Origin of the sequence: Nonomuraea sp. NPDC050540, from assembly GCF_044457485.1 — a bacterium.
Lineage (GTDB): Bacteria > Actinomycetota > Actinomycetes > Streptosporangiales > Streptosporangiaceae > Nonomuraea.
This window is the reverse complement of the sequence record NZ_JBITHA010000001.1, coordinates 1-55,936: the sequence shown is the minus strand read 5'-3', so window position 1 is coordinate 55,936 and position 55,936 is coordinate 1. Positions and strand designations below refer to the sequence as shown.

Sequence of the window (55,936 nt, the reverse complement as noted above, 5' to 3'; positions counted from 1 at the left end):
TCGCAGACCAAGGCCGGCACGATCGCGCTGCCCTCCGGGTACGTGCTGCTGCGCCCGGTCGCCCTCGACGGCACCAGGAGCGCGGTCATCGAGGTGTTCGTGCCCGCCGCCGACCTCAACCGGGGCGTCTTCTCCTCCTGGGCGGTGCTGACCGGGGTGGCCGTGGTGCTGGTGCTGGGCTCGGTGCTGGTCGGCGACCGGCTGGGCGCCCGCGTCGTACGCGCGGCGCGGCGGCTGGGCGGCGCGGCCACCGCGCTCGGCGAGGGCGACCTGGCCGAGCGCATCCACCCCGACGGGCCGCCGGAGCTGGTGGCCGCGGCCACGGCGTTCAACTCGATGGCCAACCGGGTCGCCCAGTTGCTCGCGGCCGAGCGGGAGATGGCCGCCGACCTGTCCCACCGCCTGCGTACCCCGCTGGCCGGCCTGCGCCTCAGCCTCGACCATCTCGGACCGCAGGCCGAGGCGAGCAAGCAGGCGCTGACCCGGCTGGAGGGCGAGGTGGACGCGATCATCGCGGCGGCGCGGCGGCCGCGGCGCACCGCCACGTTCTGCGACGCGGCCGAGATCCTGCGGGAGCGGCTGACGTTCTGGTCGGCGCTGGCGGAGGACCAGCAGCGGCCGTGGCAGCTCATCGGCGCCACGCTGCCGGTCCGCGTCCCGGTGCCCGCGGCCGAGCTCGGCGCGGTCGTGGACGCCCTGCTGGGCAACGTCTTCCGGCACACCGGTGAGGGCACCGCGTTCAGCGTGACCCTGCATGAGGGCAAGGACACGGTCGGCATCCTCATCGCCGACGCGGGACCAGGCATCAGGGACCCGGAGACCGCGATCGAGCGCGGCGCGAGCGGCGCCGGTTCGACCGGGCTGGGCCTGGACATCGCCCGCCGCCTGGCCGAATCGACCGGCGGCACGCTGCGCCTGGACCGCTCGTCGCTGGGCGGCGCGCAGATTCAGGTATGGCTCAGAACTCGCGCCTTGAAAAAGCCCCTAAGCCGACCTTAACGACGACATAAGTGAGAAATTTCGGCCTCTTGCGTGGTCCATGGTGGGCTGCATGCAGATCAACCGCACGGCGATCGCCGCCACCTCCCTGGCCGCCCCCACCCTGCTCGTGCTCTCCCTCTTCCCCGGTACGGCCGGCGCGCACGGCACCATGAACAACCCGCCCAGCAGGGCCATGGTCTGCTACGCGGAGGGCCCAGAGAGCCCCAAGACCGACGCCTGCAAGAAAGCCGTCCAGATCGGCGGCACGCAGCCGCTCTACGACTGGAACGAGGTCAACCTCGCCGCCGCCGCGGGCCGCCACCGCGAGCTCATCCCCGACGGCAAGCTGTGCAGCGCGGGCCGCGACAAGTACCGCGGCTTCGACCAGGCCCGCGCCGACTGGCCGGCGACCTCGATGACCGGCGGCGCCAGGCACTCGTTCAAGTTCCGCGCCACGGCGCCCCACCGGGGCAGCTTCGAGCTGTACCTGACCAAGGACGGCTACAACCCCGCCCAGCCGCTGAAGTGGAGCGACCTGGAGGCGAAGCCGTTCCACACGCAGAAGGACCCGGCGCTGTCCGGCGGCGCGTACGTCATGGACGCCCAGCTCCCGGCGAAGAAGGGCCGTCACCTGATCTACGCCGTCTGGCAGCGCAGCGACAGCCCCGAGGCGTTCTACTCCTGCTCCGACGTCGTCTTCGGCGGCGGCAACGACAACCCCGCGCCCACCCCGAGCGGCGCCCCCACCGCCACGCCGAAGCCCACCCCGACCCCGACGCCCACCCCCGGCGGCGGTATCTCCCTGTCGGCCGTCGACGCCGGTGTCGGCGTCTCCCCCGCCACGGTCAAGGTGGGCGCCCAGGTGACGGTGACGGCGGTCTGCGGCGGATCCGGCGTCAGGGCCGTCGCGTCCAACGCGTTCACGCCTGTCCGCGCCAACGCCACCGCGCCCACGACCGCCTGGGCTCCGGTCCTCAAGGCGGCAAGGACGGGCGCCTTTCCGGTGATCGCCTATTGCAAGAACGGCGACACCGCCCGCACGAAACTCACCGTCACCCCGTAAACACGAACCGCCCCGCCGGCCGCCCTGTTTCGACCAATTCAACGGGCGGCCGGAATCTTTTTCGGGAAATTTGGCTTTTCCGCAACTTCTTGAGGGACTCGGGAGTCGTATTAAGTGGGGCGCGTTAGTGAACGAGGGGAATTGGACTGGCACACAGGCTGCCGCACTGTGGGTGCAATGTCCTGACTGACGCGTTAATTGGGGGCCCCTTCATCACGACGGGGAAAGGATGGGCCATGCCTGTCGACCTGAACAACGCACAACCTCTGGCCTGGGATTCGGCCTCGCTCAACGCCGACACCAAGGCGATGCTCGACAACCTGCAGCCGAACATCCTGCGGGCGCACGTGCGCGAGTACCTGACCGTGTTGTTCGTGCGCTTCAACGACGTGGCAGAAGGCAAGCGATTCCTGCGCCACGTCGCCACCGCCCACATGAAGTCCGCGCGCAAGCACCTTGAGGAAATCCGGGCCTTCAGCCGTGAGCGGCGGCCGGGCAGCGCGTACGTGGGGGTCGGGATCAGCAAGGCGGGCTACCGCGACCTCGGGCACTCCGTCGAGGACGTACGCCGGTTCGGCGACAAGGTCTTCCGCGACGGCATGAAGCGGCGGATCGCCCTGGTCGACGACCCGCCCGTGGAGCAGTGGGAGAAGACCTACCAGCGGGAGATCCACGCCGTCATCCTGATCGGGGACGCCAGGCCGGAGCCGGTCGAGCGGCTGCGCGAGGAGATCCTCGGCGAACTGCCGCAGAGCGCCCGACTGCTCGGCGAGGAGACCGGCCAGGGCATGCGCAACCCGGCCGGTGACGGGATCGAGCACTTCGGGTACGTGGACGGCCGCAGCCAGCCGCTGTTCCTGAAGGACGAGATCGACCAGGAGCCGAAGGAGCACTGGAACCCGGCGTTCCCGCTCAGCAACATCCTGGTGGCCGACCCGTTCGCGCCGAACCCGGCCCGGCACTTCGGCAGCTACTTCGTCTTCAGGAAGCTGGAGCAGAACGTCCGCGCGTTCAAGGAGATCGAGCGGGACCTGGCCGACGGCCTGGCCCTCACCGGCGCCGACCGGCCGCGGGCCGGCGCGATGCTGGTGGGCCGCTTCAAGGACGGGACGCCGGTGACCAGCAAGCCCAAGGCCACCGGCGGCCCGGTGGCGAACGACTTCACCTTCGACGCCGACGACGGCTCCAAGTGCCCGTTCAGCGGGCACATCCGCAAGACGAACCCGCGCTCGTTCGGCCGCAACGTGCTGATGGCGCGCCGCGGCCAGACGTACGGCGAGCGCACCGACCAGCCCTGGGACGAGGAGCCGCCGGAGACCAGGCCCAGCGGTGACGTGGGCCTGCTGTTCATGGCGTTCAACTCCAGCCTGCTGGAGCAGTTCGAGTTCACGCAGCAGTCGTGGGCCAACAACCCGGACTTCCAGAACCCGGGCACCGGTCACGACCCGGTGATCGGACAGGGCGACCGGGACATCAAGGTCACCTTCCCGAAGGTGTGGGGACGGCCGGAGCAGTCCTTGCCGCAGCCGCAGGTCGCCCAGACGGTGACGATGCGCGGCGGCGAGTACTTCTTCATGCCGTCGCTGGCGTTCCTGCGCGGTCTGTAGTCCAGCCTCCGCAGCCTTCCCGGGCCTCCCGGGAAGGCTGTGAACTGGGGGTTTAAGATCATCTCGGGGGGATCCGGGATGATGCGCGCGTTTCTGAAGACCGAGGCGGGAAGCACCGTCGTACTGCTGGCGGCCACGCTGGCGGCACTGCTGTGGGCCAACTCCCCCTGGGGCGACAGCTACGAGACGTTCTGGCACACCCAGGCCGGGTTCGCCTTCGGGGCCACCGAGTTCTCGCTCGACCTGCGGCACTGGGTCAACGACGGGCTCATGACGATCTTCTTCTTCGTCATCGGCCTGGAGATCTCCTACGAGGTACGGCTCGGCCAGCTGCGCGACCGGCGCCTGGTCGCCGTCCCCGCGGTCGCCGCCCTGGGCGGGATGATCGTCCCCGCCGCCGTCTACCTGGCCTTCAACGCCGGCGGCCCGGCCGCGGGCGCGTGGGGCGTGCCGATCGCCACCGACACCGCGTTCGTGCTGGGCCTGCTCGCCGTGGTCGGCGCCCGGTGCCCGGACCCGCTGCGGGCGTTCCTGCTGACGCTGGCCATCGTGGACGACGTCCTGGCCATGATGATCATCGCGATCTTCTACACGGCCTCCCTGTCGGTGCCGGCGCTGATCGCCGCCGCGCTCCTGCTGGCCGCGATCGTGACGCTCCGGTGGCTGAAGATCTGGCGGGCGCCGGCGTACATTTTGCTGGGGTTCGCGCTGTGGGTGGCGACGCTGGAGAGCGGCGTGCACCCGACGCTGGTCGGGATCGCGCTCGGGGTTCTGGTGTTCGTGTACGCGCCGAGCGACCACAAGCTGCTGCGCGCGGGCGAGGCGGTGCAGCAGTTCACCAGCGAGCCGTCGGCCGGCGCGGCCCGCGAGGCGGCCAGGTCGGTGCAGCGGGCGGTGTCGGTGAACGAACGGCTCCAGCTGCGGCTGCACCCGTGGAGCAGCTATGTGATCGTGCCGGTGTTCGCGCTGGCCAACGCCGGTGTCCGGCTGGACGGGGAGACGCTGCGGCAGGCGCTCACCTCGCCGGTGACCCTCGGCATCGCGCTGGGCCTGGTGCTCGGCAAGTTCGTCGGCATCTCGATCGGCACGTGGATCCCGCTGCGCTTCAACTGGGGCGTGCTGCCGGGCAACCTCGTGTGGGGCCAGGTGCTGGGCGGCGCGGCGGTGTCGGGGATCGGGTTCACGGTGGCGCTGTTCATCGTGGACCTGGCTTTCGAGGACGCGGCGCTCGCCGCCCAGGCCAAGATCGGCATCCTGGCGGGCTCGCTGCTGTCGGCGCTGGCAGGCTGGATCGCGTTCAAGCTCGCCTGGGACCGGGGCGGCGTGTGCGCACCGCCCGACGCGGAGCCGGAGGAGGAGCTTCCGGTGCTGCTGGCCGTACCGGTGGGGCCGGGTGACCACGTGCGGGGGCCCGCGGACGCGACGGTCACGATCGTGGAGTACGGCGACTTCGAATGCCCCTTCTGCGGGCGGATGCACGGGGTGCTGCAGGAGCTGATGGAGCGGGACCCGGACGTGCGGCTGGTGTTCCGGCACTTCCCGCTGCGGAACATGCACCCCCGCGCGGTCGCGGCGGCCCTGGTCGCGGAGTCGGCGGCCGACGAGGGCCGGTTCTGGGAGATGCACGACATCCTGTACGCCAACCAGCGGTTCCTGACCGACGAGGACCTCGGGCACTATGCCGCCGAGCTGGGTGTGGAGCCGTGGAAGGACGTGCCGCGGCACTCGCGGCGGCTCGCCGGAGACGAGCGGTCGGGGCGGGACGGCGGGGTGCGGGGCACGCCCACGCTGTTCTTCAACGGGGTCCGCCACCAAGGTGCGCTGGACGCGGAGTCGATCTTTCGCGCGGTGGAGGAAGCCCGAAAATCCCCATAAGGTCGAGAAGATCTCCTTACCGATAGATATGGGGCATGGAATTGAGCATGATCAACCTCTTGATCCATATCGTGATGTTCATCGCCTTCGGCGCGGGGGCGGTCATCACGGGACTGGCCAGGCGACGGCATGGCAAGGGCGCGTTGCTGGGCATGTTCGGCTGCATCGTGCTGATGATCGACGTGCTGCCGACGGTCGCCACGTCCGTCTTCGCCCCGTCGATCGCCCGGGACCTCGGCTTCTCCACGGCGTCCACGATCTTCGGGCTTCTCGGGCTGGTGAACATGGCGCTGACGCTGGTGGGCTTCGGCCTGCTGGTGGCGGGCGTGGTCGCCCACCGCGGGCCCCGTCCGGAACCGCAGGCGCCCGCGTGGAACCAGCCCTCCCCCTACCCCCAGCCCGGGTACGGCCAGCAGGGCTACGGCCAGGGCTACGGCCGGCCCGGCACCCAGCAACCCGGCTTCCCCCAGCCCGGCCCGGCCCCTCAGCCCGGCTTCCCCCAGCCCGGCCCCACCCCGCAACCGGGCACCCCCGAGGCTCCGCACCCCGGTGCGGTCCCGCAGCCCGGCGCCCAGCAGCCTGGCGGTCCTCAGTACGGTGATCCGGCCTACGGTGGCCCCTCCTACGGTGGCCCGTCGTATGGTGGCGCTCCGCAGCCCGGTGGCGCGCCTGCCCCGCAGCCGGAGGCCGCGCCCGGCGAGCAGCCTCCCCCTCCGCCCTCCGGCGCTCAGCCGTGGTCCGACCCCGGCCGGCAGGGCTAGCCGCACAGCTACTCCGCCCAGCCCGGGTGATCGTCCCCCCTGGGCCGGGCGGGCCACCCCGCACAGATGTGACAATGTCTGGAAATCATCGGTGCGATTTCCGGGGGAATCATGACTCCACCGCAGCAGGGACCGCAGTATCCCGATCCCGAGGAGACGGTACGCCATCGCTGGCCCCACGCCGGCCAGCAGCCCCCGGACCAGTCAGACCCGCACAACCAGGGACCACCAGGACCACCGCCGCCCCCGCAACAGGTCTGGCCCCCGCAACAGCCCGGCCCGAACCCGGCGTGGCCCCCGCAGTACTCCGGCCCCCAGCAACCGCCCCCGAACGGCCCGCACCACCAACCCGGCCCAAACCACCCGCAGACCGGCCCGCAACAGCCCCCGCGCCAACCGCCTGGCCGGCATCAGACCTGGCCACCCCAGCAACAGCCCGGCATACCGCCACACGCCCCGGGACAGCCACCCCACCAGCCAGGCCCGCACCACCCCCAGACCGGCCCGCAGCAGCCGCCCGGCCACCACCAGACCTGGCCGCCGCAAGGGGTTCCGCCCCAGCAGTCCGCCCCGCAGACCTGGCCGCCACAGGGAATGCCACAGCAGGGGATGCCCCAGCAGGCTCGGCACCAGGGTCAGGACGGGCTCGGCGAGGGCACGGTGCGCCTGCCGTACACGCCGGACATGCTCCCCGACGTCGAGCAGTACGAGGCCGCGACCCCGAAGTCGGGCTGGTGGTGGGTGATCGTGGTGGGCGGTCTGCTGCTGCTGGTGGCCGTGGTGGCGGTCGGCGTCATCTTCTGGGTCAGGAGCACCGGCCTCTAGTCCGCCCGGGTCAGCTCCATGATCCAGTTGGTCTCCCAGGTCTTCTCCCCGTCCACCGAGAACGCCTGCTCCCACCGCGCCTCGTCCCCGCTGATCCGGGTCCAGATGAAGCGGGCGCGCACCGGCGTGCCCTGGTGCTGGTCGTCGCCGTAGAACTCGCCCCGGTCCCCCTGCCAGGTGCCGCTCATGGGCGGGTCGAAGCGGCCGGTACGGGTGCTGGCCCAGTGGATGGTCCAGCGCTGCTCGTCCACGTCGAACAGCCGGACGGTCAGCCCGCTGAACCCCTTCGTGGGAAACTCCACCTCGTCGAAGTGCGCGCCACCGGCGAAGTGGCTGCTCGCGACCGACCGGCCGGGGAACTCCTCCCACTCGTCGCTGCCCGCCAGCCATTTGGCGAGCCGCTTGTTGTGGATGTTCCAGGCGCCGGTGAAGAACTCGAATCCGTTCATGGCCTGGACGCTAAGACCGGCTCACTGACATCTATTGTCAGTGGCATGCGCGCTTCCCGCCTGGTGTCGATCCTCCTGCTGCTGCAGACGCGCGGCCGCATGACCGCGCGGGAGCTGGCCGAGCGCCTGGAGGTCTCGGTGCGCACGATCTATCGCGACGTGGAGTCCCTCCACACCGCCGGAGTCCCCCTGTACGGCGACGCCGGAACCAACGGCGGCTACCAACTGCTCGACGGCTACCGCACCCGGCTGACCGGCCTGACCAGCGACGAGGCCGAGTCGCTTTTCCTCGCCGGGCTGCCGGGTCCGGCCGCCGAGCTGGGGCTGGGGGCGGTGGTCACGGCGGCCCAGCTCAAGCTCATGGCGGCGCTGCCGGTCGAGCTGCGCGACCGGGCCGGGCGGGTCCGCGAGCGCTTCCACCTCGACGCGCCCGCCTGGTACCGGGAGCGCGACCCGCTGCCGTTCCTGCCCGCCGTGGCCGACGCGGTGTGGCGCGATCGGGTGCTCGACGTGCGGTACAAGAGCTGGAAGGGCGAGGTGACCAGGCGGCTGGAGCCGTACGGGCTGGTCGTGAAGGCGGGCCGCTGGTATCTGGTCGCCCGCAGCGGCGAGCAGGTGCGCACCTACCGGGTGTGGCAGATCCTCGACCTGGTCGTCCGTGAGGAGGCGTTCAGCCGCCCGGACGGTTTCGACCTGGCCGCGCACTGGCAGGAGTATCTGACCGAGTTCCAGGCCCGCCTGCGCCAGGGCGAGGCCGTGGCCCGGCTGACGCCGCGCGGCATGGACCGGTTGCGGGAGATGATGACGCCGGGCGTGGTGGGCGCGGCGGAGGCGACCGCACGGCTGCTGCCCGACGGCAGGACCGAGGTGACGCTGCCGATCGAGTCGGTGGAGCACGCGCTGGGCGAGTTCCTGCGCCTGGGCGCCGACGTCGAGGTCCGCACCCCGGCGGAGCTCCGCGAACGCGTCATCGCGACCCTGGATGACCTGACCGCCCGCTATCGCGAGACTTAACTGGGGGTATGGGGTGTTATAGCCCTTGAGGAGCCGTCCATGGACCTCCGCGACCACCTGCTCGTCCAGCTCTCCACCCGGGACGTGTACGACGCCCTGATCCTCGGCGACCGGCCGCACTCGGGGCTGGTCTTCACCGGGCAGGCGGCGCACGAGGCGGTGCGGATGGTGCGCAGGCGCGGCTACACGGCTCCGGTCCTCGCCGACCGCCGCCGCTACGCGGGCTCAGGACGGGTCAGGGGTACGGCGGGCCTGTCGGCGCACTGGATCGCCGACCAGGTCGAGGCCCGGGTGACGGTTCCGCTGACCGACTCCGGCTACGTCGGCCGAGGCGACACCGAGGCGCTGCACACCATCCTGGACCAGGCGAGCCAGTGGGGCGAGGTCGTGGCGGTCCTGCCGGTCCACGCCGACTGGCTGGGCCCCGGCCTGCCCGCCCTCACCACCGCCATCGCCACCTACGGCCTGCCCGTCGCCCTGGTCGTGGAGGACGCCGCCCCTCCACCCGCGCGGACCCCGGGGTTGCCGTTGCTGTCGGCGGGCGTCGCGGCATTGGGGGCGCTGGCCCATGGCGCGCCCTGGGCGGCGGTGGGGGTTCGCGAGGTGCTGCGGCATCTGTACCCCGAGCCGCATCAGGCCCGCGGCGGCTGGCGGAAGGGCGGGGCCAGGAGCGCGCTGGTGCCGGAGCTGCTGGAGTTCGTGCCGGTGGAGCGGCTGCCCGAGGGCGTGTGCGGCTGCTCGGTCTGTCACGGCCGTCCGTTGCGGCACCTGGCCGAGGCCGGGGAGCTGGAGGTCAACACCCACAACGTCACCGTGCTGCACCGGCTGCACGCCCGCATGCTCCGCTCTACCCACCGGGAACGCTGGTGGGCCGAGCTTCAGCCTGCCAGCAGTGCGTCCACCGTTCCGCGCCCAGCACCGTACGGCCGGGCACCTCGCTCGCACACACCGGCAGCGCCACCGGGCAGCGCGGATGGAAGCGGCACCCGTCCGGCGGTGCGATGAGGCTCGGCGGCTCCCCGCGCGCGGCGAGCTTCGGGACGGGCGCCGAATGGCGGGCGGGATCGGGGGCGGAGTCGAGGAGGAGCTGGGTGTAGGGGTGCCGGGGCGACTGGGTCAGGACTTCGCTGGGGCCGCTCTCGATCAGCCGGCCCGCGTACATGACGGTGATGTCCTCGGCGAAGTACCGGGCGCCGGCGATGTCGTGCGTGATGTACAGCAGGGCCAGCCCGCTGTCGGCCGCCAGCGTCTCCAGCAGCCGCAGCACCCCGAGCCTGATCGACACGTCCAGCATCGACACCGGCTCGTCGGCGATCAGCGCCATCGGCCGCACGGCCAGCGCGCGGGCGATGGCGACACGCTGGCGCTGGCCGCCGGACAGCTCGTGCGGCAGCTTGTCCATGAACTGCTCGACCGGCGTCAGGCTGACCCGTTCCAGCAGCTCGGCGACGAGCTCCTTCTCGTGCGCCGCCGAGCGCGCGTGGCCGTGCAGGCGCAGCGGCCTGGCCAGGTGGTAGCGGACCCGGTGGAAGGGATTGAGGGAGGCGAAGGGGTCCTGGAAGATGAGCTGCACCTGCCGCCGGTACGCGCGGAAGCCGGTCACCTTCCGCCCGTGCAGCAGCACCTCGCCCGACGTGGGCGGGTACACCTGGGCCAGCAGGCGGGCCACGGTGCTCTTGCCGCAGCCGCTCTCGCCGACGAGCGCGGTCGCCGTACCGGATCGCAGGGTGAGGGAGACGTCGTCCACGGCGTGCACGGTGCCGCGGCCGCGGGCGGCCTTGAAGTGCTTGGTGAGGTTGCGCCCTTCGAGCACGATCTCGCTCATCGGACCCCCTTTCCCTCGTTGAGCAGGCAGGAGACCCCGTCGCGCAGGGACGGGGTGATCTCCCGGCAGTCCGGCAGGGCGTGGCGGCAGCGCGGGTGGAAGGCGCAGCCGGGCGGCAGCGCGCGCAGGTCGGGCGGGGTGCCGGGGATGCCGAGCAGTTCCTCGCGCGGACCGTGCAGGCGGGGGAAGGAGCGCAGCAGGCCCAGCGTGTACGGGTGGCGGGGCGCGTCGTGCAGGGCGCGGGCGGAGCCGGTCTCGACGACCCGGCCGGCGTACATGATGGCGATCCGGTCGGAGATCTCCATGAGCAGCGACAGGTCGTGGGTGATGAAGACGACGGCGAAGCCGTACTCCTCGCGCAGGGCGCTGATCTCGTGGAGGATGTCGCGCTGCACCACCACGTCGAGGGCGGTGGTCGGCTCGTCCATGATGATGATCTCGGGGTTGAGCGCGAGCGCGATGGCGATCGCGGCGCGCTGGCGCATGCCGCCGGACAGCTCGTGCGGGTAGCCGCGACGCCGGTCGGCGCTGATCCCGACGCGCCGGAGCAGCTCAACCGACCGTTCTCCGCGCATCTTCCTGGTCATGGTGGGCCGGTGGATGCGGAGCACGTCCTCGATCTGCGCGCCCACGGTGCTGACCGGGTTGAGCGCGTTCATGGCCGACTGGAAGACGACGGCCAGCTCCGCCCAGCGGAAGGCGCGCAGTTCCTCGCCGCGCAGGCCCAGGACGTCCACGGCACCGCCGTCGGCGCGGTGGTAGGTCACCGTGCCGCCGGTGATCGTCGCGGGCGGGCGCAGCAGGCGGCCGATCGCGTGGGCGAGCGTGGACTTGCCGCTGCCGCTCTCCCCCGCCAGCCCGAGGATCTCGCCCCGCCGCAGGTCGAGCGAGACGCCGTCGACGGCGTGCACGGCGCCGCTGTTCGACTGGTAGTCGACGCCCAGGTCGCGGATCTCCAGGACGTTCATGCGCGCGCCTTCCGAACCTTGATCGTACGCAGCCGGGGGTTGGCTATCTCGTCCAGGCCGAAGTTGACCAGCGCGAGCCCGGTCCCGATGAGCGCGATGCAGAGCCCTGGCGGCACGAACCACCACCACGCCCCGATGAGCAGCGCCTGCCCGTTCTGCGCGAAGTAGAGCATGCTGCCCCAGCTCACCGTGGACAGGTCCGCCAGGCCGAGGAACGACAGCCCGGCCTCGGCCAGGATCGCGCCCACGACCGTCGCCAGGAAGCTCGTGGCGATCACCGGCAGCAGCACCGGCAGGATCTCGAAGAAGATGACCCGGATCGGGCCCTCGCCGCCTGCCCGCGCCGCCTCGACGAAGTCGCGCCGCCGTACCGACAGGGTCTGGGCGCGCAGGACCCGCGCGCCCCAGGCCCATCCGGTCACGGCGATGACCACCGCGACCGAGGTGACCCCGCGCTGGGGCAGGTACCCGGCGAGCACGATGATCAGGGGCAGCGCCGGGAGCACGAGGAAGATGTTGGTCAGCACTGACAGCACCTCGTCGACGGCTCCGCCGAAGTAGCCGCCGACCAGGCCCACGGCGATCGCGACGGCGGTGGCGATGACCGCCGAGAGCAGGCCGACGCCGAGCGAGACGCGGGAGCCGTACACGATCTGCGTGAGGATGTCCTGACCGGTCTGGGTCGTCCCGAGCCAGTGCGCGGACGAAGGTCCCTGCAGGCCCGCGTCGCTGGTCGCGGCCGGGTCGGCCGAGATCAGCAGCGGCCCCGCGAGCGCCATCAGCGCGAAGAAGACGAGGATGCCGGCGCCTATGCGGATCTTCATTGGCGCGTCCTTGGATCGAGGAGGACATAGGCCAGGTCGGCCAGGAGGTTCGCGACCAGGACGGCCAGCGAGATCACGAGGAAGATGCCCTGCATGAGCGGGAAGTCCTCGTTCTCGACGCCCTTCAGGAGCATGGAGCCGATGCCCGGATAGGAGAAGACGATCTCCGTCAGGACCGATCCGCCCACCACGAAGCCGAGCGAGAGGGCGAAGCTGGTGATGTTGGGCAGGATCGCGTTGCGGGCGGCGTAGGCCCACATGACGCGGCGGCTGGTCAGGCCCTTGGCCTCGGCCATCACGACGTAGTCCTCGCCGAGCGTGGTGACCATGACGTTGCGCATGCCGAGGATGCGGTCGGCCATCGAGGCGACGACGATCGTGACCGCCGGCAGCGTCGCGTGGTAGGCCACGCTGGCCAGGAAGTCGCCGGTGAAGCCGGGCGTCACCTCCAGCCCGTAGGCGCGCGAGCCCGGGAACCACTGCAGCGTCGAGCCGAAGACGAAGACCAGCACGAGCGCGACCCAGAAGTACGGCACCGCGTGCAGGAAGGTCGCGGCGGGCAGCACCCCGTCCAGCCAGGTGCCGCGCTTCCACGCCATGAGCACGCCGAGCGAGGTGCCGACGACGTAGCTGATCAGCGTGGCCACGCCGACCAGGCCGATGGTCCAGGGCAGGCTGTCGGCGATGACGGTGGAGACCTCGGTGGGGAAGAACGTGATCGAGCGCCCGAGCTCCCCGCGGAAGAGGTTGCCCAGGTAGTCCACGTACTGCGTCCAGAGTCCCGCGTCGCTGATCCCGAACGCCTTCTTCATCGCCTCGACGGCGGCCGGGTCCACGTTGCCCTTGAGCCTGGCCACCAGCAGGTCGACCGGGTCCCCCGGCATCAGCCGGGGGATCAGGAAGTTGAGCGTGACGGCGGCCCAGGCCGTGAGCAGGTAGAACCCGAGCCGCCTGGCCAGGAACCTCACGTGCCCGCTGGCCTCAGGTTGAGCAGCACCACGGCGGCGTCGGGCGAGGTGTACGGCGAGGGCATCGCGTACGGGTCCTGCTCGGAGGGCCAGCCGACGTACTTGCTGGTGCGGAACTGCGCCCAGGCCGGGCTGTAGAACAGCGGCAGCACCGGCTGCTTCTCCACCATGATCGTGCCGAGCCCCTGCGCCGCCTTCTGCTGGGCGGCCAGGTCGTCGGTGGCGGCGTAGTCGTGGATGAGCTTGTCGCTCGCCGCGTCCTTCCAGCGCTGGTAGTTGCCGGTGGCGGCGGTGCCGACGGGCTTGGCCAGCTCGCTGAACAACAGCGAGCGCATCTGGAAGTACGGCGAGGCCCCGGCCGGCGTGGCCCGGATCGACAGGTCGTAGCTGCCCTTGCCCACCTTGGAGACCCAGTCCTGGAAGGCGACGCCGCGGGTCTCGACGGTGATGCCGACCTTGGCCAGGTCCTCGCGGATGAGCTGGGCGGCGTTGACCCAGTCGGTGAACGGCGAGGGCACCAGCAGCTGGAACTTCAGCTGGGCCGGGTCGACGCCCTTGAGCAGTTCCTTGGCCTTCGCGATGTCGACCTTGTAGGCGGCGTCCTTGTAGGCGGGCGGCAGGAACGCCTCGCCGCCGGGGATGGGGATGCCGGTGGGGTGGGCGACCTTGGTGTAGCCGCGCTCGGCCACCTTGACGATCTTGTCGCGGTCGATGGCCAGGCTGATGGCCTGCCGTACCTCGGGCTTGGACAGGACGGGGTGGGTCAGGTTCGGCAGGAGGGCGACCACGCCCTCGGGCGGGAAGTAGTACTTGTTGGTCTCGGGCTTGCCCTGGACGTAGATCTTGTCGATGTCGGGGACGAACGCGCCGGCCCAGTCGATCTCGCCCTGCTGCAGCCCGGTCTGGACGGCGTTGGCGGTGTAGGCGGGGAACCTGACCGTGGGGACGACGGGCTTGCCGGGCTGCCAGTAGCCCGGATTCTTCGTCATCTCGTAGAGCTGGGCGGAGAACTTGGCCAGCTTGTACGGCCCGGTGCCCACCGGCTTGGGGTTGGTGAAGGTGACCGCGTTCTCCTTCTCGAACAGGTGCTTCGGCACGATCGCCGTGCTGCCCGAGATGTTGAAGAGCTTGGCGTAGGAGGTCGACGTGAAGTCGAGCTGAACCTTGTCCGGGGCGAGCGCCTTGGCTCCGGCCAGCTCCACGGCGCTCTTGTTGAGCTCCGGGTGCTTGATCATCGTCTCGAAGGTGAAGACCACGTCGTCGGCGGTGAACGGCTTGCCGTCGGTCCACTTCACGCCCTGGCGGAGGGTGAAGGTGAGCGTCTTGCCGTCGTTGCTCCACGCGTGGCTCAGCGCCAGCCACGGCTTGGTCTCGCCCGGTTTGAGCTTGTTGAAGTACTCGAGCGTCTCGTAGATCATCCCGGTGGTGCCGAAGTTGACGCCCTCCAGGTGGAACGGGTTGAAGTTCTCCTGGAAGGTGCCCGAGTCGATCGCGTGCACGACCAGCGGCGGCGCCGCCGCGCCCGGCCCCTTCTGCCCTCCCCCGCCCGAGCAACCGGCGAGCACCAGAGCGACGGCGATGATCGTTAAACGTTTCATCAGAAGGTTCCTCTCACCCGCAGATCACGGGATCCCACCGGGGCGGCGAACGCCTGCGCGCGGCGGAATCCGGCAGGCGCGCCCCGCACGATCGTGAGCGCCCGGTAGTAGTCGACGTAGGGGAAGCCGTAGGTCTCCCCGCGGGCGTAGGCGTAGCCGGTGATCGCCCGCGACCAGATCTCGTAGGCCTCCTCGGCGATCTCGACGAACACGTCGGGGCGGAAGCCCTCGGCGTCCTCCCAGTTGTCGGCGTAGTAGAGCTGGGCGGCCCAGTGCGCGGGCAGGTCGCGCTCCAGCGTCTTCAGCCCGCCGTAGAAGCGGGCGTCCTCGACCACGCGGTGGGTGCGGGCGTGGTCCTTGTGGATCGAGGCGCTCCAGTGGGTGAGGAGCACGTCCGGTTTCAGCTCCCTGATCAGGTCGCCGACGCGCGTCTTGACGTCCTCGTCCTCGGGGAGCAGCCCGTCCTCGTAGTCGAGGAACCTGGCCCGCGCGCCGATCGCGGCCGCGAACGCCTCCGCCTCCTCGCGCTTCTGCGCGGCGTAGTCGGCCACGGACATCCGGGGGTGACCGCGCTCGCCGAGCGTGAGGTGCAGGAGCGTCGCCTCGTGCCCCTCAAGGACATGCTGCGCGAGTACGGCTCCCGCCGTCAGATCCATGTCGCCGGCATGCGCGCCGATGGCCAGGATGTTCACGCGCTCCACCTCATGACGTGGAAACGCCTGGTCACCTCGTAGCCCGCCTTGGTGTAGAGCACGCCGGCCGGGCTGGCCTCGCCGGTCCACAGGAACCACGAGGAGTGCAGGCCCTCGGCGCGCTTGGCGGTCATCGTGAGGTGGAGCAGGATCTTGCCGAGGCCGGTGCCGCGTTCGCCCGGGTCGACGCCGAAGGGGCCGAAGCGCTCGGGGATGCCGCGGTAGGCCGCGTAGAGCGCGAAGCCCACGATCTTTTCCCGTTTTTTCGCGATAATCATGCGTTCGACGGATTTATTGTGGCGGATCGCCTCGCCCCAGTCGGGGTTGAAGACGTCGGCCGCGAAGCGGATCAGCTCGGGCAGTTCGCCGGCGGTGGGGTGGCGGAAGCCGTACCCCTCGCTCTCGCGCTTCTCGCGCAGGGCGTGCACCTCGGGCGGGGTCGCGTAGCCGACGAGCGTGCGGTCCATCGCGACCGGCGAGTACAGCGTGGTGAAGCCCATCGCGCCGAGCAGCGCGAACGCCCGCGGGTAGAGCTCGGCGTCGACGCCGGGCAGGACGTAGTTGGGGGTGTAGGAGGCGAAGTCGACGCGGGTGCGCCCCTGATCGCGCAGGAACGCCAGCGCCTCGCCGAGCAACCGCCGGCCGAGCCCGGAGCCCCGGTGACCCGGGGCCACGAAGAAGAACGGGATCCACCCGGTCTCCGGCTCCAGGTCGGTGCCTGGCGCGAGGGGCGTCTGGCGGCGTACCGCGTAGGCGCAGCCCACCACCCGGCCGTCCGCGACGGCGACACGCAACCCGTCGGGGTCGAAGTTGGGGTCGAGCAGGACGCAGTCGCGAAACCACGTCGCGGTCGTCGGGTCGGCGGGCAGGCTCTGGTTCCAGCAGTCGATCAGTGAGGGCTCATCCCCCGCGACGAACGCGCGGACTGTGACCGTCATGAACAAGAGCTTTCCGACTGGTAAGCGCTCTGGTCAATAAGTTCGGGAAGAAATTTTCTCTGCGCCCGAACCTCTAGAAACTTTCCTTCGCCTCCGGTAAGTATGGAACGTTGCCCGACTGATTAGGCATGACAACCGACACACGCGGCGCCGAGCCGTCTAGCGTCAGGTGTATGGACCCAGACGAACCTGACATCCTGGGAACCCCCGGTTACGACTTCCGCGCCCACCAACTCTGGCGCTGGACCGACTCCCCGTGCGACGCCGCGATCCGCGCCGCACTCGACACCGGCCTCACCTCCGCCCGGCTCAGCCTCGACGACTTCTATGTGCTCATCACCTTCGCCCGCCGCTGCACCCTCGCCGCGGCGAGAACCGCCGACCCCAGCCACGTGCGGTACGCCTACGCCGCCCTGGCCACCCTCGACCTGAAACGCGTCGACTGGCGCGACGGAACCTGGGCCGCCAACCTCGTCACCTGGGCCGCCCAGCGCCTCGGCCTGGACGCCCCCGCCCTGGCCGCGGCGGCCGCCGAACACGCCAGCCCCGAGACCGGCGAGGTGCTGGTGCGCTCCACGACCCAGCACGTCGACATCAGCGCCGACTGGGGCTACCTGCCCTGGCAGACGCCCGGCGGCCTCGTCCTGCTCAGCACCGAGCACGAGCCGTACTCCCCCGACGCCGACCTGGCCGCGGTCGGCATCGCCATGGCCGTCGAACTGGAGAACGCCGGATACCTGGTCGGCGAGGTCACGGTCGGCAGCGACCTGCCCGCCGTCTGGGTGGACGACCGCGAGAAGCTCACCAAGAAGCTGGCCGGCTGCGCCTATCTGCGCGGGGAGCAGTCGGGCGTCGACGACGGCGTCCTCGTCTTCTTCGCCGAGGCGCGCGGCCCGTCACGGGCCAGGGCGATCGTGGCGGCCGCGGGCGCCTACGAGCACGCGCTCGCCTTCGCCGAAGGGAAGATCGCCACCATTCTCATCGCCCAGCCCGGCCACGCCCTGCCGCTCATCCACTTCGAACCGGCGCTCAGAAGGGCTCTGGAGAGCGCGTGACCTCAGCCCCGGCCGACGAACGGCATCGTGGTCGCCATCACGGTCATGAACTGCACGTTCGCCGCCAGCGGCAGCCCCGCCATGTAGAGGACGGCGCTCACCACGTGCTCCACGTCCATGCGCGGCTCGGGCGCCGTCGTCCCGTCCGCCTGCAGCACGCCCTGCGCCATCCTCGCCGTCATCTCGGTGGCGGCGTTGCCGATGTCGATCTGCGAGCACACGATGTCGTACGGCCGGCCGTCCAGCGACAACGCCTTGGTCAGCCCGGTGATCGCATGCTTGGTGGCGGTGTAGGGCGCGCTGAACGGCCGCGGCGCGTGGGCCGAGATCGACCCGTTGTTGATGATCCGCCCGCCCCGCGGATCCTGCCGCCGCATGATCCCGAACGCCTGCCTGGCACACAGGAAGGAGCCGGTGAGGTTGGTGTCCACCGCGGTACGCCACTGCTCGACGTCGAGCTCGTCCACGGGCACCGGAGGCGTACCCGTGCCGGCGTTGTTGAACAGCAGGTCGACCCGTCCGAACCGCTCCCGCACGGCCCCGAACAGCGCCGCCACCGACCCCTCGTCCCGCACGTCGGCGGGGACGACCAGCCACCCGCCCTCGTCCGGCGGGCCCGCGGTCTCCCGCAGCGTCTCCTCCCGCCGCCCCGCGGCCACCACCGCGTAGCCGGCCCCGCGCAGCCCCCTGGCGACGGCCCGCCCGATCCCGGACCCCGCCCCGGTGACGACGGCGACCTTGGATGCCTTGGTCATGCCCGGCAAACTACCATCATGACCTGGGACGAGTACCTCTACGAGACCCACACTCCCGAGCAGTTGCACGGGTGGGCGAACAGCCTGGCGTACTTCCACTTCTGCCGCGCCTACGGCGGCCACTCCAACGACGGCGACCGCCTGCTGGCCGCGCTGCGCACCGAAGACCCGGCCGGGATCCTGACCGTGCTGGGCCTGCCGGTCAAGCGCATCCCGCCCGGCACCCCGCAGGCAGTGCCGGGCCAGGGCTACACCGTCCAGGAGTACGCCCTGTTCCCCAGCCCGATCCCCGGCCACCCCGACCTGGACCAGCCCGGCTGGGTCACCCTGGCCGGCCACCCGGCCCACGTCTGGGCGACGGCCACCACCCTCACGATCAGCGTCCACGACGCCACCGACGTCTACACGGTCACCGAGTCCGCGGTGACCGCCGCCCGCGCCATGGAAGAGCTCCTCACCCCGCTCTCGGCCCACGTCATCGACCCACCCCAGAACGACCGCAACTGCATCTGCCTCCATCGTTCGACCGCGGGTGAAGTGTCGGGTTCCTAGGCTGCTTGTGTGACATTTGGGGAAATGCTGGCCGTGTTCGGCGCCGGCGCCGGGGCGGGGGCCATCAACACCGTCGTCGGCTCCGGGACACTGATCACGTTTCCGGTCCTGCTGGCCACCGGCCTGCCCCCGGTCACCGCCACGGTCTCCAACGCCCTCGGCCTGATCCCCGGCTCGATCAGCGGCGCCATCGGCTACCGCGAGGAACTGCGCGGCCAGCGGCGGCGCATCCTGCGGATGAGCGCGGGCGCGCTGGTGGGCGGAGTCACCGGGGCGGCGCTGCTGCTGGTGTTGCCGGCCGCCGCGTTCGAGACGATCGTGCCCGTGCTGGTGGGCCTCGCGCTCGTCCTGATCGTCCTACAGCCCTGGATCGCCAAGGCGGTACGGCGCCGCCGGGACCGAAGCGCCGACCCCGACGGCGGCCCGGTGCTGCTGACGGGACTGACGCTGGCCAGCGTGTACGGCGGCTATTTCGCCGCCGCCCAGGGGATCATCTACATGTCCCTGATGGGCATGCTCCTCGACGAGGACATGCAGCGGCTCAACGCCCTCAGGAACGTCCTGGTCGCCGTGGTCAACACCGTGGCCGCGCTCTTCTTCCTGCTCGCCGCCGACTTCGACTGGACCGCCGTGGGCCTGCTGGCAGTGGGTTCCGCGATCGGCGGCCGAGCGGGGTCGGCGCTGGGCCGCCGGCTCAGCCCCGCGGTGCTGCGGACCCTGGTCGTGGCCGTCGGCACCGTGGCACTGGTCCAGTTGCTGGCCCGCGCCTAGTACCTCTGCAGGAAGAGGGCCTCGGTGAGGGCCATGCGGGCGATCTCGTCCGGGTCCACGCTCTCGTTGGGCGCGTGCATGAGCGTGAGCGGCTCCTCGACGCCCATGAGGATGATCTCCGCGTCCGGGTAGGTGTCGCGGAAGACGTTGCACAGCGGGATGGATCCGCCCTGGCCGAGGCTGACCGACTCGACCCCGTAGGCGTCCTTCATCGCGCCGCGCAGCGCGGTGTAGGCGGGCCCGCCGGTCTCGGCCAGGAACGGCTGGCCGGAAGCCTCCCGCTCCACCGTCACGCGCACGCCCCACGGAGCGGCCGCCTCCAGGTGCGCGATCAGCGCGTCCTGGGCCCGCACCGGGTCCGTGCCGGGCGGCACCCGCAGGTTGAGCCGGGCCTTGGCGTGCGGCTGGATGGCCGAGGCCGAGCCGACGACGGGCGGGCAGTCGATGCCGAGCACGGTCAGCGCGGGCCGCGCCCACAGCATGTCCGAGACGGTCCCGTCGCCGAGCGGCGTCTCGCCGTTCAGCATGTGCGCGTCGGCGGCGAACTGCCCGGCGGGGTACGGCGCACCACTCCACGTCTGCGTGTTGTCCAGGCCGTCGACGGTCGTGTTGCCCTGGGCGTCACGCAGGGACGAGAGCATGTGGATGAGCGCGGCCAGCGCGTCAGGGGCGGCGCCGCCGAACATGCCGGAGTGCATCTCGCTGCTGAGCGCCTCGACCGAGACGACCACGTTGGCCAGGCCGCGCAGGCTGACGGTGAGCGCGGGCCGGCCGACGGCGGCGCCGCCGGTGTCGCAGACCAGGATGGCGTCGGCGCGCAGCAGGTCGGCGTTCTTGGGGACGAAGTCCTCCAGCCCGCCGGTCCCCTGTTCCTCCGAGCCCTCGACGATGAGCTTCAGGCCGACCGGCACGTCGTCGCCGAGGGCGCGCAGCGCGGTCAGGTGCATGAGGATGTTGCCCTTGCAGTCGGCGGCGCCCCTGCCGTACCAGCGGCCGTCGCGCTCGGTCAGCTCCCAGACCGGGCTGTTCCAGGCGTCCTCGTCCAGGGGCGGCTGGACGTCGTAGTGGGCGTACAGCAGCACCGTCTTGGCGCCGGGCGGGCCGGGGCGCTCGCCGTACACGGCCTTGCTGCCGTCGGCGGTCTCGGCCAGGCGCAGGCCGCTGAAACCGACCTGGGCGAACGCGTCCAGCACCCACTGGGCGGCCTTCTCGCACTCCTCCGGCGGGAACTGCCGCGCGTCGGCCACCGACCGGAACGCCACCAGCTCGGCCAGATCCTTCTTCGCCCGCGGCATCAGCGCGGCGACGCGCTCACGCAACTCCATCGGATCACCCTTCGAGGTGGAGCCCGGCCAGCGCCTGGGCGAACTGTTGCTGCTTGTCCGGGCAGTACACCTTCACCGCCAGCCCGGCCCCCTCGATCAGGCGCTGCCCGGCGATGATCGGCCGCTGCCCCGGCCCGGCGGCGCCGTTGGTGAGCGCGGCGACCTTGGCGACCGTACCGGCGGGGTCGGCGCACAACTGACCGCCCTTGGTGCCCAGCGCCTTGGTCAGGACGTCGGGATCGACCGGGTTCAGCCCCGCCGCGACGAGCTCCTCGTTGAGCTGCTTGGCCTTGCTCTGCGCGGTGGCCGTGGCGTTGGCCGTGCGGGTGCCCCACATGATGGCCATGATGATCAGGACCACCACCACGAGCAGGCCGGTCGCGGTGTAGGTGATCCACCGGCTGCGCCGTTCCCCGTCGATGACGCGCGCGTGTGCCCCCATGACGTTCCCCTCACTCGCCCTCTGCGGCGGCCCGCCCGGGGTCACGCCAGGAGGGCCTGCTGAGCTTGATGAGCAGGTACGGCACCGCCAGCCCGACCACGATCAGCCCGCCGCCGACGATCAGGACGTAGACCAGCGGGCTCCCGGAGCCGAACTGCGACGGCGGCACGAACCCGATGATCATCGCGGCGGCCGAGGCCAGGAAGCCGACCACGCAGAGCAGGCCCAGGGCCGGGGCGCGGAAGCCGCGCGGGTGGTCGGGCTGGGTTCTGCGCAGCCGTACCGCCGCGACGAACATCAGCAGATAGACGATCAGGTAGATCTGCGTGGTGATCACCGACAGGATCCAGTAGGCGCTGGAGACGTCCGGGATGAACGCGTACAGCAGCGCGATGACCGTCGTGACGACGCCCTGGGCGACGAGGATGTTCTGCTGGATGCCGTGCTTGTTGAGCTTCTGCAGCGACGGCGGCAGCCAGCCCTCCTCACGGCTGATCATCAGCACGCCCTTGGAGGGCCCGGCCAGCCAGGTCAGCATGCCGCCCAGCGACGCCGCGATGATCATCAACCCGAAGACCGGCGTCAGCCACTGCACGCTGAAGTGGGCGAACATGGTGTCGAACGCCTGCATCACCCCGGCGGTGAGGCTGGTGCTGTCGGCCGGAACCACCCAGCTGATCGCCAGCGCGGGCAGAATGAAGATCACCAGCACCAGCCCGACCGCGAGGAACATCGACCGCGGAAAGTCCTTGGCCGGGTTCTTGAGGCTGGAGACGTGGACCGCGTTCATCTCCATGCCCGAGTACGACAGGAAGTTGTTGACGATCAGCACCAGGCTGGCGATGCCCGCCCACGGCGGCAGGATGTGCGCCGCGTCCATGGGCGCGGCCGACGGGTTGCCCTGGCCGAGGAAGACCATCCCGAGCAGGATCAGCACCGTTCCGGGGATGAGCGTGCCGATCACCAGACCCGCGCTGGACAACCCGGCCACGGTCTTCGTCCCCTGGCTGGACACCCAGACGCCCGCCCAGTAGACGACCACGATCACGATCGCCGTGTAGAGCCCGCTACCGGCCAGCTCGGGGTTGATGACGTACGCGAAGGTGCTGGCCACGAAGGCGAGCAGCGTCGGATAGTAGAAGATCGTCATCGCGAACTGGCACCACACGGCCAGGAACCCCAGGGGCTTCGACAGTCCTTGGCTGACCCAGTTGTAGACCCCTCCGCTCCAGCCGGAGGCGAGTTCGGCCGAGACCATGGCCGTGGGCAGCAGGAACACGATCGCCGGAACCACGTAGAGAAAGATCGCCGCCAGCCCGTACACGGCCATGCTGGGCGCGGAGCGCAGGCTGGCGACCGAGCTCGTGATCATGAATGCCAGCGCGACCCACGAGATCCACGCGGTGGCGGGCTTGGCCGCGACCGCCGCCTTCGGCGCCGCTCCCGAATCCCCCGGAACATCGACAGAGCTCATTCGACTACCCCCCACCGTGACATAACCATCACAATGGGTAACCAAACTCCTAGGGACTCCGCGGCATGTCGAACAGGGCGCGTTCGTCCTGACCGGGCGCCTCGAACTGGCCGGCCCACTGCCCGATCATGGCCTTGGTGATCACGACGGTGTCCGGCGTTCCCGTGCCGTTGCGAACCTCCAGACGCCGCCACAGCTCATCGAGCGGCACGTCCAGATACCGCAGTTCGACCCCGGCCCCGATCGCGCGGGCCCGAAGCCGCACCTCGTCCCTCTCCTCGCGAGCCCAGAACCCGAACTCCAGGATCACCGTCTGGCCCAAACTCAGCAGCTCATACGCGTGCTCCCGGAAAAGCCCCTCAAGACGCTCCCGGGCGCCCTCGTCATAAAGATCGATGCCCAGCCTCGCCAGCCACTCATCCGGACACAGGCGAACCGCGGGCCGTTCGGCGGCCAGCCGCTTGGCGAGCGTCGTCTTTCCCGAACCTGGCAGGCCGCACAACACGATCAGCAGCGCCTTCATCTCTCCTCCGGGCACCGCATCAGAAGAGAGACAGGCTGGGCAGGAGCTTGCGCGCCGCGTCGATCAGCCGTTCCGCCGTGGCGGTCGCCGCCTCGGCCTCGTCCTGTTCGACGTCGTCGCCGGGCCGTACCGGATACTCGATCTCGTTACGGCGGCGCCGCAGCGCGCCGAAGTCCCTGAAGGCATGGCCGAACTGGGCCCGCAGCACTTCCTCCACCACGTAGTGCCCGCCCGCGGTGGTGGGCCGGAGGCCCTGGTGTGCCAGCACAGCCGTGCAGGCGTGCCGGGCCGCGTCGTAGGAGAGGATGAAGGCGCTGTCGGGGTCGTCGGCGATCCCGTGGGCCGTTCTCAGAGTGCGCCCGGCGCGTTCCACCCACTCGGTGCCGTCAGCGGCGGAACCCGTGACCTTCTGAAGCCGCCCCTCCGCGAGAAGCCGCTCCACCACCGCCTCCCCTTGGTTCCACCGCATCACTCCGCCTCCCGAACCCAGACCAGCGGCGAAGCCCGGACCTGGTTGGCAAGCGGATCAGCGGCCTTCGCCCAACGCTCACGCGTCATGAGAACCGGATTGACGGAAATCCCCAGCCCGTCCTCCACCCGCTCGGCGGCCTCATAGACATCAGCCCGGGAAGCCGCGCCCACCACCAGGACATCGATGTCGTTCGGCGGCGGACCCGGCTCACCGAGATACCGGCTCGCCCAGGACCCGAAGATGGCCACCGCGTCCACGCCGGAAAGTCCGGAGAACTCCCGTTCGACGAGAAGGTGCGGCCCGAACGCCAGCGTCAGGAGCTCGGTGAGCGGCCGGGCATAGCGCCCCGGCACCGTGGCCCGAATCAGATGGGCCCGCCCAACCTTGCGCCCGCGCAACAGCCCGGCCTCCAGCAGCCGCCCCACTTCCCGCTGCATCGTGGTCAGCGGAACCCCGATCTTCCCGGCGAGCTCGGTGACGGTGAACTCGCGGTCGGGGTGAAGGTAGAGCAGGGTGAGCAGGTCCGCCTGATGCCGCGACCGGAAGATCGGCAGTAGAGGAGGCGACTCACTACGCATAGATGAAAGTTATCACCCATCTATGCGTAGTGTCACCAGCTCCGACCTTGAAGGCCGGACTCACCAACTCCGCAGACTCAACGCGATGACCGTATCTAGCCGAAACTCGTGCCGCGGGTGACAGAGCGCACAGCCGCCCCAATCGGGACTCAGCCTTCATGGCCTTCCTACACGCGCAAGCCGCGCGCCGAAGGCGCGCACGATCAAAGGCGCCCGAGCGAAGCGAGGACCATTGACCGGGGCGGGCTCCAACGGCCTAACCACCCAGCCGGGCAACGGGTGGTAGCTCAAGAAGAACGCCCGAGCGCGGCGAGGACGACCAGGGGTCGGGGCCGTGCCCCGACTGGAAGAACGCGCGAAGCACCATGCCTTTGCCCCGGGAAAGCGCCCGACCGGAGGGAGGACCTTCAGGGGTCGAGCTTCAGCTCGACTGGAGAAACGCCTGGAATCCCGGATGCGCGAAGCGCGCCAATATGAAAGACCTTGCCTGTGGAGCTATGGGGATTCGAACCCCAGACCTCTTCCATGCCATGGAAGCGCGCTACCAACTGCGCCATAGCCCCTGGTCACCGCTTCGAGCCTGCTCGTTGCGGCGCTCGGAGAGCATATCGGCATCCCGTCGTTTCGCCTAATCGGTCCTCGCCAGCGCCTCCAGTGCGTCCAGCTGCCGTCGCAGGCCGAACTCGAACAGGGTGTCCAGGTCCAGGTCCAAGTGCTGGTCGCGGAGGACCGCGGCCAAGGTCGGGTGGGCGGGCATCAGCTTGTTCAGGGCTGCCTCTCTCGTGGCCATCCACTCGTCGTCGCTCATCCCTGTGTCCTGTACGGCCCGCGCCTCCGGCTCCAGGTTGGCCGCCAGGCCTCTGACGAACGCCGCCAGGGACACCGTCGCGTGCAACATGGTGTTCGGGTCCAGCCCCAGTCCCGACATCGCTCGCATGATCCACTCGGTGTGAGCCAACCCGTTGGCCCCCAGGTGAGGCCTGGTCAGCGGATAGGCGCAGGCCAGCCACGGATGTCTCCGGTGCACGCCCCACTGCAGCCTGAGCGACAGTTCGATCCGCTTCTGCCAGCCGTCCGGTACGCGGGCGGGCAGCCGGGCCTCGCCGTACACCTGATCGACCATCTCCCGCACGTGCCGGTGCAGGGCCATCGTGGGCCCTCCGGAAAGAGCCTTGGAAGGCTACGAAGCGAGAATGCGTCCCTACGTGGAGATCTGTCAGAAGCAGGCGAGAGGCGCCGACGGATTCCTGGTTCCCGCGAAACGCACCCACATCTGGATGCGCAACCAGGTCTTCCGCCTCGTGCCGCCCGGGCTCCTGAACACGAGCAAGGCGGCCGAGGCGATCAGTCTCTAGGTCTCGATGTCGTCACTGTTGACCGGCTCCGGCAGCGTTCCGGCGTTGTGCTCCAGCAGGCGCCAGCCTTTGCGGCCCTCCTCCAGCACCGACCAGCTGCAGTTGCCGAGGCCGCCGAGCGTGTGCCAGAGCTCCTCGGGCAGGCCCAGCAGCTCACAGATGCCGAGCCGCAGCGCCGCGCCGTGGGAGGCGATGACGAGCAGGCCGTCGTCGTCGAGCTGAGCCGCCCACCGGCGCATCGCGGCGACGACCCGGGCCGCGACCTCGGTGACCGGCTCGCCGTCCGGGGCTTCCCAGGCGATGTACTCCTCGGGCCAGCGGGCCCGGATCTCCTCCCTGGTCAACCCTTCCCAGGCGCCGCCGCCGCGTTCGCGCAGATCCTTGTCGACGGAGACGTCGAGCTTGACGATCCGCGCGAGCGCCGACGCGGTGTCGTGGGCCCGGCTCAGGTCGGAGGAGACGATGAGGCTGGGCTTCAGGGAGGCCAGCAGCGACGCCGCCCTCGCGGCCTGGGCCTGGCCGGTCTCGTCGAGTGCGATGTCGGTGTGGCCCTGGAAGCGGTGCTCGACGTTCCACAGGGTCTGGCCGTGCCTCAGGCAGACGATGCGTCTACTCAAGAGCGGGCCCGCTGGATGTTGGCGTGCGTCACGCTCTCCGGCAGGCCGATCGCCGGACAGTCCTTCCACAGGCGCTCCAGCGCGTAGAAGGTGCGGTCCTCCTCGTGCTGGACGTGGACGACGAGGTCGATGTAGTCGAGGAGCACCCAGCGCCCCTCGCGCTCACCTTCGCGGCGTACCGGCTTGATGTCGGCCTCGATGCGCAGCCTGTCTTCGATCTCGTCGACGATGGCGCGGACCTGGCGGTCGTTGGTGGCGGAGCAGAGCAGGAAGGCGTCGGTGATGACGAGCTGCTCGCTCACGTCGTAGGCGAGGATGTCATCGGCCAGCTTGTCGGCCGCGGCCTCCGCGGCGATCTTGACGAGCTGGACGGCTCTGTCGGATGCGGTCACGATGCGGGTCAGTCCTCCTCTATCGGTTACCTATGAGATTACCCTTCCTCGGTGTAGGCCCTCGACTGCAGAGTGAACATCTCGGCGTAGATGCCAGAACGTTCCATGAGTGAGACGTGGGTTCCCTCCTCCACTACTTTCCCGTGTTCGAGCACGTAGATGCGATCCGCCCAGCGCACGCTCGCCAGCCGGTGGGTGATCATCAGGACGGTCCGCTGCACGGCGTGGCGCCGGATGCTCTCGAAGATCGCGTGCTCCGACCGCGCGTCGAGGGAGGCGGTGGGCTCGTCGCAGATGAGCAGCGGCGCGTCGCGGTACAGGCCGCGCGCGACCGCGATGCGCTGCCACTGCCCGCCCGACAGTTCCGTCCCGCCCTTGTAGCTGGGGTCGAGCATGGTCTCCAGCCCGTACGGCAGGCGCTCCACGACCGCGTCCGCCCCCGAGGCGGTCAGCGCGGCGTCCAGCGACTCGCCCGAGTCGTGCCGCCCGATCGCGATGTTCTGCCCGGCGGTCAGGGGCCAGTGGGTGAAATCCTGGGCGATGACCGCGATCCGCTCGCGTAACGCGGACCGGTCGATCCGGCGCTCGTCGACGCCGCCCCAGGTGACGGTTCCCGAGTCGGGCAGGTAGAGCCCACCGATGATCTTGGCCAGTGTGGTCTTGCCCGAGCCGTTCTCCCCGACCAGCGCGACGATCTCACCGGGCTCGATCCTGATGGAGACGCCGGTCAGCGCGGGCGTGTCGGCGGCCGGGTAGGTGAAGTCGACGCCCTCGACGCGGACGCGGTCGGGCTCGGCGGGCGGGGCCGTACTGCCGGAGACCTCCGCGCGGGCCTCGGCGTCGGCGCAGAAGTGGACGTAGTCCTCGTAGAACAGGCCCGCCTCGTAGGCCCGGTTGACGCCGTGGAGCGCCTGCGAGGTGGCGCTGCCGGCGCGCTGGATGGCCAGTACGGCGGTCGCCGCCACGGCCAGGTGCACCTGCCCGGTCCACAGCAGCAGGCCGAGCGCCCCGTACACGAGGCCGGTGGCCAGGCCGCCGAACAGGCTGCCCCAGATCCCGGCGATCTGCTGGCGGCGTACGGCGCGCAGCTCGTAGCGGGTGACCCACCGGTAGATGCGGGCGAACTCGGCCAGCAGGTACGAGCGCATCGTGTAGGAGCGGATCTCGGCGGCGGCGGGCCGCTCGGTCATGAGGTCCTGCAGCGTGCCCTGCCTGCGCCTGGCGGCGGCGATCCCGGCGGTGACCTGGTAGTTGACCCGGGCGACGCGTACCGATGCCCACGTGCTGGGCACCGCCGCGAGCAGGATGAGCGGCAGCAGTACCGGATGGAGGACCCCCAGGGCCCCCGAGACCGCCGCGAGGCCGATGAAGCCCGAAAGCGTGGACATCACCGCCCACAACAACATCGACGGCCCGCGCACCGCCGTCATCGAGGTCCGCTGCATCTGGTCATGGAAGACCGGGTCGTCGAACGCGACCAGTTCCACCCCGGTGGTCAGCCTGACCATCCGGTTGTGGACGGTCTGCATGAGCAGCGGATCGAGCCGGTCCCGCGCCCACTGACCGGCCTCGCGGAAGGCGGAGCGCAGCACGGCCGCGCCGACCACCGCCACGATGCCGGGCACAGCGGCGACCAGCCGCTCCGGCGTGGGCACGGCGGAGAACAACTGCATGAGCACGTCCGTCGTGGCCAGCAGCCCGATCGCGGTGAAGACCTCCGACACCAGCGTGGAGCTCATCATGACGACGGTGTCCGCCCGGCTGGTACGCCAGCTGAGCACCAGCACGTCGCGGATCAGCGAGGGAAGCCGCCGCAGCATGGTGAACAACCCGGACGCGGTGACCTCCGCGTCGTGCGCCCACCAGGCTTCCTCTTTGAGCTCCAGTCCGTCGAGGGAGTCGTCTGCCATATCCCCATGATCGCCATAAAAGCCGTTATCCGGCGCTATAGAGATTCCGCTTGCCGATGTACTGCACGATCCCGTCCGGCACCAGGTACCAGATCGGCTCGCCCTTCTCCACGCGCTGCCTGCACTCCGAAGAGGAGATCGCCAGCGCCGGGATCTCCAGCAACGTCACCTTGCCCGCGGGCAGCCCCGGATCGTGCAGCGTGTGCCCCGGCCGCGTACAACCGACGAAATGCGCGAGGTCGAACAGCTCGTCGGCGTCCTGCCAGCCGAGGATCGCCTCCAGCGCGTCGGCGCCGGTGATGAAGAACAGGTCCGAGTCCGGCCCGTAGATCTCCGAGATGTCACGCAGGGTGTCGATGGTGTAGGTCGGCCCCGGCCGATCCACGTCCACCCGCGAGACCGAGAAGCGCGGGTTCGACGCCGTCGCGATGACCGTCATGAGATAGCGGTCCTCGGGCGCGCTGACCTCGCGCGTGGACTTCTGGTACGGCCGGCCCGTAGGCACGAACACCACCTCGTCGAGGTCGAAATGGTGGGCCACTTCGCTCGCGGCGACCAGGTGGCCGTGGTGGATGGGATCGAACGTCCCACCCATCACCCCCACACGGCGCTTCCCCTGCACCATGGGCGCATTCATCATGATGGGGACCTTACGCGCCAGCCGTACACCGCCTCATAGCCACCCCCTTACCAAGGAACCGCGCATCACTCCCGCAGCCGACGTAGCATGCCGGGCATGACGACCACCCCGGATCGCAACCGCATCCAACTACCCGGCATCTCGTCTCGTGCCTACGAACACCCCGCAGACCGGTCCGCTCTGGTCGCTCTGCGTAAGCTGAGTGGGTTCGACACCGTTCTCAAGCAGATGTCCGGCCTCGTAAGCGAGCGGCGGCTCCGCCTCATGTACCTCGCCTCGGCCGTGCGGGTGAGCGAGACCCAGTTCCGCTCGCTGCACGACATGGGGCGCGACGCCGCGTACATCCTGGATCTGCACCGCATCCCCGAGATCTACGTGCAGCAGGACCCCTCCGTCAACGCCAAGGCCATCGGCTTCGACGACCCGTTCATCGTCGTGACGACCGGCCTGCTCAACCTCATGAACGAGGAGGAGCAGCGCTTCGTCATCGGCCACGAGACCTCGCACATCCTGTCGGGCCACGCGGTCTACCGCACCATGCTCGACATCCTCACCACGCTCGCCACGCGCGTGGCCTGGATCCCGCTCGGCTACATCGGCCTGCGCGCGATCGTCGCGGGGCTCGAGGAGTGGTACCGCAAGTCGGAGCTGTCCTCCGACCGCGGCGGCCTGCTCACCGGCCAGGACCCCGACGCCGCCAAGCGCGCGCTGATGAAGCTCGCCGGCGGCGACTACACCCACGAGATGAACATCGAGGCCTTCCTCGCCCAGTACCAGGAGTACGACACCGCGGGCGACCTGCGCGACGGCTTCCTGAAGGTGCTCAACCTGCTCGGCACCACCCACCCGTTCGCCGTGGTGCGCGTGGCCGAACTGGACAAGTGGCAGCGCAGCGGCGAGTACGACCGCATCATCGGCGGCGACTACCCGCGCCGCGAGGACGACGCCGACGCCCGCGTCACCGACGAGATCAAGGCCGCGGCGGAGTCCTACCGCCGTTCCTGGTCGGAGTCCCAGGACCCGTTCATCGGCGTCCTGCGCGACGTCGCCGAGGGCGCCGTCAACGCCGGAGAGCGCATCTTCAACCGCTTCTCCCGCAGGGACAACTGAATCAAAGGGCTTTTCCTCCCTTACGGCGCAGCCACCCTCACGCCACCCGCCGCCGCCGGCGGGCGCCGATCGTGGGGGTCGCTTCTCACGTCGGACGGGGGTACCCGCCGTCACGGCGGTCCGTGCACCGTGACAGAGGTACCCCGCCGCATCTCAGAGCAGCAGTTCGATCGCCTTGACCGCGGCCGCGCACAACGCGACGAACCCGCCCAGCACCGCCAGGGCGCGTAGGCCTTCCCGGCGCAGGTTCGGCAGCCGGGCGCCGATCCGCTCGATCTCGCGCCCGGTGATTCCCCCGCACAACACCCCGAACACCACGGCGGCGACCGTCACCGGCGCCGCCTGCTGCCACCAGTCGGAGGCGATCTCGCCGCCGCCGGTCACCCAGAGCGCGCCCCCGGCCACGACGGCGACCGGGGCGCCCGGCCACACCACCGCGGTGACGGCCGACCCGGCCAGCGCGAACGGGAACAGCACCGCTCGCAGCAGCACCCGGATCCGCTTGCCGGCCCGGTTCCGCACCATCCAGTGACTCATCCACAACGTCCTGGTCAGCACCACGAGCGCCGTCGTGATCCCGATCGAGGCGATCGGATAGACCACCGACACCACCACGCACGGCACCGCCAGCACCGCGAGCAGCAGCAACGCGGTGTTGCCCGCGGGCAACGTGGTCGCCTCCCGGCCGCGCGTGCGCCGCTCGCCGGTCTTCGCCCGGACCCGCGGCACCGGCGTCTTGGGGTTGTCACCGGCCTTGGCCCGGGTACGCGGCGGCGCCTCCTCCTTGGACCGCGCCCGCACCAGCTCCTCCTTGGCCCGCCCGCGCGCGAGATCCTCCTTGGAGGTACGGCCCCGATCCTCCTTCGGCGGCCGGCTCCGCACGGCCTCGTCCTTGACCGCCCGGCTCCGCGCCGGCTCGTCCTTGGCCGCCCGCGCTCGCGCCGCCTCGTCCTTGGCGGCGCGGCCGCGCGGCACCGGCGTGCCGGGATCGTCCTTGCCGCGCCCCCTGGGCACCGGCGTGTTCGGCTCGTCCTTACCCCTGCCCCGCGGCTGCCGCGTACGCGGTGGCGGGGTCGCGACGTCCTCGCCCACCCGCCCGCGCGCGGACTCCTCCTTGGCCTTCGCCCGCACCCGCCCCCTGGGCGACGGCACCTCCGGTGTGATCTTGCGCCCGTCCTCGCGCTCGACCGGCGGCGCGTCCGCGGCGGTCGCCCGCGCCAGGCGGGAGAGCCGGTCGGTCAGCAGAGCGGCGGTCGGCCGCTTGGCGGGCTCGCGGTGCAATGCCGCCCGCACCAGCGGCAGCAACTCCACCGGCACGCCCTTGAGGTCGGCCTGCCCGTTCAGCACCGCGTACATCTGCGCCTCGGCCGTCCCCCGCCCGAACGTCGGCCGCCCGGTCGCCGCGAACGCCACCGTCGCCGCCCACGCGTGCACGTCCGCGGGCGACTCGACCTGCTCGTCGGCGAAGATCTCCGGAGCGGTGTAGCCGGGGGTGCCGAGGAAGGTGCCGGTCATGGTCAGCCGGGTCGCGTCGAGCACCTGCGCGATGCCGAAGTCGATGAGCACCGGCCCGCGTTCGCTCATGAGGATGTTGGCCGGCTTGAGATCGCGGTGGATCACCCCGGCCGCGTGCGTGATCGCCAGCGCGGTGGCGATGCCGTGCGCCAGGTCGACCAGGCCGCCGACGTCGAGGGGGCCGCTCCGCCGTACCAGCTCAAGAAGGGTCGCGCCCTCGATGTGCTCCATCACGAGGTACGGCCGCGCGCAGTCGAGATCGGCGTCGAACACCTTGGCCACATAGGGGCTCTCGACCCGGCGCAGCGCGCGCACCTCACGTTCCAGGCGAATGCGGGCGGACTCATCCTCGACCAGATCCCGGAGAACCTTGATCGCGACCCGTTCGCCACGGCGGGTGCCGGCGAGGTACACCTCGCCCATACCGCCCCTGCCGAGCCGTTCGAGAAGGGTGTACGGCCCGACCTTGCCGAGCTTGCTCACCGTCCCTCCCCGCTCGGCGCACCCATAAGGGGCACAACCCTAGCGGGGTGTGCCCCGATAGCGCCCGAGGCGCGCCGTACGTTTATCGCTTGGTCTTATCGCTTGGTCTTATCGCGGAGGCTGCTCTCGTCACCGAAGCTCTCGTCACGGAAGCTCGTGTCGCTGAAGATGTCGTCGAGCTCCGTCCGTGGCTCCTTCGACAGGTCCCTACGCCCCTTGCGGCGCCAGTTGACGTGCCCGCGGCTCTCCAGCCACAGCAGCAGGCGGTCGGCGCCGAACAGCACGGCACCGGCGAAGACCAGGGCGATCACAATCTCCATGCGCCCCAGTCAAGTCAACGTCACTCTCAGTTGCCACCTTGACACGCTGAGATGACCGTGCCTTCTGACGTGCGCAGATGTCCCTCGCCCGTGTAAATCCACTTAGTTGACGTCAATTCCGGCAGCCCCATGGGGCCGCGCGCGTGCAGCTTCTGGGTGGAGATCCCGATCTCGGCGCCGAACCCGAACTCGCCCCCGTCGGTGAACCTGGTCGAGGCGTTGACCGCCACGGCCGCCGAGTCGACGAGCGCCACGAACCGGCGGGCGGCCCGCTGCGACCGGGTGACGATCGCGTCGGTGTGGCCGGAGCCGTACTTCCTGATGTGCGCCACCGCGTCCTCCAGCGAGCCGACGACGGCGGCGGCGATGTCCAGCGAGAGGTACTCGGCGTAGAAGTCGTCCTCGGTCGCGGCCACCACACCGGGATGGGCGGCCACCCGCTCGTCTCCGTGCACGGTCACGCCCTCCTCCGCCAGCCGCGCCAGCGCCTTGGGCAGGAACTCCGCCGCCACGTCGGCGTGCACGAGGAACGTCTCGGCCGCGTTGCAGACCGACGGCCGCTGCGCCTTGGAGTTGACCAGGATGTCGAGCGCCAGGTCCAGATCGGCCTCGGCGTCGACGTACACGTGGCAGTTGCCGACCCCGGTCTCGATCACCGGCACCGTCGACTCCTCGACCACCGAGTTGATCAGGGACGCGCCGCCCCGCGGGATCAGCACGTCGACCAGCCCGCGCGCCCGCATGAGCTCCTTGACCGACTCGCGCGTCTGCCCCGGCACCAGTTGCACCGCGCCCGACGGCACCTCGGTCGCCTCCAGCGCCTCCTGCATGATCCGCACCAGCGCCGTGTTGGAGTCATAAGCGCTCGACGAGCCGCGCAGCAGAACGGCGTTGCCGCTCTTGAGGCAGAGAGCCGCGGCGTCCACGGTCACGTTGGGGCGGCCCTCGTAGATGATGCCGATCACGCCCAGCGGCACCCGGAGCTGGCGCAGTTCGAGCCCGTTGGGCAGCGTGCTGCCGCGCAGCACCTCACCGACCGGATCGGGCAGGTCGGCCACCTGCCGGACGGCCTCGGCGATGGCCTCCACCCTCTTCACGTCCAGCCGCAGCCGGTCGATCATCGCTTCTGAGGTGCCCTGCTCGCGGGCCCGCTCCACGTCCTTGGCGTTGGCCTCGACGATCTGCGCGGCCTGCTCGGCCAGCGCGTCGGCGATCGCGCGCAACGCCCGGTCCTTCGGCGCCCGCGGCAGCGGGGCCAGCTCGGCGGCGGCCTCTCGTGCCGCATGGGCCACCTTCAGGAACTCATCGGACATCGCACGCTCCATTCGCTACTGGTGAGCCTCCAGTATGACGATGTCGTCGCGGTGAATCAGCTCGCGTTCATATTCCGGACCGAGCTCGCTGCCCAGCTCTCGCGTCGAACGCCCCAGCAGCCCGGGAATCTCCACGGCGTCGAAGTTCACCAGCCCCCGGGCCACCACCCGCCCGCGCGGCCCGCACAGGTCGACCGGGTCACCGGCGGAGAAATCGCCCTCCACGGAGGTCACCCCCGCGGGCAGCAGCGACTTGCGCCGCGTGACGATCGCCTCCACGGCACCGTCGTCCAGGTGCAGCCGCCCGCGACCGGTCGTCGCGTGGGCCAGCCACAGCAGCCGGGTGCCCGGATGCCGTCCGCCCGGGTGAAAGTACGTGCCCACATCGGCCCCGGCCAGCGCCTGCGCGGCGTGGGCGGCGGCGGTCAGCACCACGGGTATCCCCGCTCCGGTCGCGATCTTGGCAGCCTGGACCTTGGTGATCATCCCGCCGGTCCCGACGGCCGCGCCGTTCCTGCCCAGCTCGACGCCCACCAGATCCTCCGGCCCGCGGATCTCCGCCAGCCGCCGCGAACCCGCCCGGCTCGGCGGCCCGTCATAGAGCGCGTCCACATCGGACAGCAGCACCAGCGCGTCCGCCCTGGTCAGATGGGCCACGAGGGCGGCCAGCCGGTCGTTGTCGCCGAACCGGATCTCGTCGGTGGCCACGGTGTCGTTCTCGTTGACCACCGGCATGATGCCCAGCTCAAGCAGGCGGTTCAGGGTGCGCTGGGCGTTGACGTGGTGAGAGCGCCGCATCATGTCGTCGGCGGTCAGCAGCACCTGCCCCACCCGCAGGCCATAACGCGCGAACGACGAGGTGTAGCGAGCCACCAGCACCCCCTGCCCCACGGACGCCGCGGCCTGCTGGGTGGCGAGATCCCGCGGTCGTACGGCCAGCCCGAGCGGCCCGAGCCCGGCGGCGATGGCCCCCGACGACACCAGCACGATCTGCGCCCCGACCCCACGCCGCGCCGCCAGGACGTCAACGAGCGCGTCGACCCGGTCGACGTCGATGGTGCCTTGGGGGGTGGTCAGCGACGAAGAGCCGACCTTGACGACAACTTTGGACGCGGAGCTGATCCGATCTCGCACCCAACGACCCTATCCGAGCCACCCAACTCCCCGCCTGCCAGTATCAGAGCCCGGCAACAGGTCAGAAACCCACCCCACCAACGACCAGCACCCAACCCCCGTCACCCCGCTCGCCCCGTCGCCGGGTCGTTCAGGCCTACATGGCTTGTCCTGGCACTGAGCGGTCCGACCCACATGACCCATCGGCCGGCCCACCAGCCGGTGGCCGGTGGCCGGTGGCCGGTGGCCGGGCATCGCCTGCCCTCCGGGCTTGTGGCCCGGGCGACAGCCCCCGTCAGCCGGGTTCCCGGGGCTTGTTGCGGAGAGCGCCACGTCCGGCTGTCGGGCGCCGCACCGACACCCCGGCCCGCGTCGGCGGGCGGGGGTGGGGGCGGCTTGCCGTAACGGATGGAAGGAGCGCGCGGCCCGTAACGGATGGAAGGAGCGCCCGGCCCGCAACGGATGGAAGGAGCAGGCCGCAACGGACGGAAAGGTCGCTCAGGCGAAGCGGGAATCGGAGCCGCGAGGCCCCTGGCGGGCGGATTCCGCGGAAAGGGTCGGCTGCCAGTCGAAGATGTAGCCGCCTTCCATGGAGCCGATGATCACCTCGGCGCCCGTGACCGCTCCCGCCTTGGCCAGGGCTTCCTCGACGCCGAGTCGCTCCAGGCGGTCGGCCAGGTAGCCGACGGCCTCGTCATTGGTGAAGTCGGTCTGGCGGATCCAGCGTTCCGGCTTCTCGCCGGTGACCTGGAACTGGTTCTCGCTGACCTTACGCACGCTGAACCCGGTCTCGCCGAGCTGCTTGGGCCGGATGACCAGCCGGGTGGGCTCCTCGATCGGCTTCTGGGCGCGGGCCGCGGCGACCCACTCGCCCATCGCGAACGTCAGCTCGCGCAGGCCGTCATGCGTGGCCGCCGAGATGACGAAGACGCGCAGGCCCTTGTCTTCGAACTCGGCGCGTACCATCTCGGCCAGTTCGCGCGCGTCCGGCACGTCGGCCTTGTTGAGGACGACCATGCGGGGCCGGTCCTCCAGCTTGCCGTAGGCCGCCAGCTCCGCCTCGATGACCTCGTAGTCGGTGATCGGGTCGCGTCCCGGCTCCAGGGTGGCGCAGTCGATGACGTGGACGAGCATGTCGCACCGCTCCACGTGCCGCAGAAACTCGTGCCCGAGCCCCTTGCCCTGCGAGGCCCCCGGAATGAGCCCAGGTACGTCGGCGACGGTGAAGATGGTCTCCCCCGCCGTGACCACGCCGAGGTTGGGGATCAGCGTCGTGAACGGATAGTCCGCGATCTTGGGCCGGGCGGCGGACAGCGCCGCGATCAGCGACGACTTCCCCGCGCTGGGGAACCCGACGAGCGCCACATCCGCGACGCTCTTGAGCTCCAGCATCACGTCCAGCCCGTCACCGGGCTCCCCGAGCAGCGCGAACCCGGGCGCCTTCCGTTTGGTGCTGGCCAGCGCCGCGTTCCCAAGCCCGCCGTGCCCGCCCTCGGCGATCACATACCGGGTCCCGGCCCCCACAAGGTCGACCAGCACCTCACCGGAGTCGGCGTCCTTGACCACGGTCCCGTTGGGCACCGTGAGCACCACGTCGCCGCCGTTGGCCCCGTCCCGGTTTGACCCCTGCCCCTGCTTGCCGTTGTCCGCCTTGCGATGCGGCCGCCGGTGATATTCGAGCAGGGTGGCGGTATTGGGATCGACCTCCAGGATCACATCCCCGCCCCGCCCGCCGTTGCCCCCGTCGGGGCCGCCGAGCGGCTTGAACTTCTCCCGGTGGATGGAGGCGCAGCCGTTCCCTCCGTCACCGGCCCTGACATGCAGAACCACCTGGTCCACGAAGTCCGGCATTACCGCCCCTTACTCCCACGTGCTCCCGAACGGAACACAAGTCCATCTTCCCAGCTCAATCCCACACCCAGCCCGCGTGAGCACCGCACCGCCGCACCTGACGCCGCGGCCTCCGGCACCGTGACCTCGTGCGCCAAAGGGCTGCCCTGCCACACCCCGCGAGGCGCGCGCATCGGGTATCTCGGCGCTGTCACCCCGGCCCACCCACGCTTGTCCGGCGCCGCACGGCGAGAAGCCGCGCGGCGGAACCCGGCGCCGCAGGTACGGCGCTCAGCCGAGCCACGGTACCCGCCTGACACACCGCCGTTACGGCGGGCACCACGTCCGACGTGAGAAGCGATCCCCACGATCGGCGCGAGCCCACGACGGCGGGTGGCGGGAGGCTGGCTTGCCGTAACCCAAAGGCACCAAACCCAAAAGCACCAAACCCCAAGACACCAAACCCAAGGCACCGCAGCCGACAGCACCAAAGCCCAAAGAACTCAAAGGGCCCCTGGAACGCCTAAAGGGGCGGGTCAAGTGACCCACCCCTTAGGAACGTCAGTCGGCGTTGGTTTACTCCGCGACCGGAACGATGCTCACCGCACGACGCCCGCGCTTGCGCCCGAACTGCACGTGCCCCGCAGCCAGCGCGAACAGCGTGTCATCGCCCCCACGCCCGACGTTGTCGCCAGGGTGGAAGTGGGTGCCGCGCTGGCGGACGATGATCTCGCCCGCGTTGACCAGCTGGCCGCCGAACCGCTTGACGCCGAGCCGCTGTGCGTTGGAGTCACGGCCGTTCCGGGTGGACGACGCGCCCTTCTTGTGTGCCATCTCGCAAAACTCCCGTGACTCAGGCCTGGTTGATGCCGGTGATCTTCACCTGGGTGTACCGCTGACGGTGACCCTGGCGCTTCTTGTAACCGGTCTTGTTCTTGTACTTGAGGATGCGGATCTTGGGACCCTTGGTCTCACCGAGAATCTCGGCGCTCACCAGGAACTTGCCCGCCTCCGTGGTCACATCGCCGTCGTTGACGACGAGCACCGTCGGCAGCGAAACCGAAGAGCCGACCTCGCCGGCGACCTTGTCCACCTCGAGGACGTCACCGACGGAGACCTTCTGCTGCCTGCCGCCGCAACGAACGATCGCGTACACCGCGGAACCCTTCTACTGTCTGCTTGTGGTCACCGATCACATCGGCGGCCACCGAATGCTGCGCCCAGCACTCGGAACCTGTCGGGAAAACCGACGATCCGAGAGGCGCGCGAACAGGGCGCGCCGCTGGACGCACCGATTGACTAGGGTACCGGATGAGCGGTGCCCTGGTCGAACCGGACGGATCGACGGACTGTCAACCGAGGAGCGCTCCCTGGCGGGAGCGCCTGGCTACTCGGCCGACTTGGCTCGGCGGGAGCGTCGCCGCCCCCTGCCAGAAGTCTGGTTCGCCTGGTCATCCTCGGATGGGACGTCGTCAAGCGCACCGGTCACAGTATCACGGTTCCCGGCTCCGGAAGCCGCGGAGACCTTGTCCGCGACCGCCTTCTCGACCGCCATCTTGCCCTGCGTGCCCCGCGGCTCCGGCTTGGACTCGACCGGCTCCGTGGAGACGATCAGGCCGCGGCCGTTGCAGCAGTCGCACGGCGTCGAGAACGCCTCCAGCAGCCCCTGGCCGACCCGCTTACGCGTCATCTGGACCAGGCCCAGCGAGGTGACCTCGGCCACCTGGTGCTTGGTACGGTCGCGGGCCAGGCACTCCAGCAGCCGGCGCAGCACCAGGTCGCGGTTGGACTCCAGCACCATGTCGATGAAGTCGATCACGATGATGCCGCCGATGTCGCGCAGCCGCAGCTGGCGCACGATCTCCTCGGCCGCCTCCAGGTTGTTCCTGGTGACCGTCTCCTCCAGGTTGCCGCCCTGGCCGGTGAACTTGCCGGTGTTGACGTCGACGACGGTCATCGCCTCGGTGCGGTCGATGACCAGGGAGCCGCCGCTGGGCAGCCACACCTTGCGCTCCAGCGCCTTGCCGAGCTGCTCGTCGATCCGGTAGGACTCGAAGACGTCGGTCTCCTCCTCCCACCGGTTCAGGCGGTCGGCCAGGTGCGGGGCGACGTACTTGACGTACTCGTCGACCGTCTCCCACGCCTCCTCGCCCTGGACCACCAGCGAGGTGAAGTCCTCGTTGAAGACGTCGCGCACGACGCGGATCGTCAGGTCGGGCTCGGCCGACAGCAGCTCCGGCGGGCTCGCGGACTTGGCCTTCTTCTGGATGGCCTCCCACTGCGCCGACAACCGGGACACGTCGCGGGCGAGCTCGTCCTCGGAGGCGCCCTCGGCGGCCGTGCGCACGATGACGCCGGCGTTCTCCGGCATGACCTTCTTGAGAATGCTCTTGAGCCGCGTGCGCTCCTTGTCGGGCAGCTTGCGGCTGATGCCGGTCATCGAACCGTCCGGGACGTACACGAGGTAGCGGCCGGGAAGGCTGATCTGCGACGTCAGCCGGGCGCCCTTGTGGCCGATCGGGTCCTTGGTGACCTGCACCAGCACCGACTGGCCGGACTTCAGCGCCGCCTCGATGCGCTTGGGCTGGCCCTCCAGCCCGGCGGTGTCGAAGTTGACCTCGCCGGCGTACAGGACGGCGTTGCGGCCCTTGCCGATATCGACGAAGGCGGCCTCCATCGACGGCAGCACGTTCTGGACCTTGCCCAGGTAGACGTTGCCGACGTAGGACTGGCTGGCCTCGCGGTTGACGTAGTGCTCGACCAGGATGCCGTCTTCCAGCACGGCGATCTGGGTGCGGTCGCCCTGGCGGCGCACCACCATCATCCGGTCGACGGACTCGCGCCTGGCGAGGAACTCGGACTCGGTGATGATCGGCGGACGCCGGCGGCCGAGCTCGCGGCCCTCGCGGCGGCGCTGCTTCTTGGCCTCAAGCCGGGTGGAGCCGCGCACGCTCTGCACGCCGTCGCTGGAGGTGTCGAGCGCGGCGGCCCGCCCGGAACGCGGCGCGCGGATGCGCACGACGGTGTTCGGCGGGTCGTCGCTGGCCGGCTCGGGCTGCTCGTCGGAGCCGCGCCGGCGGCGCCGGCGGCGGCGACGCGAGCTGGAGGCCTCCTCTTCCTGGGAGTCGTCCTCGCTCTGCTCCTCGTCGTCCTGCTCGTCGTCGGAGTCGTCGGAGTCGTCACGCTCGCGGGACTTGCCCCGTCCGCGGCCGCCGCGACGGCGGCGACGGCGACGACCGCCGCTCTCGTCCTCGCCGTCGGCATCGCCGTCGGTGTCGGTGTCGAGCTCCGCGTCGGTGTCGGCGCTCTCCTCGACCACCTCGGCCACGACGGGCTCGGGCTCGGGACGGCGGGGCGCCACCGGCTGCGCCTGGCTCGGGTCGGGCGCCTGGAACAGCGGGGCGAAGATCGCCGCCGGCCGTTCGAAGGACGCGCCGCCCTGCTCCATGCGCCGTGCGGTCAGCCCGAACGGGTCGGCCAGCAGGTTGGGCTGGTCCTCGTCGAGGTCCTCGCCGGCGGGCTCGTCGTCGAGCGGCTCGACCTCGGGCAGCTCGTCCAGCACCTCGGCCGCGGCCTCGACGACGGGTGCGGCCTCGGCCACGACCGTCTCGACCGCGGTCTCGACCGGGCTCTCCGGCTCCTCCTCGGCCTTCTTGCGCGTACGCCGCGTCCGCTTGACCGGTGCGGCGGCCTCCTCCTCGACCGGCTCGGCCTTGGCCTTGGCGGTACGCCGCGTCCGCTTGACCGGCGCCTCCTCCGCGGGAGCGCTCCCGAGGGCGGCAGCCGTACTCACGGGAAGATCCTCGACCTCGGGCGGCGGACCGGCGGCACGGCGCGAAGCCCGCTTGGGCTTCTCGTCCGCGGCCGGCTCCTCGCCTTCCTCGGCCTTCTTGGTACGGCGGCGCGTCGTCGTCGCCGTGGACCGGCTCCTGGCGGCCCGCTTGGGCTGCTCGACGGCTTCGGCCACGGCCTCCTCGGCCGGGCTGGTCACCTGAGCGGCGGACACCGTCAGCACGGATGGCGCGGCCTCCTCCGGCAGTTCCGGAGGCGGCCCGGCCGGCCGGGCTGCCCGGCGCGGTTTGGTTGTGGGCTGATCTTCAGTTGTCTCCCCGTCGGGGCCGTTGGCCCCGCCGTTGGGCTCGTTCTCGAGCATGCGGGCGCTCTCCCGTCAGCTCCCGGGCGCGTCGCCGCGCCGCGCAGGAGCCCTCGTGTCTCGTTGTCCGCCCCCGCCCCGTATGGGGTGTTGGCGCCAAGTCCTGTCAGCGGATACGCCTGGCGGGCCGCCAGGCGGTTCCTATCCGGCGGCGTGCTCGCCCGCCGGTCCCGCTTCGCCGCCGCGCGTGATGTCGCGGTCAAGGTCGAACGGGTCGGCAGGCCCACCGGACGCGTCCAGCGGCCCCTGCGCCAGCCTGGTTACCTCGGGGGGAACCGGCGGCGCGAAGTCGGCCACAAGGCGCAATCCTGTGAGCACGTCGTCGGGTCGAACGGCAGGAGTCACGTGCCGAACAACCATGCGCAGTATGACACACGACTGTCCGGGCACCTGAGCTGCGGTTCTCTCCGTTCCCTCGGAGATCTCAAGCATCCGCACCGCCTCCCGCGCGTCGAAGCGGCGGGGGCCTTTCTTCGTGAGGCGCTCAACCTCGACGGCGCCGGCGGCGAGGAACTTCTCCACCGCCACACCGGCCAGCTCGCGATCCGCGCCGGGCAGCCGCAGCTCCCACGTGGAGACCTCCAGGCGATCAGCCAGGCCACCGGAGCGTGCTTCGACCACTTCGAGCACGTCGAGACCGGGTGGCAGGGAAGCGTCCAGGTCGGCGCGGATCCGTCCGGGATCACACGGCTCCGTGACACCGATCTCAAGGTATTCGGCCTCGCTGGCGACGCCGGTCGGCGCCGCGCCCGCGTAGGAGATCTTGGGGTGGGGCGAGAAGCCCGCGCTGAAGGCAACCGGAATGCCGGCACGGCGGACCGCCCTCTCGACGGCCCGCGAGATGTCGCGGTGGCTGGTGAAGCGCAGGCGGCCGCGCTTGGCGTAGCGGACGCGAAACCGCTGCACCGTGGGCGCGGGCGGTGGCCCGTCGGGAACAGGTTTCAGAGCGTTGCGTCCTTCCCGTGTCAGAGTTTCCTCCTCACAGGATAAGCCGCCTCGCGCGGAGACTGTACGCGCTGTTCTCTATGCGCGCCGATGTTGGTAGCTCTCCGTTATGGCTTTCGTCCGGAGTTACGGCGAAGCCATCCCCACGCCACCCGCCGACGTGGGCGGGCGCCGATCATGGGGATCGCTTCCCACGTCGGACACACAGCCCGCCGTCACGGCGAAACCTTGACCCAATTCCCGGCCCGTCCGGTCGCCCGCGCGTGTCGCGTCACACCACGGTGAGCGGCAGAAGCTTCTTTCCGGTCGGCCCGATCTGGATCTCGGTTCCCATCGTCGGGCAGACGCCGCAGTCGTAGCACGGCGTCCAGCGGCAGTCCTCGACCTCGGTCTCGTTGACCGCATCCTGCCAGTCCTGCCACAGCCACTCGCGGTCGAGCCCGGCGTCGAGGTGGTCCCAGGGCAGGACCTCGTTCTCCTCGCGCTCGCGGGTGGTGTACCAGCCGACGTCCACGCCCGCCTTGGCGGCGCCGGCCATCCACCGGTCGTAGGAGAAGTGCTCGCTCCACCCGTCGAAGCGCCCGCCGTCCTCCCAGACGGCCCTGATGACGGCCCCGACCCGGCGGTCGCCGCGCGAGAGCAGGCCCTCGACGATGGACGGCTTGCCGTCGTGGTAGCGGAAGCCGATGGCCCGCCCGTACTGGCGGTCGTTTCTGACGGTGTCGCGCAGCTCCTTGAGCCGCCGGTCGACGGTCTCGTGATCGGCCTGGGCGGCCCACTGGAACGGCGTGTGCGGCTTGGGCACGAAGCCGCCGATGGAGACGGTGCAGCGGATGTCGCGCGAGCCGGTGGCCTCGCGACCGGCCTGGATCACCTTCTTGGCCAGGTCGGCGATGCCGAGCACGTCCTCGTCCCGCTCGGTGGGCAGCCCGCACATGAAGTAGAGCTTGACCTGCCGCCAGCCCTGGGAGTAGGCGGTGGTGACGGTGCGGATGAGGTCTTCCTCGGTGACCATCTTGTTGATCACCTTGCGCATGCGCTCGGAGCCGCCTTCGGGGGCGAAGGTCAGCCCGGAGCGGCGGCCGTTGCGGGAGAACTCGTTGGCCAGGTCGATGTTGAAGGCGTCGACGCGGGTGGAGGGCAGCGACAGCGAGGTGTTGGTGCCCTCGTAGCGGTCGGCCAGGCCCTTGGCGACCGCGCCGATCTCGGAGTGGTCGGCCGACGACAGCGACAGCAGGCCGACCTCGTTGAAGCCGGACTCCTTGATGCCGTTGTCGACCATGGCGCCGATCGTGGTGATCGAGCGCTCGCGGACCGGACGGGTGATCATGCCGGCCTGGCAGAAGCGGCAGCCGCGCGTGCAGCCGCGGAAGATCTCCACGCTGAACCGCTCGTGGACCGTCTCGGCCAGCGGGACCAGCGGCTTCTTCGGGTAGGGCCACTCGTCGAGGTCCATGACGGTGTGCTTGTGGACGCGCCAGGGCACCTCGGGCCGGTTGGGCGCCACACGCTTGATGCGGCCGTCGGGGTGGTAGTCCACGTCGTAGAACCTGGGCACGTAGACGCCGCCGGACTCGGCCAGGCGCATCAGCAGCTCGTCGCGTCCGCCGGGGCTGCCCTCCTGCTTCCACTCGCGGATGACCTCGCTGATGGCGATGGCGATCTGCTCGCCGTCGCCCAGCACGGCCGCGTCGAGGAAGTCGGCGATCGGCTCGGGGTTGAAGGCGGCGTGCCCGCCGGCCAGGACGATCGGGTCGTCCTCGCCGCGCTCGGCCGCCAGCAGCGGGATGCCGGCCAGATCGAGCGCGGTCAGCATGTTGGTGTAGCCGAGCTCGGTGGAGAAGGAGAGGCCGAGCACGTCGAAGGCGCGCACCGGGCGGTGGCCGTCGACGGTGAACTGCGGCACGCCGTGCTCGCGCATCAGCGCCTCGAGGTCGGGCCACACCGAGTAGGTGCGCTCGGCCAGGGTCTGGGGCAGCTCGTTGAGAATCTCGTAGAGGATCGCCACGCCCTGGTTGGGCAGCCCCACCTCATAGGCGTCCGGGTACATCAGCGCCCAGCGCACGTCCGCCTCGTCCCAGTCCTTGACCGTCGAGTTGAGCTCACCGCCGACATACTGGATCGGCTTCTGCACTCTGGGCAGCAGCGCTTCCAGGCGTGGGAAAATCGACTCGACAGACATGGGTCCCAGCCTATCCGCGCTCAGACGGTGGCAGGTCCCTGGATGTCGATGTCGTTTCCGCTCATGACGAGGACGCGGTGGTTCTCGTAACAGGTCAGCTCGACAGCGATGACGCCGCTGGCGAGATTGTGCACGGCGACGACGTGGCTGGCGGGAAGCAGGAAGCGGTCCCCGCACTCGTCGCAGTAGGCCACGAACATACTTCTAATTAAACGCCTGTTCCCTGATCCTTATCGCCTGTAGCAGCCCAATGGCGATGAGATTCGCGAACGTCGCGGTGCCGCCGTAGGAGACGAAGGGCAGCGGGAGCCCGGTGATGGGCATGATGCCGACGGTCATCCCGATGTTGACGAAGGTCTGGAAGGCCAGCCAGCACACGATCGTGCCGGCGACCAGCGTCCCGAAGCGGTCCTCGCACTGCCGGGCGATCTTCAGCCCGCGGATCAGCACCACGCCGAGCAGCGCCACCACGGTCACCGAGCCGAGGAAGCCGAACTCCTCGCCGGCCACGGTGAAGATGAAGTCGGTGTGCTGCTCGGGCACGAAGCGCCCGGTCGTCTGCCCGCCGTCCAGCAGTCCCTTGCCGAACACCTGGCCGGAGCCGATCGCGATCAGCGCCTGCGTGGAGTTGTAGCCGACGCCGCGCGGGTCCACGCTCGGGTCGATGAAGGCCGTGAACCGCGCCACCTGGTACGGCTCCAGCAGATCCAGCGTCCACACCGCCACCGCGCCCGCCACCGAGGTGAGCGCGAGCAGGATCATCCACCGCTTGCGCACTCCGGCGATCACCAGCCCGCCGACGGTGATCACCGCCAGAACCAGCGTGGTGCCGAGGTCCGGCTGGAGCATGACGAGCCCCATCGAGATCGCCGCCATGACCACCACGAACAGCATGTCCAGCCCGCGCGGCCGATCGGTGCCCTCCGCCGGCTGGGCCAGCAGCATCGACAACATCAGCACCAGCCCGAGCTTGGCGAACTCCGACGGCTGCACCGCGAACCCGCCACCCAGCATGATCCACGAGTGGGACCCGTTGACCGTGGTGCCGAGCGGCGTGACCACGAGGGCCAGCCCGACGAGCGTCACCAGGTACACCACGGGCGCGTACGCGCGCAGCAACCGGTGGTCGATCATCGCCACCGCCCCGCACAGCGCCGCCCCGATGGCCAGGTTCAGCACGTGCTTCTTGACCAGCCCGGTCGAGCCCGGCGCCCACGTACGCGTGGACGACCACACCAGCAGCGTGCCGATCACGCACAACGCCGCGACCGAGACCAGCAGCACGCCGTCGAGCCGCCACACGGTCGACTGCGCGCCCACGGCGCGGGTGGTGAACGAGCGGCGCCTGGCCAGCAGCGTGCGGTCCGTCATCGGGTGACCGTCCCGTCCCGCGCGATCATCGGCAGCTTGGAGGCGGGTTTCCCGTCCGGCAGCGCGGCCGGCTGCTTGATCCCGTAGATGCCCTCATAGATCTCCCGTACGGCCGGCGCCGCCGTGGACCCGCCCATCCCGCCCTGCGAGACCATGGCGACCACCACGAACCGCGGCTTCTCGGTGGGCGCGAACGAGGCGAACCAGGAGGTGTCCTCCTTGCCCCACACCTCCGCGGTGCCGGTCTTGCCGCCGATGCGCACCTGGTCCATGGGGAACCCGCCGAAGGCCCCGGCCGCGGTGCCGTCGGAGGCGACCTGGCTGAGCGCGTTCTTGATGTAGGCGCGTTCCTTCTCGCTGATGGGCAGCTTGCCGGTGACCGGCGGGTCGATGCGCTGGACCAGCGTGCCGTCCGGCCGTACCCTCGCCCAGGCCACGCGTGGACTGCGCAGCTTGCCGTCGCTGACCAGCGCGGCGTAGGCGGCGGCGAGCTGCAGCGGCGTGACCAGCACGTCGCCCTGCCCGATGGAGAAGTTGGCGGCGTCGCCGGGACGCAGCAGGTAGCCCTCGACGCAGTTCTCGTAGGCCAGGCGCTTGAGGAAGGCGGCCCGCGAGGCGCTCTTCACCTCCGGGTATCCGGTGCGCGAGCGCTTGCAGTTGTCGGCGCTGGTCTGGCCCCAGAGGTCCTTCTTCCAGTCGCGGTCGGGGATGCGCCCGGCCGACTCGCCCGGCAGGTCGATCCCGGTGGGCCGGCCGAAGCCGAAGGCCCTGGCGGTGTTCTCGAAGGGCTGGCGGGGCGGCTTCTTCGGGTGCAGTCCGCCGTCCTTGATCCACTGCTCGTAGGAGGACTTGTAGAAGATCGTGTCGCAGGACTTGACCAGCGCGGTGTGCAGGGTCAGCGTCCCCAGCCCGATCCCGCGGAAGTTGTTGAACGGCCGGTCGCCCACCATGAACGACCCCGGGCAGCCGTAGGTCCCGTTCAGCGGGTAGCCGGAGCGCAGCATGGCCGCCACCGAGGAGACCTTGAACGTCGAGCCGGGCGCGAACGTCCCCTTGATCGCCCGCGACACCAGCGGCCGCCCCGCCTTGTCCGACAGCAGGTCCTGGTACTCCTTCTCGGAGATCCCGCCGGTCCAGATCGCCGGGTTGTAGCCGGGCGCGCTGGCCAGCGCCACCACCCGCCCGGTACGCGCGTCGAGCACCACCCCGGCCGCGCCGTCCGCCTTGGGCGCCCGCTTCATGGCCCCGTCGAGCGCCTTCTCCACGATGGCCTGCACGCGCCCGTCGATGCTGGTGATCAACGTGTCCCCGGAGACCGGCGCCACCTGCTGCTCCACCCCGATGACCTTGCCGAGCCTGTCCACCTGGACCCGGCGCAGCCCCGGCTTGCCGCGCAGCGCCTCGTCATAGACGGACTCCAGCCCGTCCCGCCCCACCAGATCGACGCCGGAGAAGGCGGCCTTGAGGCCGTCGCGCTTCTCCAGCTCCTCCTGCGTGACCGGCTGCAGGTACCCGACCAGCTGCGCCGCCGCCTTGCCGTGCGGATACTCCCTGACCGCCTGCACCTCCGCGGTCACCCCGGGGAACTCCTCCTGCCGCTCCAGAATCTGCAGCGCCTCACGCGTGCTGACCGTCTCGTCGATCGGAATCGGCTGGTACGGCGAGCCCGGCCAGCACGGCCTGGTCACCCCCGGACCGCACGACCGGATCCGCTTCTCCAGCAGTTTGACCGGCCGCCCCAGCACGGCGGCGAGCTTCTCCAGCACCTCCTGGCCGCCGCGCGGCATGCGCGTGAGCGAGGTCCGGTCCACGGAGACGACCAGCGCGGTGCGGTTGCGCACCAGCGGCTGGCCCGCGGAGTCCAGAATCTGCCCACGCACCGACGGCACCACCACGCCGCGTGTCCTGGTCTCGGCCGCCGCCGAGACGTACTCGATCCCGCGTACCACCTGGACCTGCCACAGGCGCACGGCCAGCACCGCGATCAGCGTGACGACCAGCACGTTCAGCACGACCAGCCGGGTTCTCATCCTGCTCATACCGCATACCTCGGCTGCTTCCCCCGGGTCACCGCCCAGATCACCACCGGCGCCGCGACCAGCGTGTAGACCACCGTGACCGGCGCCTTGACGGCCACCGCCGCCAGCGTCACCCCCTGCTCGCCGACCAGCCCGCCGACCACCGCGGCCAGCAGCGGAGCGGCCAGGATGCAGGCCACCACCGTCGGCACCACACCGCCCAGCCCGCGCCCCGCCAGGAACCCGACGACCGTGAGCACGAACGCGTACTCCCCCGCCACGTGCGCCGTCGGCGGCACCACGTCCACCAGCAGCCCCGAGCAGAACCCGATCGCCGCCCCCATCGCCGGCCCGCGCATCATGGCCACCCCGACCACCGCGAGCAGCACCAGGTCCGGCATCCCGCCGCCGGGCAGCGGCAGCCGGTTGACCACGATGAGCTGCAGCAGCACCGCCGCCACGACGACCAGGCCCGGAATCATCGCGCGCTCGCCCTCGCCGGAAGGACCGCGTCACGCGGGTCCCGCTTGGGCGCCTGGACCACCACCCCGACCACGTCCAGCGCGGTCAGGTCGGCATACGGACGCGCGTACGCGATGCGGGTCAGCTCACCCGGCGTCGCCTCGACCCGCTCGATCACCCCGACGGGCACCCCCGGCACGTACGGCATGCCGCGCTGCGACCCGAAGCTGACCAGCCGGGCGCCCCGGTTGATCGGCGCGGTCGAGTCGAGCAGCCGGAACCGCACCAGCCGCCCGTTCTCCCCCACACCGTGCACGACGCCGATCTCGTTGCCGCCCTCCATCCGCGCGCCCGTGGCCGAGGCGGGATCGCTGAGCAGCACCACCGTGGAGGTGGTCGCCGCCGCCCTGATCACCCTGCCGACCAGCCCGTCGGCGTTGAGCACGGTCATCTCGGCGCGTACGCCGTCGTCGGTGCCGGCGTCGATCTCGACGGCCTCCTCGAACCCCGGCTGCCCGCGCCTGGCCACGACGTTGGCCGTCACCACCTTGTAGCCGCCCGTCCCGGCCAGCCCCAGCAGCCGCCGGAGCTCCGCCGAGCGCGAGGCGTCGAGCCGCCCGGCCGCGATCTGGGCGCGCAGGCGCGCGTTGTCCGCCTTGAGACGCTCGATGTCCGCCTGGGCGCCGGGGGCGTTGGCCAGAGCCTGAATGAAACCGGTCACCGGGCTGGCGAGCGTGGTCGCGGCCTGCTCAGCGGTGCCGAAGGCCCAGGATCCCGCCGACCTGAGCGCCGTGAACGGCGAGCCGTCGCCGGTGCGGTGGTCGACCGTCACGAGCACGAGCGCCGCCGTCAGCAGCAGTCCTAGGATGAGCCGGGCGCGGCGCGTGTCCTTCATCAGTGCCGCGACTCCGGAACGAGCACCTGCTGAAGTGCCTCGAACTCCTCGACGCACTTGCCGGAGCCGAGCGCGACCGAGTCGAGCGCGTTCTCCACCAGATGGACGGGCATGCCGGTCTCGGCCTTGATGCGCTCGTCCATCCCCTTGAGCAGGGCCCCGCCACCGGTGAGAGCGATGCCGCGATCCATGAGATCGCCGGACAGCTCGGGCGGGCACTTGTCGAGCGTCGTCTTCACCGCGTCGACGATGGCGTTGACCGGCTCCTCGGTGGCCTTCCTGATCTCCTCGGCCGACACCACGATCGTCTTCGGCAGCCCGCTGACCAGATCGCGCCCCCGGATCTCCGCATGGCACTCGTCGGAGGTCGGGCACGCCGACCCGATCGCCATCTTGATCTCCTCGGCGGTGCGCTCACCGAGCATCAGCGAGAACTCCTTCTTGGCGAAGGTGATCACCGCCTGGTCGAGCTCGTCCCCGCCCACCCTGATCGACTGGCTGGTCACGACCCCGCCCATCGAGATGATGGCCACCTCGGTCGTGCCGCCGCCGATGTCGACGACCATGTTCCCGGTCGGCTCGTGCACGGGCAGCCCGGCGCCGATCGCGGCCGCCATGGGCTCCTCGACGATGTACACCTTCCTGGCCCCCGCCTGATACCCCGCCTCTTTCACCGCCCGCTGCTCAACCCCGGTGATGCCGCTGGGCACCGCGATGATGATGCGCGGCTTGGCGAAGTGGCGGCGCTTGTGCACGCGCTGGATGAAGTAGCGCAGCATGCGCTCGGTGACGTCGAAGTCGGCGATCACGCCGTCCTTGAGCGGGCGCACGGCGACGATGTTGCCGGGCGTCCGCCCGATCATGCGCTTGGCCTCGATGCCCACCGCGACGATCTTGCCGGTCGCCGTGTTGATGGCCACGACGGACGGCTCGTTGAGCACGATGCCCCGGCCGCGCACGTAGACCAACGTGTTGGCGGTGCCGAGGTCGACCGCCATGTCGCGGCCGAGAAAGGCGAGCTTGCTGCCCATGGGGAACGGAGCCTTCCGTAACGTCCTTCACTGATGACTACGGATCGCATTCGAATCGTAACGTGACGTACCCACCGGTGAGCGCAATGAGCACCACCGTCCCAGAAAAATCTTGCGTACCTCCGGTATCGCCCTCTTTACCCCATCAGCCCTCGATAGCCCCCACCCCAAGACCGATATAGCCAGCCATCACCGCCTTTTGACACCCACCCCCAACCCAACCCACCCGCCAACACCCCAAGCCCCCGCCGCAAGCACCCTCCACGCATCCCGCCCCAGGACACATCCCATCCCACCCCGGCCGTCCTCCACCGCCCCACACCCACCCGCCGCCTTCCGCCGCATGCGCACCTCCCGCCACCGCCCCACCCGGCATTTCGCACCCCCGCGCTCGCCGGTCCGCTCCCGCCCTGCCCCGCTCCACAACCGCTCCGCGCAGTTCACACCCACTCCGGGCAGCCACACCCACGCCTCGCCTCCTGGAGCCACCTCCGCAGCCCTGCCCACCCCACGGCCCCAGGAGCGCTTTGAGGCGCCGCACGGCGGAACGTGGCGCCGGTGGAGCCCGGCGCCCCTCTACGGCGCTCAGCCAGGCCACGGCGTCCGGCCAGACGTGCTTTGTAGCGGCGAGCACCCCGTCCGACTGCCGGCCGCTCGGAAGAGGCCGGCGGCCCACGACGGCGGTCGGCGGCATGGGGGCTTGCCGTAACCCCAAAACACCCCGAGCGCCCCGAGCGCCCCGAGCGCCCAAGGCAGGACAACACCCCAGGAAACACGAAAGCGCCCGCACAGAGCTGTGCGGGCGCGAACGGGCAGGCTGCCCGAGCCTGAAGAGGCGCGTGGGGACTAGAAGCGGTCCGGGAAGAAGATCTTGATCTCGCGGGCGGCGGACTCCGGCGAGTCGGACCCGTGGACGACGTTCTCGCCGATCTCCAGCGCGTGGTCGCCGCGGATCGTGCCGGGAGCGGACTTGACCGGGTCGGTCAGCCCCGCCAGCGCCCGGAACGCCTCGACCGCGCGCGGCCCCTCCAGCACCAGCGCCACCAGCGGCGCCGAGGTGATGAACTCCACCAGCTCGCCGAAGAACGGCCGCTCGGAGTGCTCGGCGTAGTGGGCCTTGGCGGTGTCGACGTCGAGCGTGCGCAGATCCATGGCGACGACCTTGAGGCCCTTGCGCTCCACGCGGGCGATCACGTCACCGATGAGGCCACGCTTCACCCCGTCAGGCTTGATCAGGACAAGAGTGCGCTCGGACACGTGAGGTTCTCCTTTGAACGGATTGGTGGGGGCGAGCATCAGCTTTCGCTCCGCGAGTCCGCACCACGAGACGGTGTCCGTCCTCGCGTAGCGGCGACGCGGCACAGCTTACCGTCCCACGGCGGTTCCCCTGCTCTCGCGGCACTCAGGGCCGCTCATTGTCCTCGGGCGACTGCGCGGGCGGCGGAACCGCGGGCGACGGCCCGTCGCGCTCACCGGCCACCCGGGCGGGATCGGCCGTGTCCGGCGAGTCCCCGTTGACCGGCGTGGGCAGCACGACACGAGGAATCTCCCCTGTGGGCCGATCCTCCTCATCCACACCCTCGTCCTCCGCGACCACATCCTCCTCGACCACGTCAGACGGAGCAGCCCCGACGCCGCCCGCGTCGTCGCGCTCCACCTCGGCAGCGCCCGCGTCGTCCCGCTCCGCCCCGGCGGCGCCCGTCTCATCCGGGCCCGTCTCGGCGGCGTCCGTCTCACTTCGAGCGTCCGCCACCACGAGGGCCTCCATGCCCAGCCGCTCCTCCACGCCTGAGACCTCGCCACGAGACCCACCGTCAGAAGCCCCCGCACCATCCGGTACGGCGCCGCCCGCCGCAGACCCGTCACCCTCCTCAACGGCCCCGCCGGGCCGCCGGGCCAGCAACGCGCCCAGCACGATCACCGCCACCGTCAGGAACCCGCCGATCAGCGCCCACGTGTGCAACGCCTCGACGAACGCGTCCACGATCCCCTGAGCCGAGCGCTGCCCGCGCAGCATCATGACCTGGACGCCGGTCCCGAGCAGGTACCCGGACAACACCCCGGGAAAGCACAACGCCAGCCCGAACAGCGCCACACCCACACTCGTCTGCCGAAGCGCCGCGGTCAGCGCCACCGCGGCCCCGACGGCCATGAGCGTGAACGGCACCACCAGCACCGTCCCCTCGGCCGCCGGCACCATGAGCCGCACCGTGGCCAGCCCCAGCACGAGCAGCAGCAACCCGGCCGGAGCCAGCCACCGCAGCGCGGACCCGCCGAACAACGCCACCCCGGCCCCGGCCACGACCGCCAGCACCGCGGCCACCACGAACGGCAGCCACAACCCCTTCAGCCCAGGCCCGCCAAGCCCGCCCATCTCCACATAGGTCACCTGCGCCACGGTCGGCAGCAGCACGACCCCGATCGCGACGAACGTGTAGGCCAGCGTCCGGCTCTCACCGGTCCCGATCGTGGCCAGGGCCAGCAGCGCCGCGATGGACAACACGGCGACCAGCACCACCAGCCCGGCCTTCCAGTCCTGGCTGGCCGTACTGATGGCGAGAACCGCGATGCCCGCGGCGGGAACGGCCGCCAGCAGCAACCGGCTACGTTCCCTGGCCCGAGGCGTCGGCGACGCGCTCTCACCCTGCAGCAACCAGACCAGCAGGTACGCCGCCGCGAGACCCAGCGCGATCCCGGTCAGCAGCGGATACGGCTGGAGCGTGACCTGCCAGCGGTCGACCTGGTGCAGCGGCCACAGCGCGAGCGCCTGGGCGGCCAGGAGGCTGACGGCCAGCATGCCGGCCCACACGGCGCGCACCACCGGCGGACGTCCCCAGGCGGCCACCAGCGTGGCGGGGATCAGCACGCCCGCGCCGACACCGTGGAGCACGCGCAGCACGCCCACCATGAACGAGGTGCCCGCGTATCCGCCGGCCGCGTCGGCCACGGCCAGCAGGGCGAGACCGGCGACGAGCACGTACGTGACCCGCATGCGGCGCAGCGCCACGGCGGCCAACGGGACGGTCAGCATCATCGCCGGAAGGGCGAGCCCGTGCGCGCGCATCAGCCCGACCCGGTCGATCTCCGCCGGAAGCAGATCGGAGACGACGGAGACGGTGTTGGGGATCGCGATGATCGCCAGCGGCAGAGCAGCGACGATGAGCAGCCCGAGCACGAGGTCGAGCAACCACGGGAACTTCGCGCCTGCGGTGGGCCCGGCGGCAGCCGCGTTCGGGGACCGCTGGATTGGGGGGACGGCCATGTAGGCCGACTTTAGCGGGAAGTCACGCCCTCGACACGGCGAGCGACGAATATCGCGGTGATCCACAGGGCCGCGAAGATCGCGCCGAGGAAGAACATCATGGACACGAGGAACCCCGTGGCGATCGCCAAGACCTGCACCAGGCTGCCGACCACGTACCCGACAGGCCGCTTGAGCAGCCCGATCGCCACGACGCACAGCACCGCCAGCCCCAGCCCCGCCACCATGGCCAGCGCCGGCGCGACACCACTCACCGTAATCGCCACGGGCGTAATCAGCCCGGCCATGATCGCTTCCATCCCGAGCACACTGGCACCCAGCCTGCGCATGCCCGGCGTGACGACGAAACTCACCTCACACCCCTCTCACCGGCACAACCGCCCCACCACAGGGTACGGCTATCGCCGCCGGTCAACGCCGCGGCACAGATGGGTCCGCTCACTGCCCGTCCACCTTCAGCAGGTACCGCGCGTCACCGGCCGTGATCACCGAACCAGTGATCAGCACCCCGGTCCCGCTGAACTCGCCTTCCGCGTCCGCGATCCCGATGCCGCGGTCGATGGCCTCGTCGAGACGGTCCACCACGTGCACCCGATCGGCGCCGAAGTACCCCTCGGCCAGCGCCCCCAGCTCCTCCGGCGCCATGGAGCGCGGCGAGGAGTTACGGGTCACGATGATCTCCTCCAGCACGGGCTCCAGGAGGTCCAGGATCGTGGCGACGTCCTTGTCCCGCATGACCGCGACGACCCCGATCACCTTGGCGAAGTCGAACGCCTCGTGCAGCCCGTCGAGTGTGGCCTGCATGCCGCCCGGATTGTGCGCCGCGTCGATGACGACCGTCGGATCCCGACGCACCACTTCGAGCCGTCCAGGGGACGTCACCTGGGCGAACGCCTGCCGTACCAGGTCGATGCCAAGCGGATCGTCCCCAGCGGTCAACGCCTCGACGGCCGCCAGCGAGGTGACGGCATTGCCGGCCTGATGAGCCCCGTAGAGCGGAAGATACACATCCTCGTACACCCCCTTGAGCCCGCGCAGGCTGAGCAGCTGCCCGCCCATGGCGATCTCCCGGTTGAGCACCCCGAACTCGAGGCCCTCCCGCGCGACGACCGCCCCGACGTCAGCGGCCCGCCGCATCAGCACCTCAGCGGCCTCAAGCTCCTGCTGCGCCAGCACAGTGGTGGAGCCGGCCTTGACAATGCCCGCCTTCTCCCCGGCGATGGACGCGACATCCGGCCCCAGCCGCTCGGTGTGGTCCAGCGAGATGGGCGTGATGATGTTCACCTGCCCGTCGACGACGTTGGTGGCGTCCCACGTGCCACCCATCCCCGTCTCGACCACCGCCACGTCCACAGGAGTGTCCGCGAACGCCGCGAACGCCATGGCCGTCAACAACTCGAAGAACTGGATCCGCCGCCCCGTGGTGTCATTCAACTCCACATAAGGCGCGATCTCCTCATACACCTCAGCGAACCGCTCCTCACTCAACGGCACGCCATCCACGCAGATCCGCTCACGCATCGACACCAGGTGCGGACTCGTGAACCTCCCCACCCGAAGGTTCCGCTCCCGCAGCAGCGCCTCAACCATCCGCGCCGTACTGGTCTTACCGTTGGTGCCGGCAATATGCACGACGGGGTACGCCCGCTGGGGCGAGCCGAGCAGATCCAAGAGAGCCGCGATCCGGTCCAGGGTCGGCTCGAACTTCCACTCGACGCCCCGCTCCAAGATCGCACGTTCAACCGCGCGATAGTCCACCCCCCAACCCTACTGACCACCCCCACCCCCCAAACCACTGACCAGCCAACCACCCCAGAACCCCGTTCCCGACCAAGCGGCAGCGACCCGACCCCAACGACCGTGCCGGGGCGAGGGTCGGCCGGTTCGCCAGGTCTCAGCCGGACAGCGGGGCACCCCGGGGCGCCCCGGGAGTCTTGGCGTCCGTCCGCATTGCACCGTCCAAGCCCGCGGGGGTGCTCGCCGCACCGGCGCCAGACAAGCGTCGGGGAGACCGCGGGGGCGGGAGGGCAAGCGAGGCGAGGTGGCAGAGGTCTCGCCGGGGCGGGGCCGGGCGTGCCCCGCCGGGCGGTGGTGGCGAGCCTCGGCCAGCGGGGATCGTGTGTGGAGGTGCACGAGGGGGGTCGTGTGGTGGAGGTGTGGGCGGGGATGGAGGGTGCAGGTGGGGGTGGAAGTGCAGGCGGGGTGGTGTGGTGGGAGGCGTGCACGAAGGTCGTGTTGCGTGTTGCGTGGTGGGGTGAACGCGAAAAAGGGGCCCAACCCTAAGGTTGGACCCCTTCATCGTGCATACGTGTTTGTGCGGCGGTGACCTACTCTCCCACACCCTCCCGAGTGCAGTACCATCGGCGCTGAGAAGCTTAACTTCCGGGTTCGGAATGTAACCGGGTGTTTCCTTCCCGCCATAACCGCCGCAACCCTTTGAGACTGTTTGCTGTCTCAGAATTGCGTAGTGGACGCGAGCAACACAACACCATGCCCTGACCGCGCAAGGCTTCCTGCGCTGCTCTGGACCCGGCGAAGAGTAACAGAGCGCTGCAAAGAAAACCCGCGTGCCTGTACAGGCGTTGCTTATGCTTTGTGGTCAAGTCCTCGGCCTATTAGTACCGGTCAGCTCCACACGTTGCCGTGCTTCCACCTCCGGCCTATCAACCCCATCGTCTCTGGGG

The 55,936-nt window shown here is 70.4% G+C and carries 52 protein-coding genes, 1 tRNA gene and 2 rRNA genes (1 of these 55 cut by a window edge); 12 read left to right on the top strand and 43 right to left on the bottom strand.

All coding sequences use genetic code 11. The features are described from left to right. The 6 genes from ACIBI5_RS00275 to ACIBI5_RS00250 all read left to right on the top strand — a co-directional run. Positions 1–999, top strand: partial view of a sensor histidine kinase gene (locus tag ACIBI5_RS00275; protein ID WP_397241600.1) — the 3' portion only. Its footprint begins 297 nt before the window's first position; the window shows 999 of its 1,296 coding nt (coding positions 298–1,296); its start codon lies off the left edge, out of view; the stop codon is at positions 997–999. Positions 1,000–1,051: 52 nt separating this feature from the next. Continuing rightward, positions 1,052–2,044, top strand: a complete 993-nt coding sequence (locus ACIBI5_RS00270) for a lytic polysaccharide monooxygenase (RefSeq protein WP_397241598.1) — start codon at positions 1,052–1,054, stop codon at positions 2,042–2,044. A 236-nt stretch (positions 2,045–2,280) separates the two neighbouring features. Then, a complete protein-coding gene (locus ACIBI5_RS00265) occupies positions 2,281–3,651 on the top strand; it encodes a Dyp-type peroxidase (protein ID WP_397241596.1) in 1,371 nt (456 codons plus the stop codon). A gap of 78 nt (positions 3,652–3,729) precedes the next feature. Beyond that, complete coding sequence (gene nhaA, locus ACIBI5_RS00260) at positions 3,730–5,526, top strand: Na+/H+ antiporter NhaA (RefSeq protein WP_397241594.1); 1,797 nt, start codon at positions 3,730–3,732, stop codon at positions 5,524–5,526. Between the two features lie 47 nt (positions 5,527–5,573). Next, the gene (locus tag ACIBI5_RS00255; RefSeq protein WP_397241592.1) at positions 5,574–6,287 is read left to right on the top strand and encodes a hypothetical protein; all 714 of its coding nucleotides are present in this window, start codon (positions 5,574–5,576) and stop codon (positions 6,285–6,287) included. A 609-nt stretch (positions 6,288–6,896) separates the two neighbouring features. Next, complete coding sequence (locus ACIBI5_RS00250; protein WP_397241590.1) at positions 6,897–7,112, top strand: hypothetical protein; 216 nt, start codon at positions 6,897–6,899, stop codon at positions 7,110–7,112. Here the strand turns inward: ACIBI5_RS00250 and ACIBI5_RS00245 are convergent. Beyond that, positions 7,109–7,561 carry a hypothetical protein gene (locus tag ACIBI5_RS00245; RefSeq protein WP_397241588.1) on the bottom strand — a complete coding sequence of 151 codons (453 nt, stop codon included), beginning with the start codon at positions 7,559–7,561 and terminating at the stop codon, positions 7,109–7,111. The two genes, ACIBI5_RS00250 and ACIBI5_RS00245, sit on opposite strands and share 4 nt — an antisense overlap. 45 nt (positions 7,562–7,606) lie before the next feature. On the opposite strand from ACIBI5_RS00245, the gene ACIBI5_RS00240 reads away from it, so the two are divergent. Next, positions 7,607–8,575, top strand: coding sequence for a helix-turn-helix transcriptional regulator (locus tag ACIBI5_RS00240; RefSeq protein WP_397241586.1), 969 nt, complete (start codon positions 7,607–7,609; stop codon positions 8,573–8,575). 847 nt (positions 8,576–9,422) lie between these two features. Here the strand turns inward: ACIBI5_RS00240 and ACIBI5_RS00235 are convergent. From ACIBI5_RS00235 to ACIBI5_RS00205, 7 genes are read right to left on the bottom strand one after another with little or no spacing between them, the layout of a single operon-like run. Next, entirely contained in the window at positions 9,423–10,400 is a 978-nt protein-coding gene (locus ACIBI5_RS00235; protein ID WP_397241584.1) for an ABC transporter ATP-binding protein, read from the bottom strand. Then, complete coding sequence (locus ACIBI5_RS00230) at positions 10,397–11,368, bottom strand: ABC transporter ATP-binding protein (RefSeq protein WP_397241582.1); 972 nt, start codon at positions 11,366–11,368, stop codon at positions 10,397–10,399. Before ACIBI5_RS00230 ends, ACIBI5_RS00235 begins: the two co-directional genes overlap by 4 nt. Continuing rightward, positions 11,365–12,192 carry an ABC transporter permease gene (locus ACIBI5_RS00225; RefSeq protein ID WP_397241580.1) on the bottom strand — a complete coding sequence of 276 codons (828 nt, stop codon included), beginning with the start codon at positions 12,190–12,192 and terminating at the stop codon, positions 11,365–11,367. The genes ACIBI5_RS00230 and ACIBI5_RS00225 overlap by 4 nt, the downstream gene beginning before the upstream one ends. Further along, on the bottom strand, positions 12,189–13,160 hold the full coding sequence (locus ACIBI5_RS00220; RefSeq protein WP_379619245.1) for an ABC transporter permease: 972 nt from the start codon (positions 13,158–13,160) through the stop codon (positions 12,189–12,191). The genes ACIBI5_RS00225 and ACIBI5_RS00220 overlap by 4 nt, the downstream gene beginning before the upstream one ends. Continuing rightward, positions 13,157–14,758 (bottom strand): ABC transporter substrate-binding protein, encoded by a 1,602-nt coding sequence (locus ACIBI5_RS00215; protein WP_397241578.1) that lies wholly within the window; start codon positions 14,756–14,758, stop codon positions 13,157–13,159. Before ACIBI5_RS00215 ends, ACIBI5_RS00220 begins: the two co-directional genes overlap by 4 nt. Further along, positions 14,758–15,450, bottom strand: a complete 693-nt coding sequence (locus ACIBI5_RS00210; protein ID WP_397241576.1) for a PIG-L deacetylase family protein — start codon at positions 15,448–15,450, stop codon at positions 14,758–14,760. The genes ACIBI5_RS00215 and ACIBI5_RS00210 overlap by 1 nt, the downstream gene beginning before the upstream one ends. Next, positions 15,447–16,388: a GNAT family N-acetyltransferase gene (locus tag ACIBI5_RS00205; protein ID WP_397241574.1), complete on the bottom strand. Its 942-nt coding sequence runs from the start codon at positions 16,386–16,388 to the stop codon at positions 15,447–15,449. Before ACIBI5_RS00205 ends, ACIBI5_RS00210 begins: the two co-directional genes overlap by 4 nt. Positions 16,389–16,561: 173 nt before the next feature. Between ACIBI5_RS00205 and ACIBI5_RS00200 the strand changes: the two genes are divergently transcribed. Further along, entirely contained in the window at positions 16,562–17,443 is an 882-nt protein-coding gene (locus tag ACIBI5_RS00200; protein ID WP_397241572.1) for a hypothetical protein, read from the top strand. Positions 17,444–17,445: 2 nt separating this feature from the next. Here the strand turns inward: ACIBI5_RS00200 and ACIBI5_RS00195 are convergent, their stop codons facing one another. Beyond that, on the bottom strand, positions 17,446–18,198 hold the full coding sequence (locus ACIBI5_RS00195; RefSeq protein WP_397241571.1) for an SDR family oxidoreductase: 753 nt from the start codon (positions 18,196–18,198) through the stop codon (positions 17,446–17,448). Between the two features lie 18 nt (positions 18,199–18,216). Here ACIBI5_RS00195 and ACIBI5_RS00190 point away from each other — a divergent pair, with 18 nt between their 5' ends. Further along, complete coding sequence (locus tag ACIBI5_RS00190; RefSeq protein ID WP_397241569.1) at positions 18,217–18,750, top strand: hypothetical protein; 534 nt, start codon at positions 18,217–18,219, stop codon at positions 18,748–18,750. 9 nt (positions 18,751–18,759) lie between these two features. Further along, complete coding sequence (locus tag ACIBI5_RS00185; RefSeq protein WP_397241567.1) at positions 18,760–19,521, top strand: sulfite exporter TauE/SafE family protein; 762 nt, start codon at positions 18,760–18,762, stop codon at positions 19,519–19,521. Here ACIBI5_RS00185 and ACIBI5_RS00180 read toward each other — a convergent pair. The 8 genes from ACIBI5_RS00180 to ACIBI5_RS00145 all read right to left on the bottom strand — a co-directional run bounded on the left by ACIBI5_RS00180 (position 19,518) and on the right by ACIBI5_RS00145 (position 25,485). Continuing rightward, positions 19,518–20,846, bottom strand: a complete 1,329-nt coding sequence (locus tag ACIBI5_RS00180; protein WP_397241565.1) for a dipeptidase — start codon at positions 20,844–20,846, stop codon at positions 19,518–19,520. The two genes, ACIBI5_RS00185 and ACIBI5_RS00180, sit on opposite strands and share 4 nt — an antisense overlap. Before the next feature lie 4 nt (positions 20,847–20,850). Next, positions 20,851–21,288 carry a hypothetical protein gene (locus ACIBI5_RS00175; RefSeq protein WP_397241563.1) on the bottom strand — a complete coding sequence of 146 codons (438 nt, stop codon included), beginning with the start codon at positions 21,286–21,288 and terminating at the stop codon, positions 20,851–20,853. A 10-nt stretch (positions 21,289–21,298) separates the two neighbouring features. Further along, on the bottom strand, positions 21,299–22,762 hold the full coding sequence (locus tag ACIBI5_RS00170) for an APC family permease (protein ID WP_397241561.1): 1,464 nt from the start codon (positions 22,760–22,762) through the stop codon (positions 21,299–21,301). Between the two features lie 49 nt (positions 22,763–22,811). Continuing rightward, the gene (locus ACIBI5_RS00165) at positions 22,812–23,285 is read right to left on the bottom strand and encodes an AAA family ATPase (protein ID WP_397241559.1); all 474 of its coding nucleotides are present in this window, start codon (positions 23,283–23,285) and stop codon (positions 22,812–22,814) included. 19 nt (positions 23,286–23,304) lie between these two features. Further along, positions 23,305–23,754, bottom strand: coding sequence for a HEPN domain-containing protein (locus ACIBI5_RS00160; RefSeq protein ID WP_397241557.1), 450 nt, complete (start codon positions 23,752–23,754; stop codon positions 23,305–23,307). Further along, complete coding sequence (locus tag ACIBI5_RS00155) at positions 23,754–24,335, bottom strand: helix-turn-helix domain-containing protein (RefSeq protein WP_397241555.1); 582 nt, start codon at positions 24,333–24,335, stop codon at positions 23,754–23,756. The genes ACIBI5_RS00160 and ACIBI5_RS00155 overlap by 1 nt, the downstream gene beginning before the upstream one ends. 490 nt (positions 24,336–24,825) lie before the next feature. Continuing rightward, positions 24,826–24,898 (bottom strand) — tRNA-Ala (locus ACIBI5_RS00150). Positions 24,899–24,963: 65 nt separating this feature from the next. Further along, complete coding sequence (locus ACIBI5_RS00145) at positions 24,964–25,485, bottom strand: TetR/AcrR family transcriptional regulator C-terminal domain-containing protein (RefSeq protein ID WP_397241553.1); 522 nt, start codon at positions 25,483–25,485, stop codon at positions 24,964–24,966. A 43-nt stretch (positions 25,486–25,528) separates the two neighbouring features. On the opposite strand from ACIBI5_RS00145, the gene ACIBI5_RS00140 reads away from it, so the two are divergent. Beyond that, positions 25,529–25,690 (top strand): hypothetical protein, encoded by a 162-nt coding sequence (locus tag ACIBI5_RS00140; RefSeq protein ID WP_397241551.1) that lies wholly within the window; start codon positions 25,529–25,531, stop codon positions 25,688–25,690. Here the strand turns inward: ACIBI5_RS00140 and ACIBI5_RS00135 are convergent. The 4 genes from ACIBI5_RS00135 to nadD are packed head-to-tail and all read right to left on the bottom strand — an operon-like array spanning position 25,687 to position 29,249. After that, complete coding sequence (locus tag ACIBI5_RS00135; protein WP_397241549.1) at positions 25,687–26,307, bottom strand: histidine phosphatase family protein; 621 nt, start codon at positions 26,305–26,307, stop codon at positions 25,687–25,689. The two genes, ACIBI5_RS00140 and ACIBI5_RS00135, sit on opposite strands and share 4 nt — an antisense overlap. Further along, positions 26,304–26,699, bottom strand: coding sequence for a ribosome silencing factor (gene rsfS, locus ACIBI5_RS00130; protein ID WP_184973159.1), 396 nt, complete (start codon positions 26,697–26,699; stop codon positions 26,304–26,306). The genes ACIBI5_RS00135 and rsfS overlap by 4 nt, the downstream gene beginning before the upstream one ends. Before the next feature lie 38 nt (positions 26,700–26,737). Beyond that, positions 26,738–28,609 (bottom strand): ABC transporter ATP-binding protein, encoded by a 1,872-nt coding sequence (locus ACIBI5_RS00125; RefSeq protein ID WP_397241547.1) that lies wholly within the window; start codon positions 28,607–28,609, stop codon positions 26,738–26,740. 25 nt (positions 28,610–28,634) lie between these two features. Further along, a complete protein-coding gene (gene nadD, locus ACIBI5_RS00120; RefSeq protein ID WP_379619193.1) occupies positions 28,635–29,249 on the bottom strand; it encodes a nicotinate-nucleotide adenylyltransferase in 615 nt (204 codons plus the stop codon). A gap of 87 nt (positions 29,250–29,336) precedes the next feature. Between nadD and ACIBI5_RS00115 the strand changes: the two genes are divergently transcribed. Then, the gene (locus ACIBI5_RS00115) at positions 29,337–30,359 is read left to right on the top strand and encodes a M48 family metallopeptidase (RefSeq protein WP_397241545.1); all 1,023 of its coding nucleotides are present in this window, start codon (positions 29,337–29,339) and stop codon (positions 30,357–30,359) included. A gap of 153 nt (positions 30,360–30,512) precedes the next feature. On the opposite strand, the gene ACIBI5_RS00110 is transcribed toward ACIBI5_RS00115, so the two are convergent. The 22 genes from ACIBI5_RS00110 to ACIBI5_RS00005 all read right to left on the bottom strand — a co-directional run. Then, a complete protein-coding gene (locus ACIBI5_RS00110; protein WP_397241543.1) occupies positions 30,513–32,357 on the bottom strand; it encodes a protein kinase in 1,845 nt (614 codons plus the stop codon). Positions 32,358–32,452: 95 nt separating this feature from the next. Next, positions 32,453–32,677, bottom strand: coding sequence for a hypothetical protein (locus ACIBI5_RS00105; RefSeq protein WP_397241541.1), 225 nt, complete (start codon positions 32,675–32,677; stop codon positions 32,453–32,455). 26 nt (positions 32,678–32,703) lie between these two features. Continuing rightward, positions 32,704–33,990: a glutamate-5-semialdehyde dehydrogenase gene (locus tag ACIBI5_RS00100; protein WP_397241539.1), complete on the bottom strand. Its 1,287-nt coding sequence runs from the start codon at positions 33,988–33,990 to the stop codon at positions 32,704–32,706. Positions 33,991–34,005: 15 nt separating this feature from the next. Continuing rightward, on the bottom strand, positions 34,006–35,124 hold the full coding sequence (gene proB, locus ACIBI5_RS00095) for a glutamate 5-kinase (RefSeq protein WP_397110527.1): 1,119 nt from the start codon (positions 35,122–35,124) through the stop codon (positions 34,006–34,008). 477 nt (positions 35,125–35,601) lie between these two features. Next, positions 35,602–36,954 carry a GTPase ObgE gene (gene obgE, locus ACIBI5_RS00090; RefSeq protein ID WP_397241537.1) on the bottom strand — a complete coding sequence of 451 codons (1,353 nt, stop codon included), beginning with the start codon at positions 36,952–36,954 and terminating at the stop codon, positions 35,602–35,604. A 555-nt stretch (positions 36,955–37,509) separates the two neighbouring features. Beyond that, positions 37,510–37,767 carry a 50S ribosomal protein L27 gene (rpmA, locus tag ACIBI5_RS00085; RefSeq protein ID WP_184973142.1) on the bottom strand — a complete coding sequence of 86 codons (258 nt, stop codon included), beginning with the start codon at positions 37,765–37,767 and terminating at the stop codon, positions 37,510–37,512. Positions 37,768–37,786: 19 nt separating this feature from the next. Next, a complete protein-coding gene (rplU, locus tag ACIBI5_RS00080; RefSeq protein WP_183647442.1) occupies positions 37,787–38,089 on the bottom strand; it encodes a 50S ribosomal protein L21 in 303 nt (100 codons plus the stop codon). Between the two features lie 231 nt (positions 38,090–38,320). Then, entirely contained in the window at positions 38,321–41,086 is a 2,766-nt protein-coding gene (locus ACIBI5_RS00075; RefSeq protein ID WP_397241535.1) for an Rne/Rng family ribonuclease, read from the bottom strand. 141 nt (positions 41,087–41,227) lie between these two features. Further along, on the bottom strand, positions 41,228–41,992 hold the full coding sequence (locus ACIBI5_RS00070) for a TIGR03936 family radical SAM-associated protein (protein ID WP_397241533.1): 765 nt from the start codon (positions 41,990–41,992) through the stop codon (positions 41,228–41,230). A 310-nt stretch (positions 41,993–42,302) separates the two neighbouring features. Continuing rightward, positions 42,303–44,213 carry a TIGR03960 family B12-binding radical SAM protein gene (locus ACIBI5_RS00065; RefSeq protein WP_397241531.1) on the bottom strand — a complete coding sequence of 637 codons (1,911 nt, stop codon included), beginning with the start codon at positions 44,211–44,213 and terminating at the stop codon, positions 42,303–42,305. A gap of 20 nt (positions 44,214–44,233) precedes the next feature. Beyond that, a complete protein-coding gene (locus ACIBI5_RS00060; protein ID WP_397241529.1) occupies positions 44,234–44,413 on the bottom strand; it encodes a hypothetical protein in 180 nt (59 codons plus the stop codon). A gap of 4 nt (positions 44,414–44,417) precedes the next feature. Further along, positions 44,418–45,584 carry a rod shape-determining protein RodA gene (rodA, locus tag ACIBI5_RS00055; protein WP_397241527.1) on the bottom strand — a complete coding sequence of 389 codons (1,167 nt, stop codon included), beginning with the start codon at positions 45,582–45,584 and terminating at the stop codon, positions 44,418–44,420. Continuing rightward, on the bottom strand, positions 45,581–47,623 hold the full coding sequence (gene mrdA / locus ACIBI5_RS00050) for a penicillin-binding protein 2 (RefSeq protein ID WP_397241525.1): 2,043 nt from the start codon (positions 47,621–47,623) through the stop codon (positions 45,581–45,583). The genes rodA and mrdA overlap by 4 nt, the downstream gene beginning before the upstream one ends. Next, positions 47,620–48,084 (bottom strand): rod shape-determining protein MreD, encoded by a 465-nt coding sequence (gene mreD / locus ACIBI5_RS00045; protein ID WP_397241523.1) that lies wholly within the window; start codon positions 48,082–48,084, stop codon positions 47,620–47,622. Before mreD ends, mrdA begins: the two co-directional genes overlap by 4 nt. Continuing rightward, complete coding sequence (gene mreC / locus ACIBI5_RS00040) at positions 48,081–48,959, bottom strand: rod shape-determining protein MreC (RefSeq protein ID WP_397241521.1); 879 nt, start codon at positions 48,957–48,959, stop codon at positions 48,081–48,083. The genes mreD and mreC overlap by 4 nt, the downstream gene beginning before the upstream one ends. Continuing rightward, positions 48,959–49,990 (bottom strand): rod shape-determining protein, encoded by a 1,032-nt coding sequence (locus ACIBI5_RS00035; RefSeq protein WP_184973123.1) that lies wholly within the window; start codon positions 49,988–49,990, stop codon positions 48,959–48,961. Before ACIBI5_RS00035 ends, mreC begins: the two co-directional genes overlap by 1 nt. A gap of 846 nt (positions 49,991–50,836) precedes the next feature. After that, positions 50,837–51,286, bottom strand: coding sequence for a nucleoside-diphosphate kinase (ndk, locus tag ACIBI5_RS00030; protein WP_379628010.1), 450 nt, complete (start codon positions 51,284–51,286; stop codon positions 50,837–50,839). Positions 51,287–51,392: 106 nt separating this feature from the next. Continuing rightward, positions 51,393–53,252 carry a hypothetical protein gene (locus ACIBI5_RS00025; protein WP_397241519.1) on the bottom strand — a complete coding sequence of 620 codons (1,860 nt, stop codon included), beginning with the start codon at positions 53,250–53,252 and terminating at the stop codon, positions 51,393–51,395. Between the two features lie 11 nt (positions 53,253–53,263). Beyond that, positions 53,264–53,605 (bottom strand): DUF4233 domain-containing protein, encoded by a 342-nt coding sequence (locus ACIBI5_RS00020; protein ID WP_397241517.1) that lies wholly within the window; start codon positions 53,603–53,605, stop codon positions 53,264–53,266. Positions 53,606–53,690: 85 nt separating this feature from the next. Continuing rightward, entirely contained in the window at positions 53,691–55,010 is a 1,320-nt protein-coding gene (locus tag ACIBI5_RS00015) for a bifunctional folylpolyglutamate synthase/dihydrofolate synthase (RefSeq protein WP_397241515.1), read from the bottom strand. Between the two features lie 556 nt (positions 55,011–55,566). Beyond that, positions 55,567–55,683, bottom strand: a 5S ribosomal RNA gene (rrf, locus tag ACIBI5_RS00010). Between the two features lie 164 nt (positions 55,684–55,847). Next, positions 55,848–55,936 (bottom strand): 23S ribosomal RNA (locus tag ACIBI5_RS00005); the annotation flags it as partial.

What these genes read in the sequence shown, in the direction of transcription:
- ACIBI5_RS00180 (WP_397241565.1), bottom strand. Translation starts at nt 20,846, where the DNA reads ATGGAGTTGCGTGAGCGCGTCGCCGCGCTGATGCCGCGGGCGAAGAAG.
- ACIBI5_RS00115 (WP_397241545.1), top strand. Translation starts at nt 29,337, where the DNA reads ATGCCGGGCATGACGACCACCCCGGATCGCAACCGCATCCAACTACCC.
- ACIBI5_RS00175 (WP_397241563.1), bottom strand. Translation starts at nt 21,288, where the DNA reads ATGGGGGCACACGCGCGCGTCATCGACGGGGAACGGCGCAGCCGGTGG.
- ACIBI5_RS00075 (WP_397241535.1), bottom strand. Translation starts at nt 41,086, where the DNA reads ATGCTCGAGAACGAGCCCAACGGCGGGGCCAACGGCCCCGACGGGGAG.
- ACIBI5_RS00250 (WP_397241590.1), top strand. Translation starts at nt 6,897, where the DNA reads ATGCCCCAGCAGGCTCGGCACCAGGGTCAGGACGGGCTCGGCGAGGGC.
- nhaA (WP_397241594.1), top strand. Translation starts at nt 3,730, where the DNA reads ATGATGCGCGCGTTTCTGAAGACCGAGGCGGGAAGCACCGTCGTACTG.
- ACIBI5_RS00140 (WP_397241551.1), top strand. Translation starts at nt 25,529, where the DNA reads ATGCGTCCCTACGTGGAGATCTGTCAGAAGCAGGCGAGAGGCGCCGAC.
- ACIBI5_RS00240 (WP_397241586.1), top strand. Translation starts at nt 7,607, where the DNA reads ATGCGCGCTTCCCGCCTGGTGTCGATCCTCCTGCTGCTGCAGACGCGC.
- ndk (WP_379628010.1), bottom strand. Translation starts at nt 51,286, where the DNA reads ATGCTCGCCCCCACCAATCCGTTCAAAGGAGAACCTCACGTGTCCGAG.
- ACIBI5_RS00145 (WP_397241553.1), bottom strand. Translation starts at nt 25,485, where the DNA reads ATGGCCCTGCACCGGCACGTGCGGGAGATGGTCGATCAGGTGTACGGC.
- nadD (WP_379619193.1), bottom strand. Translation starts at nt 29,249, where the DNA reads ATGATGAATGCGCCCATGGTGCAGGGGAAGCGCCGTGTGGGGGTGATG.
- ACIBI5_RS00170 (WP_397241561.1), bottom strand. Translation starts at nt 22,762, where the DNA reads ATGAGCTCTGTCGATGTTCCGGGGGATTCGGGAGCGGCGCCGAAGGCG.
- ACIBI5_RS00225 (WP_397241580.1), bottom strand. Translation starts at nt 12,192, where the DNA reads ATGAAGATCCGCATAGGCGCCGGCATCCTCGTCTTCTTCGCGCTGATG.
- ACIBI5_RS00195 (WP_397241571.1), bottom strand. Translation starts at nt 18,198, where the DNA reads ATGACCAAGGCATCCAAGGTCGCCGTCGTCACCGGGGCGGGGTCCGGG.
- mreC (WP_397241521.1), bottom strand. Translation starts at nt 48,959, where the DNA reads ATGAAGGACACGCGCCGCGCCCGGCTCATCCTAGGACTGCTGCTGACG.
- ACIBI5_RS00160 (WP_397241557.1), bottom strand. Translation starts at nt 23,754, where the DNA reads ATGCGGTGGAACCAAGGGGAGGCGGTGGTGGAGCGGCTTCTCGCGGAG.
- ACIBI5_RS00205 (WP_397241574.1), bottom strand. Translation starts at nt 16,388, where the DNA reads ATGACGGTCACAGTCCGCGCGTTCGTCGCGGGGGATGAGCCCTCACTG.
- mreD (WP_397241523.1), bottom strand. Translation starts at nt 48,084, where the DNA reads ATGATTCCGGGCCTGGTCGTCGTGGCGGCGGTGCTGCTGCAGCTCATC.
- rpmA (WP_184973142.1), bottom strand. Translation starts at nt 37,767, where the DNA reads ATGGCACACAAGAAGGGCGCGTCGTCCACCCGGAACGGCCGTGACTCC.
- rodA (WP_397241527.1), bottom strand. Translation starts at nt 45,584, where the DNA reads ATGACGGACCGCACGCTGCTGGCCAGGCGCCGCTCGTTCACCACCCGC.
- ACIBI5_RS00035 (WP_184973123.1), bottom strand. Translation starts at nt 49,990, where the DNA reads ATGGGCAGCAAGCTCGCCTTTCTCGGCCGCGACATGGCGGTCGACCTC.
- ACIBI5_RS00255 (WP_397241592.1), top strand. Translation starts at nt 5,574, where the DNA reads ATGATCAACCTCTTGATCCATATCGTGATGTTCATCGCCTTCGGCGCG.
- mrdA (WP_397241525.1), bottom strand. Translation starts at nt 47,623, where the DNA reads ATGAGCAGGATGAGAACCCGGCTGGTCGTGCTGAACGTGCTGGTCGTC.
- ACIBI5_RS00125 (WP_397241547.1), bottom strand. Translation starts at nt 28,609, where the DNA reads ATGGCAGACGACTCCCTCGACGGACTGGAGCTCAAAGAGGAAGCCTGG.
- ACIBI5_RS00215 (WP_397241578.1), bottom strand. Translation starts at nt 14,758, where the DNA reads ATGAAACGTTTAACGATCATCGCCGTCGCTCTGGTGCTCGCCGGTTGC.
- ACIBI5_RS00065 (WP_397241531.1), bottom strand. Translation starts at nt 44,213, where the DNA reads ATGTCTGTCGAGTCGATTTTCCCACGCCTGGAAGCGCTGCTGCCCAGA.
- ACIBI5_RS00265 (WP_397241596.1), top strand. Translation starts at nt 2,281, where the DNA reads ATGCCTGTCGACCTGAACAACGCACAACCTCTGGCCTGGGATTCGGCC.
- ACIBI5_RS00025 (WP_397241519.1), bottom strand. Translation starts at nt 53,252, where the DNA reads ATGGCCGTCCCCCCAATCCAGCGGTCCCCGAACGCGGCTGCCGCCGGG.
- ACIBI5_RS00230 (WP_397241582.1), bottom strand. Translation starts at nt 11,368, where the DNA reads ATGAACGTCCTGGAGATCCGCGACCTGGGCGTCGACTACCAGTCGAAC.
- ACIBI5_RS00190 (WP_397241569.1), top strand. Translation starts at nt 18,217, where the DNA reads ATGACCTGGGACGAGTACCTCTACGAGACCCACACTCCCGAGCAGTTG.
- ACIBI5_RS00245 (WP_397241588.1), bottom strand. Translation starts at nt 7,561, where the DNA reads ATGAACGGATTCGAGTTCTTCACCGGCGCCTGGAACATCCACAACAAG.
- ACIBI5_RS00155 (WP_397241555.1), bottom strand. Translation starts at nt 24,335, where the DNA reads ATGCGTAGTGAGTCGCCTCCTCTACTGCCGATCTTCCGGTCGCGGCAT.
- obgE (WP_397241537.1), bottom strand. Translation starts at nt 36,954, where the DNA reads ATGCCGGACTTCGTGGACCAGGTGGTTCTGCATGTCAGGGCCGGTGAC.
- ACIBI5_RS00200 (WP_397241572.1), top strand. Translation starts at nt 16,562, where the DNA reads ATGGACCCAGACGAACCTGACATCCTGGGAACCCCCGGTTACGACTTC.
- ACIBI5_RS00060 (WP_397241529.1), bottom strand. Translation starts at nt 44,413, where the DNA reads ATGTTCGTGGCCTACTGCGACGAGTGCGGGGACCGCTTCCTGCTTCCC.
- ACIBI5_RS00105 (WP_397241541.1), bottom strand. Translation starts at nt 32,677, where the DNA reads ATGGAGATTGTGATCGCCCTGGTCTTCGCCGGTGCCGTGCTGTTCGGC.
- ACIBI5_RS00165 (WP_397241559.1), bottom strand. Translation starts at nt 23,285, where the DNA reads ATGAAGGCGCTGCTGATCGTGTTGTGCGGCCTGCCAGGTTCGGGAAAG.
- ACIBI5_RS00100 (WP_397241539.1), bottom strand. Translation starts at nt 33,990, where the DNA reads ATGTCCGATGAGTTCCTGAAGGTGGCCCATGCGGCACGAGAGGCCGCC.
- ACIBI5_RS00270 (WP_397241598.1), top strand. Translation starts at nt 1,052, where the DNA reads ATGCAGATCAACCGCACGGCGATCGCCGCCACCTCCCTGGCCGCCCCC.
- ACIBI5_RS00235 (WP_397241584.1), bottom strand. Translation starts at nt 10,400, where the DNA reads ATGAGCGAGATCGTGCTCGAAGGGCGCAACCTCACCAAGCACTTCAAG.